The 57,036-nt window shown below is 61.6% G+C and carries 51 protein-coding genes, 3 tRNA genes and 3 rRNA genes (2 of these 57 running past the window's edge); 29 read left to right on the top strand and 28 right to left on the bottom strand.

Annotation, left to right across the window (positions count from 1 at the left end):
* From trbE to D1223_RS19330, 9 genes are all read left to right on the top strand, one after another.
* A protein-coding gene (gene trbE, locus D1223_RS16495) for a conjugal transfer protein TrbE (RefSeq protein WP_084393369.1) crosses the window boundary here: on the top strand, positions 1-691 show its final stretch. It extends 1,748 nt beyond the left edge of the window; 691 of the gene's 2,439 nt are visible here — the last part of the coding sequence; its start codon lies off the left edge, out of view; its stop codon occupies positions 689-691.
* Between the two features lie 10 nt (positions 692-701).
* Positions 702-1,403: a P-type conjugative transfer protein TrbJ gene (gene trbJ, locus D1223_RS16500; RefSeq protein ID WP_084393368.1), complete on the top strand. Its 702-nt coding sequence runs from the start codon at positions 702-704 to the stop codon at positions 1,401-1,403.
* Positions 1,404-1,409: 6 nt separating this feature from the next.
* The gene (trbL, locus tag D1223_RS16505; protein WP_084393367.1) at positions 1,410-2,729 is read left to right on the top strand and encodes a P-type conjugative transfer protein TrbL; all 1,320 of its coding nucleotides are present in this window, start codon (positions 1,410-1,412) and stop codon (positions 2,727-2,729) included.
* A gap of 4 nt (positions 2,730-2,733) precedes the next feature.
* Positions 2,734-3,429: a conjugal transfer protein TrbF gene (trbF, locus tag D1223_RS16510; protein WP_035552024.1), complete on the top strand. Its 696-nt coding sequence runs from the start codon at positions 2,734-2,736 to the stop codon at positions 3,427-3,429.
* Entirely contained in the window at positions 3,426-4,433 is a 1,008-nt protein-coding gene (gene trbG / locus D1223_RS16515) for a P-type conjugative transfer protein TrbG (RefSeq protein ID WP_084393366.1), read from the top strand. Before trbF ends, trbG begins: the two co-directional genes overlap by 4 nt.
* The gene (locus D1223_RS16520) at positions 4,430-5,686 is read left to right on the top strand and encodes a TrbI/VirB10 family protein (protein WP_084393365.1); all 1,257 of its coding nucleotides are present in this window, start codon (positions 4,430-4,432) and stop codon (positions 5,684-5,686) included. The genes trbG and D1223_RS16520 overlap by 4 nt, the downstream gene beginning before the upstream one ends.
* Positions 5,686-5,922: a DUF2274 domain-containing protein gene (locus tag D1223_RS16525; protein ID WP_084393364.1), complete on the top strand. Its 237-nt coding sequence runs from the start codon at positions 5,686-5,688 to the stop codon at positions 5,920-5,922. The genes D1223_RS16520 and D1223_RS16525 overlap by 1 nt, the downstream gene beginning before the upstream one ends.
* A 2-nt stretch (positions 5,923-5,924) precedes the next feature.
* Entirely contained in the window at positions 5,925-6,236 is a 312-nt protein-coding gene (locus tag D1223_RS16530) for a DUF736 domain-containing protein (RefSeq protein ID WP_013301538.1), read from the top strand.
* Positions 6,237-6,431: 195 nt separating this feature from the next.
* Positions 6,432-8,018, top strand: a complete 1,587-nt coding sequence (locus tag D1223_RS19330) for a recombinase family protein (RefSeq protein ID WP_370371246.1) — start codon at positions 6,432-6,434, stop codon at positions 8,016-8,018.
* On the opposite strand, the gene D1223_RS16545 is transcribed toward D1223_RS19330, so the two are convergent.
* From D1223_RS16545 to D1223_RS16575, 7 genes are all read right to left on the bottom strand, one after another.
* Positions 7,975-8,051, bottom strand: a tRNA-Met gene (locus D1223_RS16545). The genes D1223_RS19330 and D1223_RS16545 overlap by 44 nt on opposite strands.
* Positions 8,052-8,233: 182 nt before the next feature.
* Positions 8,234-8,348 (bottom strand): 5S ribosomal RNA (gene rrf / locus D1223_RS16550).
* Between the two features lie 123 nt (positions 8,349-8,471).
* A 23S ribosomal RNA gene (locus D1223_RS16555) occupies positions 8,472-11,246 on the bottom strand.
* Between the two features lie 284 nt (positions 11,247-11,530).
* Positions 11,531-11,606, bottom strand: a tRNA-Ala gene (locus D1223_RS16560).
* A gap of 55 nt (positions 11,607-11,661) precedes the next feature.
* Positions 11,662-11,738: transfer RNA gene (locus tag D1223_RS16565), tRNA-Ile, on the bottom strand.
* Positions 11,739-11,922: 184 nt separating this feature from the next.
* Positions 11,923-13,376 (bottom strand): 16S ribosomal RNA (locus D1223_RS16570).
* The 16S, 23S and 5S rRNA genes sit together here with 3 tRNA genes alongside, the layout of an rRNA operon.
* An 827-nt stretch (positions 13,377-14,203) precedes the next feature.
* Positions 14,204-14,632: a CBS domain-containing protein gene (locus tag D1223_RS16575; RefSeq protein WP_119377470.1), complete on the bottom strand. Its 429-nt coding sequence runs from the start codon at positions 14,630-14,632 to the stop codon at positions 14,204-14,206.
* A gap of 246 nt (positions 14,633-14,878) precedes the next feature.
* Between D1223_RS16575 and hfaA the strand changes: the two genes are divergently transcribed.
* The 4 genes from hfaA to D1223_RS16595 all read left to right on the top strand — a co-directional run bounded on the left by hfaA (position 14,879) and on the right by D1223_RS16595 (position 18,075).
* Complete coding sequence (hfaA, locus tag D1223_RS16580) at positions 14,879-15,295, top strand: holdfast anchoring protein HfaA (RefSeq protein WP_119377471.1); 417 nt, start codon at positions 14,879-14,881, stop codon at positions 15,293-15,295.
* The gene (gene hfaB, locus D1223_RS16585) at positions 15,292-16,290 is read left to right on the top strand and encodes a holdfast anchoring protein HfaB (RefSeq protein ID WP_119377472.1); all 999 of its coding nucleotides are present in this window, start codon (positions 15,292-15,294) and stop codon (positions 16,288-16,290) included. Before hfaA ends, hfaB begins: the two co-directional genes overlap by 4 nt.
* A 39-nt stretch (positions 16,291-16,329) precedes the next feature.
* Positions 16,330-17,571, top strand: coding sequence for a holdfast anchor protein HfaD (hfaD, locus tag D1223_RS16590; protein WP_119377473.1), 1,242 nt, complete (start codon positions 16,330-16,332; stop codon positions 17,569-17,571).
* 114 nt (positions 17,572-17,685) lie between these two features.
* Positions 17,686-18,075, top strand: a complete 390-nt coding sequence (locus D1223_RS16595; RefSeq protein WP_119377474.1) for a DUF4345 family protein — start codon at positions 17,686-17,688, stop codon at positions 18,073-18,075.
* A gap of 51 nt (positions 18,076-18,126) precedes the next feature.
* On the opposite strand, the gene D1223_RS16600 is transcribed toward D1223_RS16595, so the two are convergent.
* Both D1223_RS16600 and D1223_RS16605 read right to left on the bottom strand, forming a co-directional pair.
* Positions 18,127-20,691 carry a TonB-dependent receptor gene (locus D1223_RS16600; protein ID WP_119377475.1) on the bottom strand — a complete coding sequence of 855 codons (2,565 nt, stop codon included), beginning with the start codon at positions 20,689-20,691 and terminating at the stop codon, positions 18,127-18,129.
* A gap of 205 nt (positions 20,692-20,896) precedes the next feature.
* A complete protein-coding gene (locus D1223_RS16605) occupies positions 20,897-21,853 on the bottom strand; it encodes a hypothetical protein (RefSeq protein WP_119377476.1) in 957 nt (318 codons plus the stop codon).
* Positions 21,854-22,057: 204 nt separating this feature from the next.
* Here D1223_RS16605 and D1223_RS16610 point away from each other — a divergent pair, with 204 nt between their 5' ends.
* Positions 22,058-22,606 (top strand): PAS domain-containing protein, encoded by a 549-nt coding sequence (locus D1223_RS16610; RefSeq protein WP_119377477.1) that lies wholly within the window; start codon positions 22,058-22,060, stop codon positions 22,604-22,606.
* Positions 22,607-22,609: 3 nt separating this feature from the next.
* On the opposite strand, the gene D1223_RS16615 is transcribed toward D1223_RS16610, so the two are convergent.
* Positions 22,610-23,137 (bottom strand): gamma carbonic anhydrase family protein, encoded by a 528-nt coding sequence (locus D1223_RS16615; protein ID WP_119377478.1) that lies wholly within the window; start codon positions 23,135-23,137, stop codon positions 22,610-22,612.
* A 246-nt stretch (positions 23,138-23,383) separates the two neighbouring features.
* Here D1223_RS16615 and D1223_RS16620 point away from each other — a divergent pair, with 246 nt between their 5' ends.
* Positions 23,384-24,184, top strand: coding sequence for a PhoH family protein (locus D1223_RS16620; RefSeq protein ID WP_119377479.1), 801 nt, complete (start codon positions 23,384-23,386; stop codon positions 24,182-24,184).
* A gap of 57 nt (positions 24,185-24,241) precedes the next feature.
* Here the strand turns inward: D1223_RS16620 and D1223_RS16625 are convergent, their stop codons facing one another.
* The 6 genes from D1223_RS16625 to D1223_RS16650 form a co-directional block, all read right to left on the bottom strand.
* A complete protein-coding gene (locus D1223_RS16625; RefSeq protein WP_119377480.1) occupies positions 24,242-25,801 on the bottom strand; it encodes an ABC transporter permease/substrate-binding protein in 1,560 nt (519 codons plus the stop codon).
* The gene (locus tag D1223_RS16630) at positions 25,798-26,568 is read right to left on the bottom strand and encodes an ATP-binding cassette domain-containing protein (RefSeq protein WP_233350062.1); all 771 of its coding nucleotides are present in this window, start codon (positions 26,566-26,568) and stop codon (positions 25,798-25,800) included. The genes D1223_RS16625 and D1223_RS16630 overlap by 4 nt, the downstream gene beginning before the upstream one ends.
* Positions 26,569-26,587: 19 nt before the next feature.
* Positions 26,588-26,797, bottom strand: a complete 210-nt coding sequence (locus D1223_RS16635; RefSeq protein WP_119377481.1) for a DUF3126 family protein — start codon at positions 26,795-26,797, stop codon at positions 26,588-26,590.
* A 75-nt stretch (positions 26,798-26,872) separates the two neighbouring features.
* A complete protein-coding gene (locus D1223_RS16640) occupies positions 26,873-27,250 on the bottom strand; it encodes a hypothetical protein (protein WP_119377482.1) in 378 nt (125 codons plus the stop codon).
* 64 nt (positions 27,251-27,314) lie between these two features.
* Positions 27,315-28,118, bottom strand: coding sequence for a serine O-acetyltransferase (cysE, locus tag D1223_RS16645; protein WP_119377483.1), 804 nt, complete (start codon positions 28,116-28,118; stop codon positions 27,315-27,317).
* 62 nt (positions 28,119-28,180) lie between these two features.
* Positions 28,181-28,765 carry a PilZ domain-containing protein gene (locus D1223_RS16650; RefSeq protein ID WP_233350061.1) on the bottom strand — a complete coding sequence of 195 codons (585 nt, stop codon included), beginning with the start codon at positions 28,763-28,765 and terminating at the stop codon, positions 28,181-28,183.
* A gap of 192 nt (positions 28,766-28,957) precedes the next feature.
* On the opposite strand from D1223_RS16650, the gene D1223_RS16655 reads away from it, so the two are divergent.
* Positions 28,958-30,601, top strand: coding sequence for a choline dehydrogenase (locus tag D1223_RS16655; RefSeq protein ID WP_119377484.1), 1,644 nt, complete (start codon positions 28,958-28,960; stop codon positions 30,599-30,601).
* Here D1223_RS16655 and D1223_RS16660 read toward each other — a convergent pair.
* On the bottom strand, positions 30,598-31,134 hold the full coding sequence (locus D1223_RS16660; protein WP_119377485.1) for a GYF domain-containing protein: 537 nt from the start codon (positions 31,132-31,134) through the stop codon (positions 30,598-30,600). The genes D1223_RS16655 and D1223_RS16660 overlap by 4 nt on opposite strands.
* Before the next feature lie 192 nt (positions 31,135-31,326).
* Here D1223_RS16660 and D1223_RS16665 point away from each other — a divergent pair, with 192 nt between their 5' ends.
* Positions 31,327-32,580, top strand: coding sequence for a TadE/TadG family type IV pilus assembly protein (locus D1223_RS16665; RefSeq protein ID WP_119377486.1), 1,254 nt, complete (start codon positions 31,327-31,329; stop codon positions 32,578-32,580).
* Positions 32,581-32,600: 20 nt separating this feature from the next.
* On the opposite strand, the gene D1223_RS16670 is transcribed toward D1223_RS16665, so the two are convergent.
* The 3 genes from D1223_RS16670 to D1223_RS16680 are packed head-to-tail and all read right to left on the bottom strand — an operon-like array spanning position 32,601 to position 37,603.
* Positions 32,601-35,735: an efflux RND transporter permease subunit gene (locus D1223_RS16670; RefSeq protein ID WP_119377487.1), complete on the bottom strand. Its 3,135-nt coding sequence runs from the start codon at positions 35,733-35,735 to the stop codon at positions 32,601-32,603.
* A gap of 6 nt (positions 35,736-35,741) precedes the next feature.
* On the bottom strand, positions 35,742-36,917 hold the full coding sequence (locus D1223_RS16675) for an efflux RND transporter periplasmic adaptor subunit (protein WP_119377488.1): 1,176 nt from the start codon (positions 36,915-36,917) through the stop codon (positions 35,742-35,744).
* A 23-nt stretch (positions 36,918-36,940) separates the two neighbouring features.
* The gene (locus D1223_RS16680; RefSeq protein WP_119377489.1) at positions 36,941-37,603 is read right to left on the bottom strand and encodes a TetR/AcrR family transcriptional regulator; all 663 of its coding nucleotides are present in this window, start codon (positions 37,601-37,603) and stop codon (positions 36,941-36,943) included.
* Between the two features lie 167 nt (positions 37,604-37,770).
* Between D1223_RS16680 and D1223_RS16685 the strand changes: the two genes are divergently transcribed.
* From D1223_RS16685 to D1223_RS16695, 3 genes are all read left to right on the top strand, one after another.
* Positions 37,771-38,400, top strand: a complete 630-nt coding sequence (locus D1223_RS16685; protein WP_119377490.1) for a nitroreductase family protein — start codon at positions 37,771-37,773, stop codon at positions 38,398-38,400.
* Between the two features lie 90 nt (positions 38,401-38,490).
* Positions 38,491-40,503 (top strand): hypothetical protein, encoded by a 2,013-nt coding sequence (locus D1223_RS16690; protein ID WP_119377491.1) that lies wholly within the window; start codon positions 38,491-38,493, stop codon positions 40,501-40,503.
* 55 nt (positions 40,504-40,558) lie between these two features.
* Positions 40,559-41,779: an MFS transporter gene (locus D1223_RS16695; protein WP_119377492.1), complete on the top strand. Its 1,221-nt coding sequence runs from the start codon at positions 40,559-40,561 to the stop codon at positions 41,777-41,779.
* Here the strand turns inward: D1223_RS16695 and D1223_RS16700 are convergent, their stop codons facing one another.
* Positions 41,780-42,262, bottom strand: a complete 483-nt coding sequence (locus D1223_RS16700) for a hypothetical protein (RefSeq protein ID WP_119377493.1) — start codon at positions 42,260-42,262, stop codon at positions 41,780-41,782.
* A 20-nt stretch (positions 42,263-42,282) separates the two neighbouring features.
* Positions 42,283-44,046 (bottom strand): acyl-CoA dehydrogenase, encoded by a 1,764-nt coding sequence (locus D1223_RS16705; RefSeq protein WP_119377494.1) that lies wholly within the window; start codon positions 44,044-44,046, stop codon positions 42,283-42,285.
* A 119-nt stretch (positions 44,047-44,165) separates the two neighbouring features.
* Between D1223_RS16705 and D1223_RS16710 the strand changes: the two genes are divergently transcribed.
* The 6 genes from D1223_RS16710 to D1223_RS16735 are packed head-to-tail and all read left to right on the top strand — an operon-like array spanning position 44,166 to position 49,759.
* The gene (locus D1223_RS16710; protein ID WP_119377495.1) at positions 44,166-44,804 is read left to right on the top strand and encodes a YceI family protein; all 639 of its coding nucleotides are present in this window, start codon (positions 44,166-44,168) and stop codon (positions 44,802-44,804) included.
* Positions 44,805-44,837: 33 nt separating this feature from the next.
* Positions 44,838-45,566 (top strand): YceI family protein, encoded by a 729-nt coding sequence (locus D1223_RS16715; RefSeq protein WP_119377496.1) that lies wholly within the window; start codon positions 44,838-44,840, stop codon positions 45,564-45,566.
* 18 nt (positions 45,567-45,584) lie between these two features.
* Positions 45,585-46,781 (top strand): cytochrome b/b6 domain-containing protein, encoded by a 1,197-nt coding sequence (locus D1223_RS16720; protein ID WP_119377497.1) that lies wholly within the window; start codon positions 45,585-45,587, stop codon positions 46,779-46,781.
* Positions 46,782-47,738: an L-threonylcarbamoyladenylate synthase gene (locus tag D1223_RS16725; RefSeq protein ID WP_407646995.1), complete on the top strand. Its 957-nt coding sequence runs from the start codon at positions 46,782-46,784 to the stop codon at positions 47,736-47,738. It begins immediately after the preceding gene.
* 9 nt (positions 47,739-47,747) lie between these two features.
* On the top strand, positions 47,748-48,353 hold the full coding sequence (locus D1223_RS16730) for an FMN-binding negative transcriptional regulator (protein ID WP_119377498.1): 606 nt from the start codon (positions 47,748-47,750) through the stop codon (positions 48,351-48,353).
* Complete coding sequence (locus D1223_RS16735; RefSeq protein WP_119377499.1) at positions 48,350-49,759, top strand: FAD-binding oxidoreductase; 1,410 nt, start codon at positions 48,350-48,352, stop codon at positions 49,757-49,759. Before D1223_RS16730 ends, D1223_RS16735 begins: the two co-directional genes overlap by 4 nt.
* Positions 49,760-49,768: 9 nt before the next feature.
* On the opposite strand, the gene D1223_RS16740 is transcribed toward D1223_RS16735, so the two are convergent.
* Together D1223_RS16740 and D1223_RS16745 are read right to left on the bottom strand one after the other, a co-directional pair.
* On the bottom strand, positions 49,769-50,998 hold the full coding sequence (locus D1223_RS16740) for a hypothetical protein (RefSeq protein WP_119377500.1): 1,230 nt from the start codon (positions 50,996-50,998) through the stop codon (positions 49,769-49,771).
* Between the two features lie 70 nt (positions 50,999-51,068).
* Positions 51,069-51,620, bottom strand: coding sequence for a cupin domain-containing protein (locus D1223_RS16745; RefSeq protein ID WP_233350060.1), 552 nt, complete (start codon positions 51,618-51,620; stop codon positions 51,069-51,071).
* 293 nt (positions 51,621-51,913) lie between these two features.
* Between D1223_RS16745 and D1223_RS16750 the strand changes: the two genes are divergently transcribed.
* Genes D1223_RS16750 through D1223_RS16760 form a run of 3 tightly spaced genes read left to right on the top strand, consistent with a single transcriptional unit; the run spans position 51,914 to position 54,628 of the window.
* Positions 51,914-52,810, top strand: coding sequence for an acyl-CoA desaturase (locus D1223_RS16750; protein WP_119377501.1), 897 nt, complete (start codon positions 51,914-51,916; stop codon positions 52,808-52,810).
* Entirely contained in the window at positions 52,807-53,394 is a 588-nt protein-coding gene (locus D1223_RS16755; protein ID WP_119377502.1) for an NUDIX domain-containing protein, read from the top strand. The genes D1223_RS16750 and D1223_RS16755 overlap by 4 nt, the downstream gene beginning before the upstream one ends.
* Before the next feature lie 58 nt (positions 53,395-53,452).
* A complete protein-coding gene (locus tag D1223_RS16760) occupies positions 53,453-54,628 on the top strand; it encodes a hypothetical protein (RefSeq protein WP_119377503.1) in 1,176 nt (391 codons plus the stop codon).
* Between the two features lie 81 nt (positions 54,629-54,709).
* Here the strand turns inward: D1223_RS16760 and D1223_RS16765 are convergent, their stop codons facing one another.
* The 4 genes from D1223_RS16765 to D1223_RS16775 form a co-directional block, all read right to left on the bottom strand.
* On the bottom strand, positions 54,710-55,039 hold the full coding sequence (locus D1223_RS16765) for a YegP family protein (RefSeq protein WP_119377504.1): 330 nt from the start codon (positions 55,037-55,039) through the stop codon (positions 54,710-54,712).
* Between the two features lie 94 nt (positions 55,040-55,133).
* Positions 55,134-55,292 carry a hypothetical protein gene (locus D1223_RS18960; RefSeq protein WP_199288226.1) on the bottom strand — a complete coding sequence of 53 codons (159 nt, stop codon included), beginning with the start codon at positions 55,290-55,292 and terminating at the stop codon, positions 55,134-55,136.
* Positions 55,285-56,319: a cytochrome d ubiquinol oxidase subunit II gene (gene cydB / locus D1223_RS16770; protein ID WP_233350059.1), complete on the bottom strand. Its 1,035-nt coding sequence runs from the start codon at positions 56,317-56,319 to the stop codon at positions 55,285-55,287. Before cydB ends, D1223_RS18960 begins: the two co-directional genes overlap by 8 nt.
* An 11-nt stretch (positions 56,320-56,330) precedes the next feature.
* Positions 56,331-57,036, bottom strand: the 3' portion of a protein-coding gene (locus tag D1223_RS16775) for a cytochrome ubiquinol oxidase subunit I (protein ID WP_119377506.1). The gene runs 710 nt beyond the window's last position; only the last 706 of its 1,416 coding nucleotides appear in the window; the start codon falls outside the window, past its right edge; the stop codon is at positions 56,331-56,333.

Consider the following 57,036-nt stretch of genomic DNA (forward strand, 5'->3'; position numbering starts at 1 on the left):
CGCATACGGGAATCTGCTCGACAGCGACAGCGAGGCCCTCGACCTGTCATCGGTCGCCTGCTTCGAGATGGACGAACTGATGCAGACCCCGTCTGCGGTCGCGCCGGTGATCACCTATCTCTTCCATCGTCTGGAAGACAGGTTTGATGGCAAGCCCACCCTGCTCATTCTTGATGAGGCCTGGCTGTTTCTCGATCATCCGGTATTTGCCGCTCGCCTGCGCGACTGGTTGAAAACGCTGCGCAAGAAGAATGTTGCGGTCATGTTTGCGACCCAGTCGCTTGCTGACATTGAAGGGGCATCCATTGCGCCCGCCCTGATCGAGTCCTGCCCGACGCGGATATTCCTGCCGAATGAGCGAGCACTCGAACCGACTGCCCAGGCGATCTATCGCCGCTTCGGGCTGAACGACCGCCAGATCGACATTCTCGCCAAGGCCATCCCGAAGCGGGACTATTACTATACCTCGCCGCTTGGCTGCCGGCTATTCGAGCTGGGCCTCGGCGAAGTCGCGCTTGCCTTCTGCGGCGCCGCCTCCCCTGCCGACCAGAAGCTCATGGATCAGTGTCTTGAGGCCGACGCGGAAGCGGGCTTCGCCCGGAGCTGGCTGGAGCTGAAACAGCTTGGCTGGGCCGCCGACCTGCTGGCCGAGCAGCCGAGCGCACCCCTCCCACAAATCGCCGCTGAATAGGAGCCCCCAAATGAAAGCCCTTCTGTCTTCCGTCGCGCTTGTTGCCATTCCGCTGTCTGGCCTGATGGCCCCGCCCGCCTCGGCGCAGCTTGCTGTCTACGACCCGGCCAACCACGCCCAGAACATCCTGCAGGCCGTGCGAGCGCTTCAGGAAATCGATAACCAGGTTCGCCAGCTCACCCATGAGATCGACATGATCGAGAAAATGGCGCGGGATTTGGAAACCCTGCCTGTCGAAGTTGCCCGCGCCATCATTGCCGACCGCATCCGCCGCATCGGAGAACTCATGCGCGACGCCGAAGGGATTGGCTACGGCGTCGAGGAGGTCGAGGAGGAGTATGAGAACCTCTATCCTGAAACCTATGGCGACACACCGCCTCAGTCCGATGTACTTGTAGAGGATGCGCGCGCCCGCTGGCGCCAGTCGCGCAATGCCCACAAGCACACGCTCCTCATGGTCGCTGAGACCGTGCGCAACAATGCCGAGGATTCCGAGGCACTGACCGGCTTGGTGGATGAGAGCCAGACAGCCATCGGCAATCTCCAGGCCCTGCAGGCCGGCAACCAGATCGGTGCACTCTCGGCCGAACAGCTGATCCAGATGGAAGCGCTGATGGCCGCCCATTACCGGGCCATAGCCTTCGACCGGGCACGTGAGCTTGAAGAGGCCGAACGCGGCCGGGCCCGTCTTAAATCCTTCCTCGGAGACTGACCCGTCATGGAAGAGATGGGCGTCATCGACCGGTTCCTCGAAACCTTCATTGCCTATATCGATTCAGGCTTCGGCCTGCTTGCCGGCGATGTCGCTTACCTGACAACCACACTGATAGTCATAGACATCACGCTCGCCGGTCTCTTCTGGGCGCTGTCGCAGAATGCCGACGTCATGTCGGGCCTCCTCAAGAAGGTGCTCTATGTCGGCTTCTTCGCCTTCATCATCGGCAACTTCACCCTGCTCGCCAACATCGTGTTCGAGAGCTTCGCGAGCCTCGGTGTGAAGGCGGGCTCCAGCACGCTGACGGCAGGCGACCTTATGCGACCGGGCTATATTGCCGGGGTTGGGTTCGAGGCGGCAGAACCCTTGCTGGCCGAAATCGGCGACATGCTCGGCCCGATCAGCTTCTTTCACAATTTCATCCTGATTGCCGTAATGTTTCTTGCCTGGACGATCATCCTCGTCGCCTTCTTCGTACTCGCGGTGCAGCTTTTCGTGGCGATCCTGGAGTTCAAGCTAACGACGCTGGCTGGGTTCGTGCTGATCCCGTTCGCGCTCTGGAACAGGACCAGCTTTCTCGCCGAACGCGTCCTCGGCAATGTCGTCACATCCGGTATCAAGCTCATGGTCCTCGCTGTCGTCATTGGCATCGGCTCGACCCTCTTTACCTCCATCACCGATGCTTTCACCGGCCCGGGCGACGTCACCCTTGCGCAAGTCATGGGGACCGTTCTGGCCGCCATCGTCTTTCTCTGGATGGGCGTGTTCGCACCGGGCATTGCGTCAGGCCTTGTCACCGGGGCACCGCAGCTTGGCGCCGGTTCGGTCGTCGGCACAACAGCCGCTGTGGGTGCGGGCGCGATCCTCGCAGGCACAGGCACAATCGCTGCTGGACGCGCCGCAATTGGCGGGGCGTCGGCAGCGGTCAAGGCCGGGGCCTCAATGTCGGGCGCGGCTCGCACCTCGTATGACCTTGGACGGCTTGGTTCCGGCGCCACCGGCTGGCGCGGGCATCTCGCTGGAGCCACAGGTATGGCGCAGGCTGGCTCGGACGCCATGCGGCGCATGGCCGGACGGCCCTTGCAAGGCGCCCGAAATGCTTACAGGCGCGGCAGTGAAGCCGCCTTTGCGGCAACCGGCGGGAGCACAGCATCTACGGGCGTCAGCGATGCCGGAACCAGCGGTTCAAGCCCGGCCTGGGCCCGGCGCCTGCGCACAGAACAACGCCTGCAGCATGCCGGCGCGATCACTGTGCACGCTCTAAAAGATGGCGACCGCGGCATGGCTGGTGAGAACCCGAAACTTCAAAGAGACGAGGACTGATCCCATGTTCAGGCGAACTTCCACCCATTACGGGCAAAGCCCGCATCCCGAAACGCCTTACCAGAAAGCCGGCCAGATCTGGGATGACCGGATCGGATCTGCCCGCGTACAGGCCAGGAACTGGCGGCTGATGGCACTCGGGTTGCTGGTCCTTCTGACGGCCTCTTCAGCCGCCCTTGTTTGGCGCAGCCTGCAATCCACAGTGACGCCATATGTGGTCGAAGTGGACGACACAGGCTCTGTGAAAGCCGTCGGCCCTGCCCTCGCCAATTACGACCCGACCGATGCGCAAGTCGCCCATCACCTCGCCAACTTCATCTCCGATGTCCGCAGTCTTTCCATCGATCCGGTCATTGTCCGGCAGAACTGGTTGGCGGCCTATGACTATGTGACCGACAAGGCCGCCATCACGCTCAGCGATTATGCCCGCGACAATGACCCCTTCGCCGAGATCGGACGTCGCTCGCGCAGTGTCGATGTCGTAAGTGTCGTCCGCGTCTCGGACGAGTCCTTCCAGGCGCGCTGGCTTGAGAAGACCTACGAGAATGGCGCGCTGACCGGCGTCAAACGGTTCACCGGCCTCTTCACCCTGATCCACTCCCCGCCGCGCGATGCGCCGACGCTCCGCGCCAACCCGCTCGGCCTCTACATCCACAGCCTCAATTGGGGCGAAGACCTTGTCACAGGAGACAACCCATGATCCGCACTCTCACACTGGTATCCACACTTGCCCTTGCCACCGCCTGCGCCAGCGTTCCGGAGGCCGCGCCGATCGAGCCGGAACTGTTTGTCGCCGCCGCGCAGGTCGAGGACGCAGAGCCCCGTCCTGTCGAGATCGTCGAAACACCAACACCTTTGCCGCTTCCCGGCCAGATGAAACCGGTCGACGGGGTCAAGCGCACGGTAACCCGTGTCTATACCTCGCCCTCCGAGACGATCCGCAAGGGCACATCAGAAGCCCGGATCGAACCGTCCGTGGACGGCTATGTAAATGCCATTCAGGTCTATCCCTATACAGAAGGGGCGCTGTACAGATTGTATGCCGCGCCGGGACAGGTCTCCGACATTGCGCTGCAGCCCGGCGAGACGCTGGTCTCTGTCTCGGCTGGCGATACGGTGCGCTGGATTGTGGGAGATACATCCTCCGGTTCAGGCGGAACAGCACGCGCACATGTTCTGGTCAAACCGATCGGCGCCGGCCTCTCGACCAATCTCATGATTGCGACAGACCGGCGGACCTATCATCTGGAACTGGAGAGCGGTGACGGCACCTATATGGCGGCGTTGTCTTGGCGCTATCCGGCCGACGAGCTCTCGCAACTCATCTCTCGCAACAGCGTAGCGCTCGCACGGGAAGAGACATCAATCATGCCGGGTGTTGCACTCGACCGGCTGGACTTTGATTACCTGATCGATGGTGACCGTCCAGACTGGCGACCCGTCCGCGTGTTCGATGATGGGCGGCAGGTTTTCATCCAGATGCCGGAAGGGTTGTCGACCATGGAGGCCCCGCCCCTCTTTGTCCTTGGCGTTTCTGGCGAGGCCGAACTCGTCAATTATCGCCTCAAGGGCAATTACTACATTGTCGATCATCTCTTCCGGGCCGCTGAGCTTCGCCTTGGTGAGAAATCCCAGACCGTGGTGCGGATCCGCAAACGCGAACCGAGGTCTGGTCTCGCGAGCCTGTTCGGGAGCAAGGGATGAGCGAGCCAGCCCCTTTCCCGCAGCAGGCCGATGCCCTGAAACTGCGCGCGCGGCCGCGACCCGTCACACGGATCAACCGGAAAGTCCTGATGGTCGGCGCCGGGCTCGGTGTGCTGGGGCTTTTTGCTGCCGCCTCCATTGCGCTCGATCCGCCCAAGGCCGCCGATCCCGCGGATCGCCAGGAACTTTACAACACGGCCACGAAGCGCGCGCCGGATGGACTGGCAGAACTTCCCTCGTCGTATGCGACCTGGACGCCGTCGCCCGGAACGCCAAAGCTTGGCGCACCCATGGCCGGCGACCTCGGCGGGACAGTGGTTTCGGAGGAACGCGAATGGGGGCTCGATCCGGAGTGGGATGTCGCAGCCTCGGATGATTTCAGGCCCTCGCCTGAAGATGAAGCCCTTCGGGCCGAACGTCTTGTCGCGGCTAAGCTTGCCGACGCAGCGGGCAAATCCTCCGTATTCTTTGACATTGGCGCTGGGCCGAGCATCGGGCCGGCATCCCTGCCGTCTGCCGGAGTTCCGGCCTCGTTCGGCTCTGAGCTGCTGGCGCTCGCTAGCCAAAGCGCCGGTGCCTTGCCGACAGGTCCAGGTAAGGATGACAACTTGCAAGCCCGCAAGATCGCCTTCGCGGACGAGGCACGCGATGGGGCGATTTACAACCCGCATGATCTCGAGACACCGGTCTCGCCCTACCAGGTCATGGCGGGCACGCTTATCCCGGCTTCGCTTGTGACAGGCCTCAACTCGGATCTGCCAGGTTCGGTCATCGGGCAGGTCACCCAGCCGGTCTATGACACCGTCACCGGAGCTTATCTTCTCATTCCGCAGGGTACCCGGCTGATCGGGCGCTACCAGTCCGAAATCTCATTCGGCCAGCAGCGCGCACTATTGATCTGGGACCGAATGATCTTCCCGGATGGCAGTTCTGTGCAGATATCTGAACCTGCCGCAGACAAGCGGGGTTTTGCGGGCCTTTCTGACCGCACAGACCATCACTGGGACCGGGTATTTGTCGCCGCTGGTCTTGCGACCGTTCTCGGCATCGGCGCGGAACTAGGATCAGACGAGGATGATATCGAACGTGCCATACGGCGCGGGTTCGGCGACAGCGTGTCTGAGGCCGGGGAGCGCGTCGTTGATCGCAACCTCGGCATCCAGCCGACCCTTCGTATCCGGCCCGGCTGGCCGGTGCGGGTCATCGTGACGCGTGATCTCGTGCTGCGGCCTTATTCTCAGGGAGGCCGCTGATGAGCCTTCGCATTGCCCAACTGCCGGATCGCACGCCGGTCAAACTGACCCTCTCTGTTGAACCCGATCTCGCGTCCGCGCTTGCCGACTATGCGGCGATCTATGCCGAGACCTATGGCGCCGAAGAGAAACCCGAAACCCTGGTTCCTGTCATGCTGGAAACCTTCCTCGCATCGGATGCCGGGTTCAAGCGGGCCCGCAAGGCCCTTCATGCCAGAGCCAGCAAAGGAGAATAGCAATGGCGACAATTGGCACCTTCAGCCAGAAGGATGGCAAATGGACCGGGACGATCCGGACCATGACAATCAATGTGAAAGCCCAGATGGTCCCGGTGACCGAGAAAGCCGAAGGCGGCCCGGACTATCGGATCTTCGCCGGAGGCGCAGAACTCGGCGCCGCCTGGCGCGAGGAAAGCAAGGATGGCGAAACTCCATACCTGGCCGTCAAGCTGGATGATCCGGGGTTCGAGAAGCCACTGAGAGCTGCCTTTTTCGAGAAGGAAGAAGATGGCAGCGGCGTGCTGGTCTGGAACCGTCAGAAGCTGAACTAGATCAGCTTCTGCCTATCGGACCGTGAACCGCAAATACCCCAAACTCGTGTCTCGCGGTCGCCTTCCAAAGGCGATCGCGAAGCCAACTGAACCTCCCGAGGACGAATTTTCTGGGGAAATAGCCCCATCTTGGGCGATTGATCTCGCCGAAGCGCTTGCGCGATATCATGCGAGGTTGGCATATCGGAAAGGGTCATGACCCTAAAAGCCGCCATCTACGCCCGCTACTCGTCGGACCTTCAGTCTATTCGTTCAATCGAAGACCAGATTGCTCTTTGCCGACAACACCTAGAACAGAAATCCTGGACCGAAACCGTCGTCTATTCAGACCGCGCGATCTCGGGCGGCGCAATGGTTACGCGCCCCGGTATACAGGAACTGATTAGGGGCGCCGCGAACGGTCACTTCAATGTCGTTGTATCAGAGGCGCTCGACCGCATTTCCCGCGACCAAGCCGACACAGCCACAATCTACAAGATCCTCGCCTTTCACGGCGTGTCGATCGTCACGCTTTCCGAAGGAGAAGTCGACTCGATGCATGTCGGCTTCAAGGGCGTGATGAATGAGATGTTCCTGCGCGATCTGGCGAAGAAGACGCGCCGCGGTCAGACTGGTGTTGTGAATTCAGGTAGATCGGCCGGAGGACATTGCTACGGTTACGACATCCTACCGGGTGAACAGAATGGCATCCTGACCATCAACGACGAAGAAGCTGAGACCATCAGACGGATCATGCGTCTGTTCGTTGAAGGAAAATCTCCGCGAAGCATCGCGGCCATGTTGAATCAGGAAGGTGTCGCAGCACCGCGCGGTTCAGATTGGCGCGCCTCAACGATCAATGGACAGGTGCATGCCGGCAACGGCATCCTGAACAACGAACTCTATATCGGTCGCCGCATCTGGAACCGCAGGCATAAGGTCACGGATCCCTTCTCCGGCAAGAAGCGTATGCGGGCAAACCCCGAAAGCGAATGGGTCATCAATGAGGTGCCGGACCTTCGGATTGTTGATAATGAACTCTGGCAGGCTGTGAAGCTTCGCCAACAAAGGCACTCCCGCAAACGTGGTGGAGCGAAGCGGCCAACACGGCTCCTGTCGGGGCTTCTGGAATGTACTGTGTGCGGCGGTCCAATGTCGATTGTCTCTCAGAACAGGTACGGTTGCTCGACAAGGCGCGAGAAGGGTACCTGCTCGAACAATCGAACCATTGCGGCCAAAGAACTGGAAGAACGCGTCCTTGCAGGACTGAACAACGCTCTGCTTCATCCGGACGCGCAGAAGGCGGCCGCACGCGAGTTTCACGCAGAACTCGTTCGTCAACAAAAGGCGACTGGGAGCGAGCGGTTTCAGCTTGAGAAGGCTATCGCTGAAGCCGGCAGGCGTATCGACCGGATTGTCGATGCGATTGCTGAAGGAGTCGCGACCACTGCCCTCAAGCAAAAGCTGGTCGCCCTGGAAGCAGAAAAAGTCGAAAACGAGGGCAAACTTGCGGCAATGGGCAGCGAGCCCGTTGTGAGCGTTCATCCGAACGCGGGCGAGCTCTATGCCGAGCTTATCGGCTCACTTGTGGAAGTGGTTTCGGACCCGTCTCCGGATGCTGACGAGGTCCGATCCGTCTTGAGGAAGACCATCCAACGGATTTGCCTTGAGCCGCGCAAAAATGAGAGCGGCTATAACCTTGTTATAAAAGGCGATTTGGCCGCCCTGATTTCTCAGGACGGCCAAACTACTCTTATGATGGGTGCGGGAGCAGGATTTGAACCTGCGACCTTCAGGTTATGAGCCTGACGAGCTACCGGACTGCTCCATCCCGCGTCAGCTTTTGCCGGAACAACACATAGATGCGCGGCCCCGAAAACACAAATCCGGCCACGAGGGGCCGGACAAATCGCGAACCGGCATTGACGGCCGGCCACGTCCCGCCCGGAGGCGGAAATTGTGAAGGAAAGACTTGTCTGCAAGGATTAGTGTGTTCGCTTCACCGCCCGTTTCAGCAGACCCGGCAGCGACTTACTCTCCCACATCTAAAGATGCAGTACCATCAGCGCGAGGGGACTTAACGACCGAGTTCGGAATGGGATCGGGTGGGGAACCCCTGCCATAACCACCGGGTCGGCGGAAACGGGCAATGGAGCGAAAGAACCAACATGTTCACTTGTTACCACTTGGTAGGTCGGTGTTTTCGATCTGAAAGCAAGTGTGCTGGTACGTTCACCACCACACACGAAGCTTCGCAAGATCAAGCCTATCGAGCAATTAGTACTGGTTAGCTCCACGCGTCGCCGCGCTTCCACACCCAGCCTATCGACGTCCTAGTCTAGAACGGCTCTCAAGGGAAACCTGGTTTTGAGGTGGGTTTCCCGCTTAGATGCATTCAGCGGTTATCCCGTCCATACATAGCTACCCTGCTGCGCGGCTGGCGCCACGACAGGTCCACCAGAGGTATGTCCATCCCGGTCCTCTCGTACTAAGGACAGATCCTCTCAAGTTTCCAACACCCACGGCAGATAGGGACCAAACTGTCTCACGACGTTCTGAACCCAGCTCACGTACCACTTTAATCGGCGAACAGCCGAACCCTTGGGACCTGCTCCAGCCCCAGGATGTGATGAGCCGACATCGAGGTGCCAAACGATGCCGTCGATATGGACTCTTGGGCATCATCAGCCTGTTATCCCCGGAGTACCTTTTATTCGTTGAGCGATGGCCCTTCCACTCGGGACCACCGGATCACTATGACCGACTTTCGTCTCTGCTCGAGTTGTCACTCTCGCAGTCAGGCAAGCTTATGCCATTGCACTCAACAGACGATGTCCGACCGTCTTGAGCTTACCATCGCGCGCCTCCGTTACTCTTTAGGAGGCGACCGCCCCAGTCAAACTGCCCACCATGCTGGGTCCCGGCCCCATCCAGGGGCGCGGTTAGACATCACAAAGAATAAGGGTGGTATTTCAAGGACGGCTCCACTCAGACTGGCGCCCAAGCTTCAAAGCCTCCCACCTATCCTACACATACACTTTATGATGCCACAGCAAAGCTGCAGTAAAGGTTCACAGGGTCTTTCCGTCTGACCGCGGGTACCCCGCATCTTCACGGGGAATTCAATTTCGCTGAGTCGATGCTGGAGACAGTGGGGAAGTCGTTACGCCATTCGTGCAGGTCGGAACTTACCCGACAAGGAATTTCGCTACCTTAGGACCGTTATAGTTACGGCCGCCGTTCACCGGGGCTTCAATTCGGAGCTTGCACTCCTCCTTTTAACCTTCCGGCACCGGGCAGGCGTCAGACCCTATACGTCGTCTCGCGACTTCGCAGAGCCCTGTGTTTTTGATAAACAGTCGCAACCCCCTGGTCTGTGCCCCTCATAGCTGGTTGCCCAGTATGAGGCCTCCTTCTCCCGAAGTTACGGAGGTAATTTGCCGAGTTCCTTCAGCATCGTTCTCTCAAGCGCCTTGGCATGCTCTGCCAGTCCACCTGTGTCGGTTTAGGGTACGGTCTTGCGGGAGGGCTATTTCCAGGAACTTCCAGGCTGCACCCCCAATCCAATAAGGGGATACAACTTTCGAAATTCGTCACACACTCCCAGGCCACAGAATATTAACTGTGTTCCCATCGACTACGCCTTTCGGCCTCGCCTTAGGGGCCGGCTAACCCTGCGCAGATTAGCTTTACGCAGGAACCCTTGGACTTTCGGCGAGAGGGTCTCTCACCCTCTTTATCGCTACTCATGTCAGCATTCTCACTTCTGATACCTCCAGCATCCCTCACAGGACACCTTCACAGGCTTACAGAACGCTCCGCTACCGCTCCAATGGAGCCCACGATTTCGGTATATAGCTTTAGCCCCGTTACATTTTCGGCGCAGGGTCGCTTGATGAGTGAGCTGTTACGCTTTCTTTAAAGGATGGCTGCTTCTAAGCCAACCTCCTCATTGTCAAAGCAACCCCACATCCTTTCACACTTAGCTATAATTTGGGGACCTTAATCGGTGGTCAGGGTTGTTTCCCTCTTCACGACGGACGTTAGCACCCGCCGTGTGTCTGCCAGATAGTACTTCCAGGTATTCGGAGTTTGGTAAGGTTTGGTAAGACGGTGAGTCCCCCTAGCCCATCCAGTGCTCTACCCCCTGGAGTATTCATCTGACGCTCTACCTAAATAGATTTCGCGGAGAACCAGCTATCAGCAAGTTTGATTGGCCTTTCACCCCTAGGCACAGGTCATCCGAGTACTTTTCAACGTACAACGGTTCGGCCCTCCAGTGGGTGTTACCCCACCTTCAGCCTGCCCATGCATAGATCACTTGCCTTCGGGTCTAATGCTACGTACTCGGTCGCCCTATTCAGACTCGCTTTCGCTACGCCTACACCTAACGGCTTAAGCTTGCACGCAACACTAAGTCGCTGACCCATTATACAAAAGGTACGGTGTCACCCCGAAGGGCTCCACCTGCTTGTAGGCATCCGGTTTCAGGTACTGTTTCACTCCCCTCGTCGGGGTGCTTTTCATCTTTCCCTCACGGTACTGGTTCACTATCGGTCGGTAAGGAGTACTTAGGCTTGGAGGGTGGTCCCCCCATGTTCAGACAGGATTTCACGTGTCCCGCCCTACTCTAAAAGGTCTTCATTTTACGGATACGGGACTATCACCCACTTTGGTTGAGCTTCCCAGCTCATTCTCCTTGTTTCAGACCAGGCCTGGTCCGCGTTCGCTCGCCACTACTAACGGAGTCTCAATTGATGTCCTTTCCTCCGGGTACTTAGATGTTTCAATTCCCCGGGTTTGCTTTTCAACACCTATGTATTCAGTGTGAAATATCTCACTAGTGAAATGAAAGACAACGGGCCCGCCTAAGCGAGCCAATAGTCCTTCATCTCGGAGATGGGTTTCCCCATTCGGAAATCTGCGGATCAAAGATTGCTCTCATCTCCCCGCAGCTTATCGCAGAGTGCCACGTCCTTCATCGCCTCTTACCGCCAAGACATCCCCCGGATGCCCTTTTGACGCTTGATCTCATTCGAAACTCGTGTGCGGAGGTGAACGCACTAGGCGCTCGCATCCGCTACACATATTTCAGATCAGACATGTTGGTTTCTTGCAGACTGACCCTTTGGCGCGGGCTGTTATGTCATACTCCTATGACACCCACGTTGTTCGGCTGAAGCTGGCATCACCAGACCCGAATAAATTCGAGCCGAGCGGCGATACGAGCCGGATCAGTCTTTCCCTCACGATTTACAAACATCCCGGATACGAGATCCGGAAACTCTTGAACTTCTTTCATTCGCCACAAGACCTGGTGGAGCCTAGCGGGATCGAACCGCTGACCTCCTGAATGCAAATCAGGCGCTCTCCCAGCTGAGCTAAGGCCCCTAACACCAGAACTGTTCGGCTATGGCATAGGGCCCGGCGCACTCCCTCTGGGTCGTGGTGGGCCGAGATGGAGTTGAACCATCGACCTCACGCTTATCAGGCGTGCGCTCTAACCACCTGAGCTACCGGCCCTTAACCAGGACCCGGGGGCTCGCTGAACTATGCCGCCCAGCTGGCCGGTACGGCGAATGAAGGAAGAGAAACGAAGACGGCACGAACTACCGCATATGTTTTGCTGTCAGAGCAAGCTCTGCAGCTATGTCTATAAGAGCTTTCGAAGCCTAGCCGAAGCCGGACTGTCAGAAAGCATCCTTAGAAAGGAGGTGATCCAGCCGCAGGTTCCCCTACGGCTACCTTGTTACGACTTCATCCCAGTCGCTGATCCTACCGTGGCCTGCTGCCTCCGAAGTTAGCGCACAGTCTTCGGGTAGAACCAACTCCCATGATGTGACGGGCGGTGTGTACAAGGCCCGGGAACGTATTCACCGTGGCATGCTGATCCACGATTACTAGCGATTCCAACTTCATGCCCTCGAGTTGCAGAGGACAATCTGAACTGAGACAGCTTTTGGGGATTATCCCATTGTCACTGCCATTGTAGCACGTGTGTAGCCCCGCGTGTAAGGGCCATGAGGACTTGACGTCATCCCCGCCTTCCTCCGGCTTAGCACCGGCAGTTTCCTTAGAGTGCCCACCCAGACGTGCTGGCAACTAAGGATAAGGGTTGCGCTCGTTGCGGGACTTAACCCAACATCTCACGACACGAGCTGACGACAGCCATGCAGCACCTGTGCACCTGCCAACTAAATGAAGGAAACCATCTCTGGTAACCAAACAGGGCATGTCAAACGCGGGTAAGGTTCTGCGCGTTGCTTCGAATTAAACCACATGCTCCACCGCTTGTGCGGGCCCCCGTCAATTTCTTTGAGTTTTAACCTTGCGGCCGTACTCCCCAGGCGGAATGCTTAATGCGTTAGCTGCGTCACCTGCACGCATGCGCGCAGACAACTAGCATTCATCGTTTACGGTGTGGACTACCAGGGTATCTAATCCTGTTTGCTCCCCACACTTTCGCGCCTCAGCGTCAGTACCAGTCCAGTTAGCCGCCTTCGCCACTGGTGTTCCACCGAATATCTACGAATTTCACCTCTACACTCGGTATTCCGCTAACCTCTCCTGGTCTCTAGGCTGCTAGTTTCAAATGCAGTTCCGGGGTTGAGCCCCGGGCTTTCACATCTGACTTAACAGCCCGCCTACGCGCGCTTTACGCCCAGTAATTCCGAACAACGCTAGCCCCCTTCGTATTACCGCGGCTGCTGGCACGAAGTTAGCCGGGGCTTCTTTACCAGGTACTGTCATTATCATCCCTGGCGAAAGAATTTTACAACCCTAAGGCCTTCATCATTCACGCGGCATGGCTGCATCAGGCTTTCGCCCATTGTGCAAGATTCCCCACTGCTGCCTCCCGTAGGAGTCTGGGCCGTGTCTCAGTCCCAGTGTGGCTGATCATCCTCTCAGACCAGCTATAGATCGTAGACTTGGTAGGCCATTACCCCACCAACTATCTAATCTAACGCGGGCCGATCCTTCACCGATAAATCTTTCCCCCGAAGGGCGTATACGGTATTACCTTCCGTTTCCAGAAGCTATTCCGTAGTAAAGGGCACGTTCCCACGCGTTACTCACCCGTCTGCCACTATGTCGTTCGACTTGCATGTGTTAAGCCTGCCGCCAGCGTTCGTTCTGAGCCAGAATCAAACTCTCAGGTTGAGTGTCCGATCTCTGACGAAATCCATCCGGGGAAAACCGGACGGAGAATTGCTGATTGCAATTTTGCGTTTTGACGAGAAACCCTCATCACAAACTAACCGGCCGAAACCGGTCATATTATGAAAAGGTATTTCACTTGAAACGCATTCGTCATGATCGTCGTGGAGCCTGAGGCTCCGCAAGCAATTCATGCCGCCTGCGTTTCTCTTCCTAATCCCTGCGATGTCAAACAGCTGGGCGCTTGGCCCGGCCCGGTCTGGAGCAGTCTGCCCCGCGCCGGAAGTGGCGGCTTATATGGGCCACCCTTTCCCCCGTCAACACCCTTTTTTGCGCTTTCTGCAGAAGATCGCAGCGAACCGCGAAACCTGCAATTTTCAGCGCAGAACCGGCTCATTCGATAGTGCCCTTGGGCACCGTCTCGACCGGTGAGCGTCTCAGGAGAGTGGCGGCATATATGAGCCAGCCAGAACTCCGTCAACACCCTGTTCTGCACCCTCTGCAGTTGGTGGTGCATGAGCACCCGAACCGCAGAATTTAAAGCACAAACCGGAAGGCCAAGGCTGCAAGCAACCCCGTGTTTCCGGCGGGTCCTTTCAGAAGGAGAGCGGCTTCTATTCGCCACCCCATCTTCCGTCAACAACCCTTCTGCACTTCTCTGCAGGATAATGGCAGCAAAGCCGTTTCCCGCAATTTTAGCGCAAAACGCTGCCTCACCGAGCCGATATCAACCGGCCCCGCAAAGACAGAGGCGTTTCTGATGGAACCGGCCATATACAATCTGTTCGTGCCGTTTGGCAAGCAGAAATATCGCCTGACGGGGGATTTCTTCAGCCCCCCTTGATGTACTCGGCCATGGCGTCGGCCTCAGCCTTGTGCTCCTCGATCTTCCACTTCACCAGATCGCCAATGGAAATGATGCCGGCAAGCCTGCCATCCCGGAGAACTGGCAAGTGACGGATGCGCCGGTCAGTCATCCGGCCGAGGCATTGATCGATCGTCTCCTGGGGCGTTGCGGTGATCACGCCGCGGGTCATCGAGTTCTCGACCGTCATCTGAAGCGCATATGCGCCGTGCCGGGCAACCTGACGCAGGATATCACGCTCCGACAGGACGCCGGCCAGCTGATCGCCATTCATCGCAACCACGGCTCCGATTCGAGCCTCGTCCAGAATCCTCGCCGCCTCAGCGAGTGTGTGATCGGCCTTGATGATTGTGACGTCACCGCCCTTGGTCTTCAGAATCTGCTCTATCAGCATGGACATCCTCCCGGTTTTTTATCGTTGCGTCATCCTATCACACGTGGGCGCACGCGCGAAGAAGCATCGCGAATCGGCCCGGCGCGTGCCGGTTTGGGACAGGACTCGCCTGCAAGGCGTATCATCAGGCCTCAAATTCCCTGCTGCCTTGTTCCCCACAGGCGCGAAAATGGGACGAACCACTCCCCTGAACTGGCACACCCATTGCAACCATCTTCCGCAAACAGCCCCAAAAGGGATCGGCAGATGAAATTCAATACTGACTCCATTACAGGACTTCTCGGCCTGGCGGCCCTGACGGCTATCGCCGTCGTTCCGCAAGCCGAAGCCCAGGCCGCTTCGACGGTTTCCGAATTCGAGCGTCCTTACGGTTTCGGCTTCGGCCAGGAATCGCAGCCTTTTTCTGCGGCCGGTCGTGACGCCAGTGGCAACCGCGTCATCGTCAACGGCCTTCTCGAGGGCGGCACCGGTCTCGGCTCGGGTCTCTACACCGGCTGGGGCCAGACTGAAGGTGCCGCCGGCATGATCGGCACAGGGACCGCTGTCGGCAACCAGCTCAATGTGATCACCACCGGCAACTACAATACGGTGATCATCGATTCGACACAGATCAATAATGGCGACCAGACCGTGGTCCTGAACGGGGAGCTCGACCTCCAATGAATGTCCTGACCGGAGAAAAGAAATCGGCCCGCAAGAGCATCTTCGGCGCGGTCATTTCGGCAGCCTTCCTGGCTGCAGGCTGCGTGTCACCCGTCGCCGGACCGAGCGGGCAGTACGCCAAGCCGATCGGCAATGCACCCGTGACCGCCAATCCGACGCCTTACTCTGATGGGCTGGTCTGCATGGGCCACTATGCCCGCCAGTCCGGCTACCGCGCCCCGCGCATCGCCGTTGGCCGCATTCTCGACTATACAGGCAAGGCTGACCTCGAAGGCGGCCGCCGCGTTACGCAGGGCGCGTCCCTGATGGCGATTTCCGCTTTCGCCAAATCCGGCGCACGCCTGGTTGAGCGATTCGATACTTCGGTTTCCGAGCTCGAACTGAAATACGCAAACAACAAGCTGATCGGTGACGAACAGCCGGACAATTTCCGCAAGATCACGGCCGGCTCCATTCCTGGCTCCGACTTCTATCTCGTCGGCGGCATCACCGAGCTGAACTACAATATTCGTTCAGTTGGCGCCGAAGCCTTCGTCGGCGACACCGATGCGATGGACCCGAAAGGCTCCTTCGGCGGCAAGCTCTACGTCATCAATGTCGGCCTCGATCTTCGCCTCGTTGATACCGAAACGCTCGAAGTCGTCGATGTGATCTCCTACCAGAAGCAGATCATCGGCCGCGAGGTTTCGCTCGGCATCTTCGATTTCGCCAATGGCAACGTGTTCGACGTCGGCGTCGGCGGCCGCGCCCAGGAGCCGATCCAGCTGGCCGTGCGCTCGGTCATCGAACGCGCCGTCCTGGAAATGATGGCCAATCTCTATGCCGTCCCATCCAGCCAGATCTGCGATGCAACCGTCGGCGCGATCTCCACGAATGGCACAACGGGCGACTTCGAACCCTTTGGCGGCTCGCTCGAGGACTATAACGGCCCGTCACGCGAACAGGTCGCCGCCTGGCACGACAAGCGCGATCCGAACCTGCGCGGCCGCAACTAGGACAAGAGCAGCTCCGGCTGACACTTCAAGGAGACCGGCATGATCAGGTCCACCAACAGACTTACACTGGCCGCGGCCCTCGCTCTCGCCCTCGGCGCGGGCTCAGCAAGCGCCCAGGACAGCGATCCGGAGGCAGGCGCGATCAATCAGCTCCAGCTGAATGATGTCTGGGCCGACATGGATGTGTATGTCCCCGAAAGCACAGGTGCAGCCGTCTCGACCGCGACGTCGCTCGGCAACACTGCCGCGGCGTTGCGGATTTCCGGGGATGTCTCCAGCGAGATCACACAGACTTTCGATGCCCGGTCGACAGCGACCAATCGCCTGCGCGGCTATTCCGCCGGCACGGCTGTCGCGACGACCACATCCTATGGCAACGCCTCCCAGGGCGGGACAGATTACGGATCGAACGCATACTACGCTGACCAGACCGCGTCCGGCCTGGTCGAAGCCTACACCGATATCGAATTGCTCGGCGCAAGCGAGCTGGCTTCGGCGACGACAGCCATCGCCAACGTGTCCAGCACTGACAACAATTATGGGGAAAGCGACGCCAGCCAGGTCCAGCAAAGCTCGGCCGATGTGATCGCTGAAACCGACGCGGACATGTGCTGCGACGGCTATTATGCCAGCTTCGCCACGTCCGCCGGCGCCAATGCGACGTCTTCGACCGGCTACACCAGTACGAACATCAACCGGGTCCAGCAGGAAACCGCCGCTGGCTCGTCCGTGCAGGCCGCGACCGACGTCTATATGAATGACGGCAACAATGTCAGCGCGGTGACGAATGCGTTCGGCAACTCAGCCACTGTCTACAATGAATGGGGCTATGCATCGCTTGGACAGGAAGGCGAACCGGTCGAGCAGCGCAATGGCGCCGACATCGACGCCCAGACCTATGTCACCCTCGACCATTGGTCCGGCTATGCGACCGCATCGTCCTATGGCGTCGGCAATTCGGCCCTGATTTCCAATGTCGGCTCCGACACGGCGATCTATGCCAACCAGACCAATGACGGCACCGTCGGCAGCCAGGCCAGCTTCTCCGGGCAGTCCTGGGTGGGCGGCACGGGCATGGTCTCGGCGACCTCCATCGGCAATGCCGCGACCGCAACGGTCTGCAACTATTGCAGCGATGCCGCCGTCGGCGGCCGCATCAACCAGACGAATAGTGGCCAGGTTTACGCCTACGGCCAGGCGACTAGCGTCTATGGCAACGGCATCTACGGATCGGCCACCGCCATCGGCAACTCGGCCACATTGCAATCAGCCGGAGAGTAGTCAGCTCTTCCGGTTGTGGATCTGCCGATCCCGGAGAAACCCCTGCCCCCCTCGCACCCGGCAGGGGTTTTTCTGTATCTGGCCAGCGTGCGCGAGCGATCTAGATTGGCATTCATGCTTATACGTCTCTTCCTGGCCTTCATGGCCCTCATGTTTCTCGCCTTCGGCGCCTGGTCGCTCGCAGATCCGCTTGGCATGACCAGCCAATTGGACGTGACGGTCAGCGGTCCGAACGCGGCCTTCGAGATGCGCGGCATCTTTGGCGGCGTCAGCCTCGGCATGGCCGCCATGACGGCCGCCGGTGCCCTGCGCCCAGCCGCATTCCAGCGCCCGGCCCTGTTTGTCCTGCTGGTCTATATGGGCGGATACACGCTGGCGCGGATGACCTCCCTGATCATTGGCGACAGCCCGACCTTCAGCGGCTGGTTCTTTGCTGGTTTTGAAGTGCTGAGCTTTATCGTGACGATCTTCGCCCTGCGCGCCAGCGAGCGCCGGACGCCATAAAAAAAGCCCCGCCGGTTTGGCGGGGCTTTCTGAATGTCTTTGGGTGTCGCCCTAGAAGTTCACCTTGAACTCCGCGCCGTACATCGCCGGCAGGCCCGGATAGACGGCAACCGTGCCGGTCTGCTCAGGCACGTTGAACGAAGCGAGGTTGTAGTACTCGTCGGTGATGTTCTCACCAAATACCGAGAACTCCCAGCCGCCGTCTGCCGCCTGGATGCCGACACGCGCGCCGAACAGCGCATAGGCATCATTGTCAGCGATCCCGCGCGTGGAATCGGACGTCGCCGTTTCCGAATTGTAGCGGGCGTTGAGGTGGAACAGACCGCGCAGGTCAGGCGAGATATCGTAAAGATAGGTTCCTGATGCCGTCAGCACATGTTCCGGCGTGTTGGAAAGCTGGACCCCCGACTCCGCAAGGATGTCGAACGTGCCGTCGCCACGCGGGGTGCGAAGCTGCGTCTTACGTTCGGCCTTTGTGTAGGCATAGCCGGCCTGCAGCGTCAGCCCGTCAACCGGCTGGATCGAACCGTCCAGTTCGAGGCCGTAGCTTTCGACGTCCGAATTCAGGACGCGGAAATTCGTGCCCGTGAAGACGTTCTCCTGGAAGTCGGCAACCTCCTGGAAGAAGATGGCACCGTTGAGGGTCGCTGCGATCTGGTCGAAGCTCGCCTTCCAGCCGAGCTCATAGCTGTCGACCGTCTCTGAATCGAATTGCAGGTCGGATGGCTGGGCGCCATCGCCACCAAACAGCACGCTGTCAAAGCCCGAACGGTCGAGGTTGTAGCCGCCGGCCTTGAAGCCGCGCGAATAGGACACGTACGACATGAAATCCGGCGTGAAGGCATAGGCCAGCTTGGCTGTGCCGGTGACCGTTGTTTCATCGAAACTGTCGCTGTCGGTGCCGTTGTACTCGGTATTCACAGCCGGGTTACACGACAGCAGGACGAGGCTGCCTGCCCCGCTGGCGATAAGGTTCTGGACAACCGCCCCGCCTGCCGGGTTGTTGAGGAAGAAATCACACGAGGGAACAGTCGAGTTGAGGTCGTACTCGATATCCTTTTCCTCGTAATTGACGCGCGCACCGATCGTCGCGGTCAGCTTGTCCGTCAGCGCGATTTCATTGTGCGTGAAGAGCGCAGCAGCATTCGTCTTCACCTCGAAATCGTCATTGTTCTGGCCTGCACCGTCAAAGAATTGCGGCAGGAAGAACGGCACGGCGCCCGGCGCCGTCGGGAGTGTCGGCGCGCCGGTCGCCGGGTTCACGTAACCAAGCAGCGGCGGAACGCCCGGCAGAGAACCGAACAGCTGCCCACCGGTTGCGCCGGCCGAAATGAAGTCCGTGTACAGATTGGCCTGGGTGCCGACTCGGATCGTGTCGCTATAGCCAAGCTCCTCATTCATGTAGAACGCACCGACGAGCCAGTCGAGCGGGCCATAGGTATCCTGCAGGCGGAACTCCTGCGTGAACACCTTGTCGGTGATCTCCGTGCCATCGCGATAGGCGCGGTCGATACCCGAAAAGTCGATGTCCTGATCACGAATGGCCTGCCAGTCGCGATAGGCGGTGATCGAGGTGAAGTTCATCGTGCCGAAACGGTTGCGATACTCGGCCGATACGCCCCACTCCTCGACATCGTCAGAGATCGGACGGTTGGGCGAAAGCGCGACCTTGTAGTCGTCCGGGCTGGCGTCTGCGAAACCCTGAAGCCCGGCCAGAGCGGCAGCGCCGTTCACCGCAGCAGCCGTCGGTCCCTGGATCAGGTTCACACCGATGCAGCAGTCTTCATCGGTCTTGCCATAATCGGCGATCAGGCGAAGGCTCGCATCGTCCTGTTCGAAGAGCAGCTGGCCGCGCATCAGGAAGCGGTCGAGATTGTTGAACTCACGGTCGGAATTGACGTCATCGATATAGCCGTCGCGCACCCGGCGCTTGACATCGACACGGGCCGCCATCGTATCGGAGATCGGACCGGTCACCGAGGCTTCGGCGCTGTACATGCCGTAATTGCCGACACCTGCCGTCAGGCTTGCTTCCGGATCCCATTGCGGCTTGGCGGTATTGATCGAGACGACACCGGCAGACGTGTTGCGCCCGAACAGCGTGCCTTGCGGCCCGCGCAGGACTTCGATGCCGGCCAGTTCAGGCAGCTCCGAAAGCGCAATACCCGTGCGCGTGCGGTAAACGCCGTCAATCACGACACCAACGGCCGGCTCGAAGCCCGGATTGTTCGCACCGGTACCGATACCGCGGATGGAGATACTCGTCCCGGATGCCGCCGACTCGGTCTGCGACACCTGGATGGACGGCGCGATCTGCTCAAGATCGTTGAGCCGGGCAACGCCGGTATCGTCCAGCAAGGCAGCGTCAAATGCGGTGACCGATACCGGCACGTCCTGGACGGTCACCCCTTCGCGGCGCGTTGCCTCGACAACCACAGCGTTCAGCCGGCGCTGGGCGTCCTGGCCTTGCTCTTCCTGCGCCGAGGCCTCGGCAGCATCGGCCGTCTGGGCGGCAGCGACAGGCGCGGCGGCCATCACAACCCCAAGCCCGACACCGAGGCAAAGTGCGGTCTTGAAAGAATATGTCGAATTCGAAGTTCTGGGAGCCAACTTCATCTCACGTCTCCTGATCTGTTTGTTTTATTATGGTTTGAGCCTGGGACAGGCTCTATCAAAGTTGTCACGAAGCCATGCATGGTTGCAAGGTACCAAGGCTGCGACACAGCGAATCAGCTGTACCTCGCTCCGGAACAGGACCAAAAAAAAGCCCCGCTAGAAAGCGGGGCATTGCAGTTTCACGTGATGTTGAAGTGTTCTTCGATCAGTAAACGCCCTGGCCAACGCCGCCGTCGAAGACCATCGGCTTGGGCGCCGACTCGCGGACCCGCTCAACTTCGCGTGAAACCGTCTTCATGACGGTGCGCTGCTGCGGAACACACTGTTTCTCGGCGCGGCGGGTCTGCACGACCTTGATGCCGGGACCATAGCGGCGCAGCAGCGATCGTTCATTACAGTTGCGTTGCGGGATCTGCGGCTTGCAGGCCAGTTCGCCGCCCGCCGTCTGGACAAGCGCCTCGCCTTTTGCGCAGGCCATGGTCTGTCCGTGGTCGAAATTGGCCTCGCCATTCTCGACAGACCCAAGCGTGACCTGCATGCGCGTGCCGGCCATGCAGCGATAGATCTCGCCGCGATAATCACCGGGTACAGACTGGCCGGATTCGACCTGGGAAGCCGGATGGGGCGCGCCCGTATCGTCCAGGCAGACCGCCTGAACGGCCATGCGCACTTCGCGATAGCTGATCTCGTCGACGCAGTATTCCTCAAGCGTCGGCACCTGCTCGGTCACGGTTTCGGTGTAGGTCTCGCCGCTACCGACGACGTTCAGCCCATCGATCGCGGACGTCGCAACCGGCGCCGGCCCGGAGAAGCCACCACCGCCGCCAGCATAGGCATAGACCTCGCTGGAGGCGGATGCGCCTGCATTAACATTCAGATAGGTCTCGCCGGAGATGTGCAGGCGTCCACCACCCACATTCACATTCGACCCTGTGATCGAGATATTCGGCCCGCCAATGTTCACGCCTGGCACATGCACACCGTGCTGGCGGCCCGCCGTGCAGCATGGCGCGTTGTCCCGGGGTGTGTAACTCGGCGGTGGCGGCGGCGCTGCACAGGTGTTGCAGCCGCTTCCACCACCGGCGAATGCAGCGCTTCCAAGCGCAATGACCGTTGTCAGGCCTGCAGCAGCCGCAAGAATGTTCCGAGTTGAGACGCGCATACCAGATCTCCGTGGCAATTCCCCTGACAGGATGCATCTTCCGTGCCGTTTCTCCCCCGAGCCGGGAAAAATGAAACAGCCGCGCGACACGCCATCGCCTGCAAAGGGAATGCAGCTGGCCCGGGTATTGCGACGTGGGGATCGCTGCGGCTGGGAGGCCGTGCCAACCAACGTGATGAATATAAAGAGCAAGAGCACCGCTAAATGCTGGACACGACCCTTCATCCCAACAGCCTGACTCTCCTGTCAGCCTGGCAGCGCATGCATACAGATTCCACCGATGGCATCGACGGGCCGCAAACCCGCGACCATCCCGATCTCATTTCCCGCCTGTTCGTTATCCAGGACGCAGGCGAAAGTGACTGGGCATTCCGTACCGCCGGCGCGCAGATCGAAACTTCGCTCGGCCGTCAGCTGGCCGACTATAATTTCCTGGGATTCTGGACCGGCCCCGACCGGGACATGCTGGGCCTCGTGCTGAAGTCCGCCGTGCTGGAACGTCAGCCGGCCATCGTCCGCGCCTGCGCCGAGAACCTCACCGGTGAGCGGATCGACGTCGAACTGATCCTCGCCCCGCTTGCCCAGCCTGCCCAAATGGATGGCGGCCCGCGCGTGCTTGGACTCTATCAGACCCTTGGCGGCGACCATCGGCTGAAAGGCCGGCCCGTCTGGCGCCACCGCGTGACCGCGATCTTCCCGCCGGATGTCCGTGAACCCGAACCGCGCGTGAAACTCGTCGCCAGCAACGACTGAACGCTAGAGCGGCTTCAGCCCCGCTTTGAACCGTTTCCAGTTGGCGACATAGCCCTGCGCAGAGGCCTTGATCAGCGCGACCTGTTCGGGCGTCAGCTGCTTCACGACCTTGCCCGGCGCGCCCATGACCAGGGAATTGTCCGGTATCTCCTTGCCTTCGGGGATCAGGGAATGTGCCCCGATGATGCAGTTGCGGCCAATCCTGGCCCCGTTGAGGATGGTCGAGCCGATCCCGATCAGCGTTTCGTCCGCGATCGTGCAGCCATGCAGCATGACCATGTGGCCGACCGTGACATCCTTGCCGATCGTCAGCGGGACGCCGTGGTCGGTGTGCAGCACGCAGCTGTCCTGAATGTTGGAATTCTCGCCAATCTCGATAGGGTCATTGTCCCCGCGCAGGACGCAATTGAACCAGACGCTCGCATTTTCCTTGAGAATCACCCGGCCGAGGACGGTCGCATTGTCGGCCACCCAGAAGTTGCCGCTTTCGGGCGTGACCGGTTTTACGCCATCGAGCTCGAAAAGTGCCATGTTTGAAATCCTTTCCCTGTCATAGAAATTTCGCAAGCGGAATGGTCTGGTTAAGGCTCGCTTAATACTGGTAACCTCTAATGGTTGAGAGATTCGGGAGGCAAGTGCCGATGGTCCCCAGACCGTCTCTGCCAGACACACCACCCGGCCCGTCCCGCGGGCCCGATGCCTCCTCTTCCCGTTTTCCCGCCACCGCCGCGCGCTTTCGCCCGGCGGTTTTTTTGTACCCAAAAAGGAGATCCTCACATGGGTAAAAGAGCCTCTGCCAAGCGTCAGAAAGCCAATGCCGAACTGGAAGCGATGGGCTTCTTCGAGGAAATGGGAGGAAAATCGCGCAGCGAGGCACGGCTGTACGCCATTCAGGGCGGGTGGCATCCAGACGATGCCGAGAAGGTGAGGAACCCGAACACGCCGCGCGACCAGCGCTACCAGAAGAACATCAAGCCGCGCTCGGAGAACCAGGCACGCCTCATGACGGCTCTCGAGACCAAGTCGCTGGTCTGCGCCCTCGGGCCGGCGGGTACGGGCAAGACCTATCTCGCCATCTGCAAGGCCGTCGAGGCGCTCCAGAAGGGCAAGGTCGCCCGGATCATCCTGTCGCGGCCAGCCGTTGAAGCCGGCGAGCAGATCGGCTTTCTTCCCGGCGCGATGGAAGACAAGCTCGCGCCATACCTTCGCCCCCTGTACGATGCGCTCGCAGACCGGCTCTCGCCGCAGCAGCTCAAGCACATGATGGCCGAGGGCCTGATCGAGATCGCGCCGATCGGCTTCATGCGCGGGCGGACGCTCAACAATGCCTTCGTGGTCATCGATGAGGCGCAGAACTGCACCTATACACAGCTGAAGATGCTGCTGACCCGGCTTGGCTGGCACTCCACAATGGCCGTTACCGGCGACCCGGCCCAGTCGGACCTGCTGCCGTCCCTGTCCGGCCTCGCCCAAGCGGCGGAAAAGCTCCAGGGCCTTTCCGACGCCGAAGTGATCTATCTCGAAGGCAAGGACATAGTCCGCCACCCGCTCGTCGCGGAAATGCTCGACGTTCTTTAGGTCCAATCAGCAAGGAAAGGCCAGAAACAGGCGGGCGGCTTTCGGGCCGCCCGTTTTCTATTCGACCGGTTGAAACACCCGCCCATGTAGCCATGCGCCAGCCTCGCTCACGCTCTGGCGCTCCATGTCGACTTTCCCATTCGCCCGGCGCATCAAACCGGTATCGATTGCGCCCTGAAGCGGCTCCAGCGCGTTCAGCAACGCTTCGTTCTCGCCGGCCCGCGGTGAGAGTAGCAGGAAGGCGTCATAAGGCGGCAGGATCGCACGCGTGTCCTCCAGCAGGACGAGATCGAACGCATCGATCCGCGCGTCGGTCGTATAGGCGGTGATCAGCCCCACCTCGCCGCCCTTCACCGCATCATACATAAAGGCCGAATCCATGCTGCGGGTCTGAAGCGACTGCAGGCCGTATGCGTAACGTGTGCGCGTCCATTCCGAGCGTCCGAAGAATTCAGGATCACTGGCAATGGAGATGTCGAGGCCCGACAGGTCGGCGATTGTCTCAAGATCATGCTCGGCCGCCGTCTCCCGGCTGGTCGCAAGCGCGTAAGCATTCTCGAACCCGAGCTTACCCGCCGCCATCACGCCACGCTCATTCAGCAGCCAGGCCGTGACGCGCGCATACATGGCCGAGCGCTGGACCGGCTCGTCGCGCTTCATCAGCGCCGCCCAGATCGTACCGGTATAGTCGACATAGACATCGATGGAATTGTTGGCGAGCGCATCGAAGGCGACCGTCGTCCCCAGCCCATCGCGGATCTCAACGCGTGCGCCATCGGCCTCGAGGGTCCGCTTCAAAAGGTCAGCCAGAATGTACTGTTCGGTAAAGCCCTTGGCGCCGATGACGATTGTCTGGCCTTTCAGCGTGCTGGCGGCCGCAACCTCGCCCGGCGCCGCCGCGCTGCGTTGCCCGCCCTGCCCCGACGCGAAGACGGAGAGCGCCGGCGCGACTATAAGCATCAGGCCCGCCACACCTGCCAGCGCATGCACGCGAGAGCGTTTCTGCGCGGACTTTTCGAACTGCCCAATGACCTGGTCCAGGGCGAGGGCCAGCGCCGCCGAGACAAGGCAGCCGAACAGCACCATGGCCCAGTTCCGCGTCTGCAGGCCCTGGAAGATATAATTGCCGAGGCTGCGTGCCCCGACGGGCGTGGACAGCGTCGCTGTGCCGACCACCCAGGCCGACGCCGTGCGCAGACCGGCAACGATCACAGGTGCCGCCAGGGGCAGGTCGACCTGCTTCAGCCGCTGCCTCGCCGTCATGCCGACCGCCAGCGCTGCCTCGCGAATATCGGCGTCGACGCCCTGCAACCCGACAATCGTGTTTCGCAACATTGGCAGGATGGAATAGAGCGACAGTGCCGCGAAGGCCGGCCAGAAGCCGATCATGCCGCCCATCAGCGGCACCATCAGCGCCAGCAGGGCAAGGCCTGGAATGGTCTGTACGACACTCGCCGTCGCCAGCGCCGGACCGGCCAGTGCCTCACGCCGTGCCGAGAGAATGCCAAGCGGCACCGAGACAAGCAGCCCCGCCAGCAGCGCGCCCATCGCCAGCCGCAGATGCCCGGCATAGTGACCGGGAAAGACCGCCCACTCCTCTGCGAACAGCCCGCTCATGTCTGCCCGCTTTCAAAGGCCCGACCGACCCGTTCGGCCATCAGGCGCGGGGCTTTCAGGAGATCCGACACCACCGGGCTGGCCGGAGCGCTGATCAACTCCTCCGGCGTGCCGACCTGCACGATACGGCCGTCGCTCATCACAGCGATACGATCGGCCAGACGCAGCGCTTCGGCAAAATCGTGGGTCACCAGAACCGTAGCGAAGCCAAGCTCGCGCTTCAGCCCTCCGATATCCTCGATCAGCCCGTCCTTTGTCAGCGGGTCGAGGGCGGCAAACGGCTCGTCCATCAGGATGATGTCGGGCTCACCTGCCAATGCCCGCGCCAGGCCTATGCGCTGGCGTTGCCCGCCGGACAGTTCGGCCGGATAGCGACCCGCATATTCTGCCGCCGGCAAGCCGACCATATCGAGCAAGGTGTTGAGCTTGGACTGCTGGCGCTCATCGTCCCAACCCAGAAGGGCCGGCGTCACGAGAACATTCTCCGCCACCGTCATATGCGGGAACAGGCCGGCATGCTGCATCACGAAACCGATCCGGCGGCGCCACGCATGCCCCGGCATGCCGAACGCATCGACCCCGCCCAGCGTGACCGCCCCTTCATCAGGTTCGATCAGCCGGTTGAGCATTTTCAGCGTGGTTGTCTTGCCGCAGCCGGAATGGCCGATCAGGGCCAGCGTCTCGCCGGCATCCAGCGCAAAACTCACCCGGTCAACGGCCCGCGTATCGCCAAATGACTTTGTGAGATTGTCGGCCCGCAGCAGCATGCCTGCGATGGTAGCGTTCCTAGCCCCGAATGTCTTCGGAAAGAACCGTCATCTGGAACTGGTAGGCCACTTCGCCCTCGTCGACGTCCTTGTAGACGACGGCGATGAACTCGGCGCCGAGATAGACTTCGACGGAATCGTCTGTCTGGCTGCGCGACACAAGCCGGATTCCGGGATTGAGCTTTTCCTTGAGATAGGCCTCAAGGCGCAGCGTTTCTTCTTTTTCCATGAATCTCTCCTGTCGGTTCCGGACCGGCCTTACGGCAAAACGCTGATGGCTTAAATGCCGGGACCGCAAAAATCCTCAGTTGCCGTAATAGGTCGGCGGTGCATCGCCAACAGGCTTGGGCGCAGGAGCCTCATCCTTCTCTTCCGGCGGATTCACCAGCCGCCACAGCACGCCGCTGATCCAGAAGATGAATTCCACGACGGCCCGCGCAATCAGCGTCATGATGATGCCGAAGATCGTGTTTTCATTGACCAGCGTGCGGAACAGGAACTTGCCGCGCTCATCCATGTCAGGGTCACGGATGTTGCCTTCGATCCAGTTCGTGAAATCGGACAGCCGGTTAAGAAGGTCGGGGAAGAAGGCGAAGCCGAGCAGCATCATGAAGATGACCATGAAGAAGGTCGCCACGATCTTCGATGAAACGAGCGAGAATCCGCGAAGCAGCTTCCACATGGCAATCTCCCTTCCAGCACCCGGAAGAGACGTTAAACAAACCAGCCGGTTCCGCCAAGGCGGACTATTTCGACTCCGGTATGGTCTGATCCATATTGCGCGCTGGCTGTGCACCTTCGCCGCCAACGACGCGTGCCGGTACGCCAGCCACGGTCGTGCGCGCCGGCACATCCTTCAGCACCACGCTGCCGGCGGCGATCTTGACCTCGTCGCCAATGGTGATGTTGCCGAGCACCTTCGCGCCAACGGAAACAAGCACGCCCTTGCCGATCTTCGGATGGCGGTCGCCGACTTCCTTGCCTGTCCCGCCCAGGGTCACGCCCTGCAGGATCGAACAGCCATCGCCGACCACCGCCGTTTCACCGATGGTAATTCCTGAAGCATGGTCCAGCATGACGCTGCTTCCCATCTTCACAGCCGGATGGATATCAACGCCGAACAGCTCACTCGCGCGGGACTGAAAGTGGAAGGCCAGCGTTTCGCGGCCCTCGCGCCAGAGGCGGTTGGCGACGCGGTGTGTCTGTAGCGCAAGGAAGCCCTTGAAGAAGAGGAAGGGCTGCAGCATGCCCCGGCAGGCCGGGTCGCGTTCCAGGACGGCCTGCATGTCGGCCTCTGCGGCATCGACCAGCGCGTGCTCGTGGTCATAGACCGTCGCGATGATATGGCGAATCTGCTGCGCGCCCATTTCCGGGCCGGCAAGCTTTTCAGCAAGATGGAAGGCCAGCGCCTGGCAGATCGTATCGTGCGAGAGGATGGCGGCGTCGATGTAACTCGCAAGCGCCTGTTCGTCGGATGCCGCGGCCTTCGCTTCGAAACGCAGTCTTTTCCATGGCGGCGGCGGCGCACCGATATCGGGGTTCTCGACCATGGCTAGCGGCCTCCGTGCCGAACTCACAACGGGGGCTGAAATGGCGTATCGCAGGCAGGCGTTCAAGCCCTGGCGGGAGATTCGCTCTTTTCATTGCGATGGATGTAACGGATCGCAAAGCCATTGCGCAGCGTGCGGACCACCTCACCGCGCAGGTTGCCGATGGTGACAATCTCACCGACGGAGGGGGCTGGTCCATCCGCCTCGAAGGCTGCGCCCGACAGCGAGATGTCGATCGTGCGGCACTGTATGACACGGCCATCCTGGCGCGTGACCAGCGCCGGGCCACCCCCGGCATAGCGTGGCGCTTCGCGTTCGTCGGTCAGGCCAAGCTGCTTGTAGTTCACCAGCCAGGTCAGGCGGTCGGCAATCTTGTCCCGCTTGCGGGGCGTGATGTTGAACTTGACCGCAAAGCCCTGCGCCGTCTGGCGCACGACTTCGGCTTCAAGCCGGCCAAGATCGTCGAGATAACAAATGAGTGAGGATTCAACGTCCGGGCGGACATTGGCGATGATTTCCGCGCCACCGCAGGAAATGTTCCGCGTCAGCAAGCCGTGATCTTCAGAGCCGTCGCCAAGGAAGCGGCCGTTCAGCGCCAGATCAACCCTGACATTTGCCCGCCGATCCTTGCGCAGATCGGCTCGCATGAGCGGTTGGACTTTAGGCTTGATGCTGCTTTGCAAGATGCCACTCCATCGTCCACGTTGAGGACCCGTCCCGGACGCGACCGGAAGTGGAAGACTATGCATCGCCCGTTCATAAATGGTTGAAGGTTTATGCGAAACTGACACTATCGTCATTTATCGCCCGTCAACTATCTGGGCCGGAGGAGACGCTCAATGAACCAGCACGAAAGCTTCGATTACATTATTGTCGGTGCGGGCAGCGCGGGATGCGTTCTCGCAAACCGGCTCTCGGCTGACCCGTCTGTGTCAGTCTGCCTGATCGAGGCCGGCGGCAAGGATAACAGCCTCATGGTCCGCATGCCGGCCGGGGTGGGCAATCTGATCAAGGAAGAAAACCCGCACAATTGGGGCTTCTACACCACGCCTCAGGCTCACATGAATGGCCGCAAGCTGTGGTGGCCGCGCGGCAAGGGCTGGGGCGGATCCTCTTCGATCAATGGCATGATCTATATCCGCGGCCATGCGCGCGACTATGACCAGTGGCGCCAGTCGGGTCTCAGCGGCTGGGGCTATGCCGACGTCCTGCCCTACTTCCAGCGCTCCGAAGGCTACCAGAATGGCGCCAATGCGTATCATGGCGGCGACGGTCCGCTCGTCGTGGAGGAAAGCCCGCTCGACGCTGAGCCCTATCAGGCTTTCATCAAGGCCGGCGAACAGGCCGGCCATGCCGTCACGAAGGACTTCAACGGTGCCCAGCAGGAAGGGATGGGCGCTTATCAGCGCACGATCAATGACGGCGCCCGCTGGAGCACCTCCTACGCCTTCCTTCGTCCGATCCTCGACGAGCGGAAAAATTTGACCGTGAAATCCACCGCGCTCGTCAGCAAGGTCGTGTTTCGCGGCGGCCACGCGCATGGCGTCGAACTGGTCGCCAGGAGAGGGGCAGAACCTGAACGGGTCGAAGCGGCGAAGGAAGTCATCATCTGCGCCGGCGCCGTCCAGTCGCCCCAGCTGCTGATGCTGTCCGGTGTCGGGCCGGCCGACCATCTGCGCCAGCACGGCATCACGGTCATCGCTGACCGGCCAGAGATTGGCCGCAACCTGCAGGACCACCTGGACGTGACCGTCATCCACAAGATGACGAAGAAACTGTCCGCCTATTCCAAACAGGCCGGCCTGAAGAAGATCGCCGTCGGGCTGAATTATCTGCTGCGCAAGCAGGGGCCGGGCCGCGACAACTTCCTGCAGGCCGGAGCCTTTCTGAAGTCCCGCGAGGGCCTCGACCGGCCTGACCTGCAGCTGCACTATGTGAATGCCATCATGATGGAGCATGGACGCCAGCAGATGAACATGGACGGGTTCACCATCCATGCCTGCCAGCTGCGCCCGGAAAGCCGGGGCACGATCACACTGAACAGTGCCGATCCATTCGATCATCCGGCAATCGATCCCAACTACCTGGCGACCGAGGAAGACCGCCGCGCCATTCGCGAAGGCGTGAAGATCTGCCGGGACATCGCACGCCAGGAGGCCTTTTCCGGCTTTCGCGGTGACGAGATCCTGCCCGGTCCGGGCGTCCAGTCAGATGCCGACATCGACGCCTTTGTCCGCGAGACCGGCGAAACGATCTACCACCCTGTCGGCACCGTCCGCATGGGGATCGATGACGCCGCCCCTGTCGATGGCGATCTGAGAGTTCGCGGCGTGACGGGCCTTCGGGTGGTCGACGCTTCGGTGATGCCGACGCTCATCGGCGGAAATACCAATGCACCGACCATCATGGTTGCGGAGAAGGCGGCAGACCTGATCCTCGGGAAGCCGGCGCCAACCCCGGCCGAGATCGCCGAGCCGGCCTAGGCCGTCTCTTCGAGCGGCGCATCCCAGACCCGGCGGATATGGACATCCGACTCCGGGCCGAGATTGAGCCAGGCCAGCCGGCCCGTCGTCGCATTCGAGATCATGACCTGGTCGCCCGGGCCGATCGTGGCCTGCAGGCGTTCGCGCACGCGGGCCTGGCGGGCGCGCGAGCGGAGCGTCCAGACCCCGGGCATCACCTCGGCGAACTTGCCCAGCCGATTGAGCGCCCCAATGATCTGCATCTTGCCGGTCCCGTTGAGCCGCGTGACGATGAGATAATTGGCGGGTTCGTTGTCGGCGTCATCGCCATGGCGCCCGCCGCTCTCGAACAGGCTTCGCAAGGCATCATGCTCATGAGCGGCGAGGAATTCGTCGGTTGCCGCGCCCGAAACCCGGCTTTCAGGGCCGATCCGCCGCTCCCGGACAAAGGACTGCATCTGGCCGAGCGTATAGGGACCATAAGTCGTGCCGTGAACCAGCACGCGCCATTTCGGCGGATCGACCTCTCCCAGCTCAAGCGCAGTATCTGCCATTTGCGGCCTTTCCCTCATTGCCAGCGACACACCTGTTTCTTCACGTAAAAAGCTGAGCAGGGCGTTAAAACGCGTGGGCCAGCCGCAGTTGTCTTTTGAATTTTCGGTAAATTTCAGCCTTTACCTTTTCGTCCCGTTAGAACCCCGGCCCATAGCCTTGGCAGACGGTTTCAGAGTGCAAGGGGAACTGTCATGCCACGCACCCACCTGTCCAACGCTACGCTCTCCGGAAGTCTTGGCCGCGCTGCCGGGACACTTGCCCGATCAAAACAGGGCGGAACGACCATGCTGTTCGCGCTTCTCGCCATTCCAGTCATCGGCATGGTCGGCTTCTCGGTCGACATGGTCCGCAGCTCGAATGCGAAATCCGCGCTTCGTGCAGCCCTCGATGCCAGCCTGCTTTCCGCAGCGCAGGAAGGGACGTCCAGCTTCCAGACAACGGCGAACGCCTATTTCGGATCGAACGTAAACCAGCTGGCAAAGCTCGACCCCATCGCGAATTTCTCCTTCGCCGAGACCCGAAACGAGGTCGTCTACAAAGGCACGGCGACCGCCAATGTCGGGACAACCTTTGCGGCCATTCTTGGCATCAACAATATCCCGGTGACGCTCTCGGCGTCCGTCACACAGCCAAAAGACATTGCCGAGACCTGCATCTGGGTGCTCGACGAAAGCGCCAACCACGCGCTGACCTTCAACTCCGAAGCGACCGTCGTCGCGCCGGAATGCGCCATCCAGGTCAATTCGATGAACAGCGCGGCGGCCAGCTTCAGTTCGAACATCAATATCCAGTTTTCGGACATCTGCATCGCCGGCCCGGGCGTGACCAACAATTACGGGCCGATCGCTAACATGGAGACGTCCTGCGAGCCCAAGCAGGAGCCGTTCACGGCCAAGATGCCGACCGTCAATCCGGGTGACTGCGACTATTCCAGCAAGAATTTCAATGGTGGCAATGTCACCATGCATCCCGGCACCTATTGCGGGAACATCAACTTCAACAGCGAGCCTTACGTCGATTTCGCGCCTGGCCTCTACATCCTCAACGGCTCAAGCTGGAACGTGAATGGCGGCGAGTGGTATGGCGATGGCGTGACCTTCTATTTCCATGACAACAAGTCCGGCATCCAGTTCAACAGCGCTGTGAAGTCGAACCTGACGCCGCCGACCAGCGGCGACTACAAGGACATCATGTTCTTCGAACCGTCCGGCCTGCCCAAGTCGAACTTCATCTTCAACGACTCGCGCGACTTCAAGATCGAAGGCCTCGTCTACCTGCCGAGCCGCGACACGACCTACAATGCCAATTCCATCTGGCATGCCCGGAAGTTCACCTTTGTCGTGAACACGCTGAAGCTGAACCAGACCAACTGGGACCTGACGCCGGGGGTCGAGTCGCCTGCCAATGATGGCAACGATCCGGCAGACCTCAGGATTTCGAGCTAGGCGCGCGCCCCCACCTGCGCCTACTCGGCCGGCTGCGCAGCATCCCTTGGGTGCTGCCAGCCGCGTCCCGTCACTGCCCGCCAGGAACGGAGCATCGGCTTCATCGTCATGATCCGGAACACAGCTGGCGCGAAGTAGAGCGCGAGCAGCGCCGAACCGGCCACCCCGCCGGCAATGGCCGTCGCCAGGGGCAGCCAGAAGACATCTCCCGTAAGGATGATCGGCACGAATCCGCCCATTGTCGTCAGCGTCGTCGCAACAATGTGCCGTGTGGCGGCGACGACAATCTCGCGCTGCGCAATAACATCGTCTCGCCGCGCGGCCTCGCTGCCCTGTAGCAGCGACAGCACCACGATCGAGCTGTTGATCGAGATGCCAAGCAGGCCGAGCGCGCCGACAATGGCGTTGAAGCCCATAGGCAGGTTGAACATCCACACCCCGCCAAAGGCGAGGCCGACCGACATCCCGCCCGTCATCAGGATGACAAGCGCCATGCGGAAGGAGTTGAACACCAGTGCCACCGCCCCGGCCATGATCAGCACAAGGGGGACGGCCAGCGATGCGAGATTGCCCAAGGCCTCGGTGCGGGTTTCCTCTTCGCCGCCGATAATGATCTCGTAGCCAGGCGGCACGCTGAAGGCCGATGAGTCGAGTGCTGACTGGAATTTCTCCATGACGGGCGGCGGCAGCGAATAGGGTTCGGTGAAGCCGTAGATCTGGTTGACCCGCCGGCCCATATATCGGGTGATGACAGCGGTCTGCGGATCGAGCGTGATCTCACCCAGCGACGCGATGGGCGCGCCGGACCCGTCCGGGCCGTTGCCGATGGTCTTGGAGCGCAGGTCAGCCAGCTGAGAGCGGCGTTCGGGCGGCGCGATCACCCGCACCGGGACTTCCTCGATGCCCTCCAGGATGGACCCGGCTGGCACCCCTTCGAGCTCGGCGCGCAAGTCATTGGCAAGATCGACCAGCCGGTCTCCTGACATCGCGGTGGCCGCTTCGTCGGCGCGGATGGTCACGACGGGCGCCCCGAGCTGCAGGCTCGCCTGGGTATAGGTAATGCCCGGGACGCCCGAGAGAATGCGGCGTGTCTCGTTGCCGAGGGCGTTCAGCGTCTCGAGATTGTTGCCCTGGATGAAGAATTCGATCGGCGCATCCACAGGCGGGCCCTGTTCGAATGGAAGCGCCAGGAACTGTGCTTCAGGAAAATCCTCGCGCAGCTTGTCCTGAATGTCGCGCACCATGATGCGCGTGGACATCGCATCCTTGAGCTGCACCCATCCGGCTGCGAAGCCCGGCACGCCCTGCGTATTGTTGAAAGCGTTGTAGTAGACACGCGGCGCGGCTTCGCCGAGTGTGAAGTTCACCATCTCGACATTGCGATAGGTGTAAAGCAGGTCCGTCGCCCGCTCAGCCGCACGGCGCGCTTCATGGATGGTCGCCGTCGGCGGCAGCGTGATCTGGACCTGGAACTGGTCACGTTCAGTCTGCGGGAAGAATTGCAACGGCAGGGTGGAGCCAAGCATGAAACCGGTCACGGTCGGGACAATCCCGATCAGCAGGCCGAGGACCGGGAAGCGCAGGACAGCACCAATCGTCCAGCGATAGCCATCGGTCACGGCGTCGATGGAGATACCGTCCCGAAACCAGTTCTTGCGCTCGCCGGGCTTGCGCTTGCGGTCCAGGTGACCGGCAAGGAAGGGTGTGATCGTCATGGCGAGCAGGAAAGACGTCGCAACCGAGAAGATCACCGAAACGCCGATCATGCCGATGAATTCGCCTGCGCCGCCCGGCATCATGGCAATGGGGGCAAAGGCGAGGGCGGTTGTCAGTGTCGAGGCGAATAGCGGCCCGAACAGCTTCCGGATGGCGATGTCGATCGCATCGATGATCGAATGGCCGCGCGCGCGTTCCTGGTCGTACTCATCGAAAACGACGATGGCATTGTCGATCAGCAAGCCGAGCGAGATGACCAGGCCCGTCACCGACATCTGGTGCAGGTTGTAACCGAACAGGTTGAACAGGAGCAGTACCAGCGCCACGGTCAGCGGCAGCGCTGCACCGACGACAATGGCCGCCCGCCAGCCCATGACAAGGAACAGGACGAGGAAGACGATCAGGGCCGAAAAGGCGAGGTTCTGCGCCAGGCCATTCAGGCGCGTCTCGGTGTAGACGCTCTGGTCGAACAGGATCCGGACATCAATTTCGTCAGGCGACTCCGCTTCGAATTCGGCCACCAGGTCGCGGGCTGTCTCTGCCCATTTGTCGACGCGTTGATGCGGCTGAATGAACGCGCCAACAACAATTGAGCGTTTGTTGTCGGTAAAGTTCGCAACCGTGGCCGGATCTTCTATGCCCTTGTGGACGTCGGCAATGTCGCCGACGCGCAGGGCGGTCCCGTCCGCACGCTGCTGGAGCGGAACGGCCCGTATCCGGGCGATGCCGTCAAACGCGCCACCGATTTCAAGGCCGACATTGGAGGTTTCCCCGCGCACTTGTCCGGCCGGCGTCTTGGCATCCGCAGCAGCAATGAGCTGGGCCGCCTGCGGCATGGACAGACCGGCTGCGGCGAGCGCCTGCGGGTCTATGATGACCCGGACCTCCTCTATGGGGAGTCCGTAGATCTCGGTTTCTTCCGTCCCGGCGAGCGTCTGGAAGCGATCCGACAGGGCGCGCGCAAACCGCGCCATGACAGCGAGTTCCGGCTCTCCCTCGCCTTCCCAGACGAGACCGACAAGGATGGTGCTGGCACCGACATATTGCCGATGGACCTCGGGGATGCTGCTACCCTGCGGCAGGTTCGCCCGCGCGCCGTCAACCTTTGCCCGGATCAGCGTCCACGCATCGTCGACTTCGGCTTCCGTCAGCCCTTCGTCGATCTGCAAGCCGATTTGCGAGACATTGGCTCGCGACGTCGACTGGACCTCCTCGACCTCGGGCAATTCAAGCAGGGCCGACTCGATCGGGTCGGTGACGGTGGCTTCGATGCGTTCGGCATCGGCGCCGGGCAAGGTCGTCAGGACATAGCCATAGCGCTCGACCAGTGTCGGGTCTTCCTGGCGGCCAAGCGTCAGGATCGAACCGATCCCGCCAGCGATGACAACCATGATGAAAAGAATGCTCAGCCGCGGCAGACGATAGAACAGCGTGCGCATGGCGGCTTATCCCTCGTCAGCCGCATTGGCGGTCTGGTCGAGGCGCGGCCGAACCTCCTGGCCGGGCGTGATCCGCTGCAGGCCGTCGATGATGATGAGATCGCCGTCGGAGACCGCCCCCCGGACAAAAGCCTGGTCGCCCTCACTCTGGATGACCTCCACAAGACCGGGACGCACAGTCCACGTGTCGTCATCCTTCCTGGCGATATAGATGGACCACAGGCCGCGCTGGCCTTCAGACAGCGCCGTTACCGGCACCCATAATCCTGGTTCATTGACCTGCCGGGTCATGTTCATGCGGACCACGGCGCCGACGGAAACAGCCTCCGGATCAAGGATTTCGAAGACGCTTGCGACCGTCCGTTGACCGGCATTGATGACGCCCGTCACCGATCTCAGCTCTGCTTCGACCGGGCCCCGGTCCACGGTGAGCGTATAGGTCTCGCCCGGCTCAAGTTCGGCTGCGAGGGCCGATGGCAAGCCAATACGCGCCTCGAGGGCCCCCGTCTCGACCAGTTCAAAGACAGGCGCGCCCGGAGCGGCGATGGCGCCTTCATCGAACATGCGTTCGGTGATCACGCCCGCGAAGGGCGCTGAAATCTGCGACAGGTCAATCTGGACCCGAAGCGCTTCAGCCTGGGCCCTGGCGGCATTGATCCGTGCCTGTGCCGTCGTGGCCTGCGCAGCGGCTTCGTCGACACGCTGCTGGGAAACATGACCCTTCTCAAGGAGGGCTTGCTGGCGCTCCACCGTTGAAACGGCGAGCGAGTGCGCGGCGATTGCTTCGTCGACCTGCGCTTCGGCGGAGGCCAGCTGCGAACGCAGTGCGCGCGTGTCGAGAACCGCCAGGCTCTGTCCCTGCTCGACCCGGTCGCCGATATCGGCCCTCAGAGCGGCAATCCGTCCGCCGCTCTGGAAGCCGAGCTGGCTGGTACGCTTGGCTGACACAAGACCGCTGAACTTCTCATCGAGATCGAGCGATGCCTGCAGGCGCGCCTCGATGACATCCACACCGAGCGGGGTCGGCGCTTCATTGATGACGAGCGGTCCCTCGCTGGACCGTTGGGACAGGACAAAGGCGGCGAGGCCCGCCAGCGAAATGGCGATGACGATCAGAAAGAGAAGGCCCTTGAGGAAACTCGGCCTCGGCTCTTTCGCCACGTGTGCTGATGGCTCCTGCATGGTGCGCTCCTGCTGGGCTGGTCTCAGTCTCGTTTGGTCGGACCGGATTCCAGGCTCCGGATGATAAGGTCGGCGTGAAAGTCTATGAAGTCGTCCTGGCTCATGGCGCTGGGCATGGTCGCCATGGACGGAAAATCGTTGAAATGGGCAATCATCATCGCAAGGCCGTGCATCGACGCCCAGATCGACTTGGCGGCTGTATCGCGCACCAGCTCTGGCCGGAAACAGCCATTGTCCAGCCCCTCGCCCACCATTTCGGTCAGGATGGCGAAGGCCTGGGCGCGATTGGAATCGCTGAACTCGCAGCCCTCCGGCACGGTCGGCGCCGGTGGCGCCACACCTGAAAAGGCCGCCACATAATGATGCGGCTTCTCGAGCGCCTTGCGTACATAGGTCGACACGCACCGGCGCGCCCGCGTCGGGAACGGCTCGGCCCGGTCGGCAATCAGGTTGACGCTCTCGAGGATGCGGCCGAAGAAAGCCTCCTTAAGCTCGTCGATCAGCTCGTCCTTGGACCCGAAATACTTGTAGATGGCGGCCGGGGAATAGTCGATTTCGTCCGCGATCCGGCGGATCGAAAGCCCGGCTTCCCCTTCAACCGCGAAGACCCGTTCGGCGGCTTCAAGAATAGCCCCGCGAACACGGATGCGCCGGCGCTCTGCAGGAGTGTGAAGCTCGTCTTCCATGGGAACTCAGCGTAAACCGACCAGACTTCTCACATAGCGCAGGAGTGCGAAAAAGAAAAGGGTGTTCATTTTGTGAACGCTGTTCACTCAGCACCAGCCGCTGATGGTCTGCGCATAGGCCGGACTTGTGTCTATGAATTCAGCGCCGTCCAGATTATCTAGCGCGCATGACCGAGATGTTTCCTCCCGCCCCGCCCGTCGGCGAGCCGATGCTCGCCACACGCCCGTCCAGCGATGTCCGCAAATTCCTGTCGCTTCGCCGTTCGGCCAACAAGGTCGCGATCGGCAATCCCGGGCCCGACCGTGAGCAGCTTGACGACATCCTGGCAGCGGCCACCCGCGTGCCCGACCACCGGCGGCTCTCCCCATGGCGCTTCATCGTCTTCGAAGGCGATGCGCGCGCTGCGTTCGGGGAGGCCGCGGCCAAGGTTCACCTGGAAGAGGCCCCGATGGCGGGTGACAAGGAAGTTGAGACAACACGCGGCCTGTTCATGCGGGCCCCCGTCGTGGTGGCGGTGATCTCCAGCCCGAAGGACGATAATCGTACCCCTGTGTGGGAGCAGGAACTCTCTGCCGGTGCGCTCGCCTACAACCTCCTCCTGACGGCGAATGCCGCTGGTTGGGCCGGCTGCTGGCTGACCGAATGGATCAGCTTCTCCAGCGGCATCAACAAGCTGCTCGGGCTTGAGCACAGTGAACGCGTGGCCGGCTTCATCTATCTCGGCACCGCGACCATGGATCCGCAGGAACGCGCCCGGCCGGACGCTTCATCGCTCATCCAGCGCTGGACTCCCTGACGTTTCCAACCCCCTCGCCTTGCGAGAAATATTGCAAAGTCATGTGAGCTCGTGAATTGTCGATCCTGTTGATTCGGGGACGCAAGACGCATGATCAGACGACTCGCCGCCATTGTCGCAATGGCCGCCATCTCCCTGCCGGCCCATGCCTGGAAGAACTACAGCTCCACTGACAAGTTCGACACCGAATGCCGCCAGCCCAACAAGGGCGTTGGCTGCATCATCGAGGCCGAACAGGTCTATGTTCGCCCCTCAACAGAGGGCGCCGCTCCCAAGAAGCTGTCCCTGGTGAAGCATTTCATACCCGACGAGGAAACACTCATCCCTATCCTCGAACGCCAGGGCACAACCGGGCCGGCTTACGAGAAGTTCGCCCAGGACAACCTCGGCTTCGGCAAGAATAATTATCTCTACTACATCGCCAGGCAGACCGTTCTGACCGGCATTGCGGACGACCAGGGAAACATCCTGCTGCCGGCTGAATACAGGTGGGCTTATCCCGTATCCGACAAGCTCGCCTATGTGCAACGGGTCGATCTACAGTATGGGTACGTCACGCTGGACGGCACAGCATCGTTTACGCCGACCTCATTCTACTGGTCGCATATCAATCAACACTACGGGAAGAAGCCAGACCAGCCCGCCGTTGTCCGGTTTGAAGGCCCGACAAATTCAGACGGTCTGAAATCCTACTTCTTTCCAGGCCCGACGGGCGAGTTCGACCTGACCCTCGACCGCGTCGTGGAACGGCGCGAGCCGGACAAGGGCAACGACTATTACGTCTTCAACAACAATCTCTATGCCTTCCCCGTGCGCGCCGAAGATGGCAGCGAATTCTCTGTTTATGTCGACCCGTTCAAGCTGGAGATCGACCATCTCGGTCCGCAGCTCACCATCATGGCGATTGGTCACTCGCTCGATAACAAGCCCCCCAATCAATGGACCCGGTTGAGCCCCAAAAGCTATGAAGAACTCGATCGTCTCGCCAGGAGTTCCGGCACCGACTTTGTAAATATGCCGCTGGAAAAGCGGGGGACGCTCGCCTCCGGCCACGGCGTCTTTAACGGCGACATCTATGTGCCGCTGAGCCTGGAGGATGGTACGCCGGTCGAACTGAAGGACGGCGCCGTGGGCATGGTGCCTCTCTATGTGAACGACCACATGGACATTTCGGTTTCAGGCGTACGCGGTTGGCTCGTTGTCTACGGCGAAGGGCCGGATCGCTATTACCGCTTCATTACCCATGTCGTTGGCGGGCCGGAGTTCAAGGAGCCACTAGCCGGTAACGTGAACGAGCTGGCACCGATCAATGTCAATCTGTATGCGGTCAACGCCCTGAAACTGGCAGACGTTTGGGTCGGGTCAATGGATGAGGGGCTGTACCGCGACATGTTCAGGGGTCAGAACCCCGACGACATTCCATCCATGCCGCTTCACGCCGCCGTGCGCTTCTTTGAAGACCCGGACCTTGGCGCGGCAGGCGGTATTTCTGACTGGTACACGCTCGGAGCTTCCGGGGAAGATGCTTACGTCCGCCAGACGGCGGAGCATCGTAATCCTCAATTCTACAAATCATCTCCCGATGATCCGCAAACCCTCGTCACCGAAGAGATCATCAAGCAGGCACGGGCCCTGTTCGAGGAAAAATACGACTCCCGCATGGGGCGCGAATACCCCGAGCAATGGGCGGCGGTCCGCGCCGAGCGCCTCGCCAAAAGCCAGCGCGAAAAGGCCGATGAGATTCTCGCCAATGGCTACGAAATCCAGTTCAACGACGTCTTCTACACCGTTGCACGGACGCAAGGCGGCAAATACCTGCAGGCTTACTGGAACAGGTACAAGCAGTTGCCAAATGAGGCCGATGCGAGCGACATCTGCAGCCGGTTCGGCTATAACAGCCGCGAGTGCGGGACTGTCTGGCGCTGGGCTCAGGCCATGTATGAGGGCCGCGCCCAGGCTGAGCGCGTTGCCGCCGAAGAGTATGCCCGCAAGGCCTACCGCCACCCGATCTTCGACTGGAAGCCAGATTACCGCCCACCGCCAAACTATCAGGGCCGCTGCTACATTCTGGGCGATGGCACGGAGAAGTGCTTCTACGACTAGCGGCCTTGCATGATCGCAGGTTCCCACAGCCGCGCATTCGCGCCAGAAAGGCGTCATGTTTTCATTCCTGAAGACCAATGCGCGATGGATCGCGGGCGGCTTCCTGCTCACCTTCTTTTCGTCTTTCGGCCAGACTTTCTTCATCGGCCTGTCGGGTGAAGAGTTGCGGGCGAAATTCTCGCTGAGCGATGGCGAGTTTGGCCTGACCTACATGGTCGCCACCCTGGCCAGCGCGCTGACCCTGCCCTTCATCGGCCGCATCCTCGACCGGATGCCGGGCCGCAATGTCGCCTGGTTCGTCATCCCCTGCCTGTCTGCAGCCTGCCTGCTCATCGCCTTTGCGCCAAGCATCGCGGTGATGGTTCTCGCGCTCTACCTGCTGCGCCTCTTCGGCCAGGGCATGATGACCCATATCGCCCTGACCGAGACCGGGCGCTGGTTTGCCGCCAATCGCGGCCGCGCAACCTCGCTCGTCGTCCCCGGCCATCAGGCAGGTGAGGCGTTGCTGCCAATCTCCTTCGCGCTGATTGCCTCGGCGGCGGGCTGGCAGGCGGCCTGGATCGTCGCCATTGCCGCGCTGATGATGCTGGCGCTTCCGCTGATCCATGTCCTGTGGCGGGTGGAGCGCGTCCCCGGCGAGACTGCCGACAAGGGCCCTGCACACCATACCGCCCGCGACTGGACGCGCAGTGAGGTGCTCCGCGACCCCTATTTCTATGCCTTGTTGTCCTGCGTGCTGGCGCCGCCCTTTATCGGCACGACCATCTTCTTCCATCAGGATTACCTGGTTGAGCTACGCGGCTACTCCCCGCTCGCCTTTGCTGCCGCCTTTCCGCTGAAAGCCGTGACAACGGTGCTGTTCGCCCTTGTCTGTGGCCAGCTCGTCGACCGGTTCGGGGCGCCCCGCCTGCTGCCGCTCTTCCTGCTACCGCTCGCGGTTGCCAGCGCGGCGGCCGCCTATCTCTCATCGGCCTGGGGTGTCTATGTCTTCATGATCCTGATCGGCGTCAGCTATGGCTTCACCTCGACCCTGCTCGGCGCGCTCTGGCCGGAGGTCTATGGGGTGAAACATCTTGGCGCGATCCGCGCGGTGATCGTCGCGGCCATGGTCTTTTCGACCGCCCTCGGCCCGGGCCTGACAGGCGCGCTCATCGATGCGGGCATCGACCTTCCCACACAGCTTGTCTGGATGAGCGTCTGGTGTCTTGGCGCCTGCATCCTGATGGCGGTCGTCTCGCCACGGCTGGTCGCCCGGGCGGCCGCGAGCCATCGCTAGCTAGCGCAACTGGTCTTCGGGGACGCGCTGCAGGTCGATGGCAAGCTCCTGGAGCCAGCGGTTTTCCCGGCCGGCAAAGTGGTCCCGCAATCGCTCTTCCACCGCCGCAGCCGACCAGACAGTTGCCCGCTCCAGACCGATACACTCTTTTAAAGTCGCGGCCTTTTCGCCGCCCGGCAGGCCCGGATGCGCAATGCTTAGCCGGCCGGTCGAGGCGTCCTGGCGAAACATCAGGGGATGGCCCTTCAGATCGCCCGGCACATCCATATGGCCAATGACGGGCCAGCGCTCCCGGTGCAGGTCGTCATCGCGCACATGCACGGCAAAAACGACGTCCAGGTCCTTCAGCACCTCTGGCGCCAGATCGGCAGGCGTCATGACATCGAAGGCAATCAGCAAGCCGGCTTCCGACACCTGCACGTAGCCCTTTTGTCCGTCACCGAGGTCGAGCTGCAGGATATCGCCGGCTTTCGGTCTGCTCATGTCGTCTCCCTGCACGTGTGTCAGGCCAGCCCGAACAGGGCCTCGCTCTCGCTCAAGAAGCTGTCGCCGCCGCGCGTGATGCCGGAGACGCGGCCGGGCGCTTCCGCCAGCGCCGTTTCGGCGAAGAAGCCTGCAAGCGCCGTCATCCGGCCCCGCATCGTCCCGCCCTCGGTGCGGGCAGCGACCGCGCCGCGCGTCAGGAAATGACCGCCGATCACGTCGCCGGCAAGTTTCAGATAGGCCGTCGCGCTGGCGAGCCCCTTGTCACGGTCGGCCTTCATCGTCTCGACCATCCAGCCAGTGGCTTCTTCCAGCGCATCGGCAGCGGCCACCAGCCGGTCGGCAATCTGGACAAGCTGGGGATCATTCGTCTCGCGCGCAGCCTGTGCCGTGGCGCGGACATCGCCCAGCATGTCAGCCATGGCCTTGCCGTTCGCCATGCCGAGCTTGCGGCCAACAAGATCGATCGCCTGGATGCCGTTCGTGCCTTCATAGATCGGCGCAATCCGCGCATCGCGATAGAGCTGCGCGGCCAGCGTCTCGTTCATGAACCCCATGCCGCCATGGATCTGGACGCCCATGCTCGCGACCTCGACGCCCATATCGGTCGACCAGGCCTTGGCGATCGGGGTGAGAAGGTCCTCGCGCAGTTTTGCAGCCTCGCCGGCATCGCCGTCTGACGTCTTCGCGATATCCGCCGCCACGCCGCAGGCATAGCAGATCGCCCGCGCCGCCATGACATTGGCGCGCATCGTGGTCAGGGTGCGGCGGACATCAGCATGGTGGAGGATCGGTGCCGGCCCATCGACGCCCTTTACCTGGCCCTGCTTGCGTTCCTGCGCATAGGCATAGGCCGCCTGGTAAGCCGCTTCGCCCACGCCGACACCTTCCTGCCCGACATTGAGCCGGGCGGAGTTCATCATGGTGAACATGCAGGCCAGGCCGCGGTTTTCCTCACCGACCAGCCAGCCTGTGGCACCGTCATACTCCATCACGCAGGTCGGCGAGGCATGAATGCCGATCTTCTTTTCCAGCCCGATACACTGGACATTGTTGCGTTCGCCCAGCGAGCCGTCCTCATTGACCAGGACTTTCGGCACGACGAACAGCGAGATGCCCTTCGATCCGGCCGGCGCATCCGGCAGGCGGGCGAGGACAAGGTGGATGATATTCTCCGCCATGTCGTGATCGCCCCAGGTGATATAGATTTTCTGTCCGCTGATGGCGTACGACCCGTCGCCGTTCGGCACGGCCTTGGTCTTCAGCGCCCCGACATCGGAGCCGGCCTGCGGCTCTGTCAGGTTCATCGTGCCCGTCCACTCGCCGGAGACGAGCTTGGGCAGATACTTCTCCTGCTCTGCCGGGTGGCCATGCTCGACCAGCGCCTCGATGGCCCCGAGGCTGAGCAGCGGACAAAGGCCGAAACTCATATTGGCGCCGTGTATGATCTCGAGCACGGCATTGGCCAGCGTCTTCGGCAGGCCCTGGCCGCCCCATTTTTCCGGTGCTGCCAGGCCCATCCAGCCGCCTTCGGCAAAGACTTTGTAGGCATCAGCAAAGCCAACCGGCGCGATAACCCCGTTCCCGGTCAGCTGTGCGCCCTGTTCGTCGCCCGGCTGGTTCAGCGGCGCCAGAACATCAGCAGCGAACTTGCCGGCTTCCTCAAGAATCGGCTGAACCAGGTCCATGTCGAAAGCGGGAAATCCCTCGCCCAGCACCCGCTCGAGGCTTGCCAGCTCGCGAAGGGCGAAGTCCATGTCCTCAACCGGCGCTCTATAAGTCATCTCATGCGTCTCCCGGATAACTACTATGTCCCATCATCCTTTTGACAGGGCTGGAACGATTGCGGTTACCGTCTACTTAGTCGTACAACCAATACCAACACCACAAGGAGTTCCCGTCCATGCGTCGTTATATAGCGCCCCTCGCCGCTCTCGCCTTCGTTTCTGCACCTGCCTTCGCGCAGTCGCTCGACGATGTCGCCGCGGGCACCTACCAGCTCGACAGAAACCACGCCTTCCTGACATGGACAGTGCAGCATAATGGGCTCTCGGATTATTCGGTGAACTTTACCGATTTCGACGCGACGCTGGACTTCAACCCCGAAGCGCCGGCCACCTCTTCGATCGAAGTCACGATCGATCCGCTGGGCGTTGAGTCTAACTACACAGGCGACTACAAGGGCACCCACCCTGACAGCGAATTCGACAGCTGGAACGAAGCCCTCTCGAAGGATGCACGCTTCCTGAACGCTGGCTCATTCGGCGAGATCAAGTTTGTCTCTTCCAGTGCCGAAGTCACCGGCGAAAACACCGGCACGGTCACGGGCAACCTGACCTTTCTCGGCGTGACGCGCCCGGTGACGATGGATGTCACCTATAACGGCGTGACCAACTACCCCTGGAACAACGGCCGCGACACGATCGGTTTCACCGCATCGACGACGCTGAGCCGGTCTGCCTTTGGTCAGGAGTCGCTGGAAGGCTTTATTTCCGATGAGGTTGTCGTGGAATTCTCCGGTGAATTCCTGCAGGCTGAATAAGCTGACAAATTATAGCCAAGAGGGCTGATAGACATGAAACTGACCCCGATTTTCCTTGCCGGTGCCAGCGCGCTACTGATCGCTGCCTGCAATCCAGCCGAAACGCCAGCAGAACCCGGCACGTCCACGCCGGACGCAGAAACCGAAACCTCAGCCGCCGAGCCGGCCGAGGCTGAACCGGCTGGCCCGCTGGCCGACGTCGCCGACGCGACCTACGCACTCGACAAGAACCATGCGTTCCTGAGCTTCACCGTCATTCATGGCGGCGTCTCGGAATACACCGTCGACTTCACCGATTTCGATGCGACGCTGGACTTCAATCCGGATCAGCCGGAAAGCTCGACCATCCGCGTCACGATCGACCCGATGGGCCTGAATGTGAACTATCCGTCCGATTTCAGCGCCTATCACCCTGACAGCCCCTATACGAGCTGGCCGGAAGCCCTGTCGAAGGATGCGCGTTTCCTGCAGGCCGGAACCTTCCCGGAAATCACTTTCGTTTCGACGAATGTCGAGCGCACGGGCGAGACGACGGGCACGGTGACCGGTGACCTGACCTTCCTGGGCGTGACCCGGCCGGTCACCCTCGACGTGACCTTCAATGGTGTGGGCAACACGCCATGGACTGGCGAGCGCGACATTCTTGGCTTCAATGCCTCGACCACGATCACCCGGTCCGAATACGGCCAGGAGTCCCTGCAGGGCGTCATCTCCGACGAGGTGGAGATCGAGTTTTCGGGGGAGTTCCTCCAGGAGGAATAAAGCCGGGAGCGCCCAGACATGCCCTATTCCGCACGCTATAGCGCCGTGGCGATTGCCCTTCACTGGGTGATCGCCGCCGGCATCATCTTCATGATCGGTCTTGGCTGGAACATGGAGGGCAGCGAAAGCCTCTACCAGCTTCACAAGTCGATAGGCATCACGATCCTTCTCCTGACCGTGGCGCGGATCGTGTGGCGTTTGCTGAACCGGCCACCGGCCCTGCCCGGCGACATGAAGCCGTGGGAGAAGACGCTCAGCCACGGCGTGCATGTCGCTTTCTATGCCTTGATGTTTCTGATGCCGCTGACGGGCTGGCTTCTGGTCTCGACATCCTACGATTTCGACGTTCCGACCGTGCTCTATGGCCTCGTCAGCTGGCCGGACATTCCCGGTGTCGGCTTCCTGTCGAATGAGACCGGCCATGCTGTGGTGGAGTTCGTGCACTCCAAGCTGGCCTGGGTCGCGATCATACTGCTCGGCCTGCATGTCGCCGGCGCCGTCAAACATGAAATCTCCGCCGAGGAAGGCGTTCTCAAGCGGATGATCCCGGGCCTGTTCGGCAAGACGAGCCAGCCGAGTGCGCCGCCGCGCGCTTTCTTTGCGGCCTTTGGCGCCGCGCTTGGCGTGTTCATTCTCATCGCCGGCGTGCCGGCCCTTTTCGGCGGTGGATCGGGCAGTGCATCGCCTGCCGCCGAGGCGCCCGCAGGCGCTGCGATAGAGGCGAACTGGACGGTCGATCCGGCTGCTTCATCCATCGAATTCTCCGGCACCCACGAAGGCAGCATCTATCGCGGAGCGTTCAATGACTGGTCAGCCGAGATCCAGTTCGATCCGGACGACCTCGACGCCGCCCGGGCCCGCGTCACGGTGCGCACCGGCTCGGCCGAGGTGAACCGCAAACTCTACACTGACAGCCTGAAGTCGGCTGAATGGTTCAACGTCTCGCAACACCCGCAAGCGACGGTCGAGCTCGGCAATTTCCGGCAGACGGATGACGGCTATGTCGCCGATGCGACGCTGGCCCTGAAGGACAGCTCCGTCACCGTGCCTTTCGCGTTCACGCTCGATATCGATAGCGACACAGCAACCATGCAGGGCTCCACCAGTGTCGAGCGGACCCCGCTCAATCTCGGCCAGCAGTCCGATCCGGGTGCAGACTGGGTCGGCGAGACGGTCAACATCACGGTGGAGGTTCGGGCCTCGCGCGCAGGCTGAATGGGTGCTAACGGGCAGCTGATGCCTGCGCCTGTTCTCACTCCTTCGTCCGACGTGATCGCGAAAGCGGTCGCGATCCTGCGTTCCGGCGGGCTCGTCGCCATGCCGACCGAGACGGTGTACGGCCTCGCCGCCGACGCCGCCAATCCTGAAGCGGTCGCCGCCATTTACAGGGTAAAGGAACGACCCGTTTTCAATCCGCTGATCGCTCACCTCGCCTTTCCGGAGGCGGCGTTCGAACAGGGCCACTTCTCACCCGCCGCGAAAGCGCTCGCGAACGCGTTCTGGCCTGGACCGCTGACCCTGGTTGTCAATGCCGTGCCCGCCACGACGGTCTGCGACCTGGCGCGGGCCGGCCTCGACACGCTGGCGCTGCGCGTCCCCGCACACCCCGTCGCCCGTGACCTGCTCGGCGCGTTTGGCGGGCCGCTGGTTGCCCCGTCCGCCAACCCGTCCGGCCGCATCAGCCCGACCCGGGCGGAGCATGTCGCGACCGATATGGGCGAGCTTGTCGATCTCATTCTCGATGGCGGCCCTTGCCAGGAAGGCCTGGAATCCACCGTGGTCGACGCGCGCGGCGACGCACCCGTCCTGCTAAGGCAGGGCACGATCACGCCCGGCAGGATCGCGTCCGTCTGGCCCGGCCTGACCGAAGGTGGACAGGACGGCCGGCCGGTCTCCCCCGGCCAGCTGCTTCGACATTACGCCCCGGACGCCACGCTGCGCCTGAACGCCGACAAGGCCGCGCCGAACGAAGCCCTTCTCGGCTTTGGTGCGGTGGACGCCACCCTCAACCTCTCCCCCTCCGGAGACCTTGCCGAAGCGGCGGCAAACCTCTTTGCCATGCTGCGAGACCTCGACCGCAGCTACGACCGCATCGCGGTGTCGCCCATTCCACCAGAAGGCCTGGGCGCGGCGATCAATGACCGTCTGGCGCGCGCTGCCAATCGAAGTTAGACAAGCAGTATGCACCCGGCACCGGCCTTTCTGGACACTGATCGCGACCGGCTCCTGAGGCGGATCGAGGCCTGGCCGTTCGCCCTTGTTGTCGGCGTGACGGAGGGGCGCGCCCGTGTCGCCCACACGCCAGTCATCCGAAACAACGGAGAAACCCTTCGCTTTCACCTGGCGCGGACGAATCCTGCCTGTCAGGCCATCATCGAGGCGCGCCGGGCTTTGGTCGTCTTCACCGGGCCGAACGATTATATCTCGCCGGACTGGTATGGCATGGAAGACCAGGTGCCGACCTGGAATTACCTGTCCGTGGAGGCTGAAGGGGCTGTCCGTCCGCTGGACGATGACGGCGCCGCTGTTGTTCTCGACACCCTGTCTGCACGTTTCGAGGAAGACCTCTACCCGAAGCCGGAATGGACCCGGGCGAAGATGAGCGCCGGCCGGTTCGAGGCGATGCTGAAAGGGATCACGGCCTTTGAAATGGCGCCCGAGAGGCTGGAAGGGATTACCAAGATCGGCCAGAACAAGCCCGATGAGGCGCGCCAGCGCGCGGGCGCGGCCTTGAAAGCGGCGGGCGGTGACCCAACCCTTTCCACAATGATGGAGCGCAAGTCATGAGCCAGCTGCCCACTGAATTCCTCAACGAGGCCAAAACCCTGCTCGGCGACAAGGGCTGGAGCGAGGATGCCGACCGGCTGAAGGATGCCGCAACGCCGTGGCGCGGCAACTGGCCGGGCGAGACGCCTTTCCTTGCGATGCCGGGATCGACCGAACAGGCCGCTCAGCTGGTCAGGCTCTGCGCGAAGCACAAGGTCGCGCTGGTGCCACAAGGCGGCAATACCGGCCTTGTCGATGGCGGCACGCCGCATGGCGAAATCACCGTCTCGATGCGCCGGATGAAGGCCATTCGCGCGGTCGACACGAAGAACAACTCGCTGACCATTGAGGCCGGTGCGCCCCTGGTCGACGCTCAGGAAGCGGCCGATGAGGCGAACCGGCTGTTCCCGCTCTCGCTCGGCTCCGAAGGCCAGGCGACGATTGGCGGGCTGATCTCGACCAATGCCGGCGGGGTCGCCGTGCTGCGCTATGGCATGATGCGTGACCTGATCCTCGGCCTCGAAGTCGTCCTGCCCTCTGGCGAGGTGTGGGACGGGCTGTCGGGCCTTCGGAAGAATAATACGGGCTATGACCTCAAACACCTGTTCGCCGGCGCGGAAGGCACGCTTGGCCTGATCACGGCGGCGACTCTCAAACTCTTCCCGAAAGTGGCCAAGGCAACTGGCTGGGTAATCTGCAAGTCGGCCAGCGATGTCGTCGACCTGCTTACCCTGGTGCGCGATCATGCCGGCGATACGGTGACCAGTTTCGAAATCATTCCAGCCCGGGCCATTTCCATGGTGCAGGCCGACGCGCCGGATACGCGAGACCCGGCCCCGTCCGAACTGCCCTGGCGGGTGCTGGTCGAAGTGTCGATGGCGCGCGAAGAGCTGGCGCGCGACACGCTTATGGAAGCGCTCGGCGACGGCATCGAAAAGGGCCTCGCCGACAATGTCATCATTGCCGAGAACAAGGCGCAGGCCGACAGCTTCTGGCACATCCGCGAAACCATCCCTCTGTCGAAGCGCGCCTTCGGGACAGCCATCAATCACGATATCTCCGTGCCGGTTTCGGCGATTCCGGCGTTCCTCGACGTCACCGAAGCAGAGATCCACAAGGTGGCCGCGGAGGCAGAGATCGTCGCCTTCGGCCATGTCGGTGACGGCAATTTGCACTACTCGGCCTGCGAGCCGAAACACGCGACAAGCCCCATCCTGTCAAACCATGCCGGCGAGATCACGCGCATCGTCCACGAGCAGACCATGCGCCATGGCGGCTCGATCAGTGCCGAGCACGGGGTCGGCCGGCTGAAGCGCGACGAGCTGGCCGGGATCCGCCCGCAGGTCGCCACCGACACGATGCGGGCGATCAAGACAGCGCTCGACCCGCTCGGCATCATGAATCCGGGCCGCGTCGTCAGCGTCTAGCGCCCTGGCCTAGGCCGCCACCGGCTCAGCCTGCGACGGGACGCGGCCCCGCCCGCGCCCGGCGGCAAGCACGAGCAGGGCCACGAGGGCGATACTGGTTGCCTGGGAGGAAAAGACTTCCAGCATCACCGCAAAGAACCAGGCGGGCAGCCCGCGGGCCGGCGCCTTCGCATTGAGGATCTCCGGCCCGCCCTCGCCAAGCAGGCTCATCCGGGCTGCCTCGATCTTTGCTTCCAGCTCCGCGCGCCGTTTGGCGAGGCCGAGCTCATTCTGCGCGTCGCGATAGGGTTTCTGATGTGTGCGGCCCACAGCCTCGACCCCGCGCAGATAGGCCTCCAGCCCTTCGACCGACCGCGTATCGGCGGGAATACCGTCAAGCTGGCGTTGATAGCCGGCGATCTGCGCCTCGACCACTTCTCGCGCCGACGCTGCCGCTGCCGCAGACTGGCTGCGGACATCCCTGTTGGTCTCCATGAACATGGCCGTGCCGAGCACGCTCGTCGCAGCGCCGGCCAGCGCGAAGGCAAGCGCGCGAAGGCCCTCCTTCCGTCGCCCGCCCGAAACGTGCCACCAGAAGAAAGTGAAGCCGCCAAAGGAGCAGACCGAGGCGATCACCCCGGCCCAACCCCAGATCCGGCCCTGCACGTCATCGGCGACGCTCGCGCTGAAAGCCTGGTAGTTCGCAAAGGCCGACAGCCCTGCTGCCGCCAGGCCTGCGCCGAGGAAGACCAGCGACAGAAGGATGATGATCAGGGCCTCGAACACGCCCCGGCGGCGCGGGCGCACCTCGGCGCCTGACGCGCCTGCGGCAGCCGTCCCGGCTTCAGCACCGGGCAAGGCCTCCCGCATTTCCTGCGCGCCGCCAAAGCCCTGCGGCTCGTCGAGAAGCTCGGCCCGCCAGGTTTCCACCTCCTCGTCGCTCGCCACCGTTTCCGGCTCCCGGCGGACGGCCGGCAGCCGATCCGGCCGAAGCGGAATGATCTCCGCCTCGGTGAACACTTCAGGTTCCTGGACGATCTCAGCGTCCTCGAGCTGGCTCAGATAGGTCCGGATCGGGGCGGACACGCCACAGCTGGCGCAACGCGCCTGGCCTGTGGCGAGGCTGAGCTTCAGCGCGCGCGGCGCATGACAGGCCGGGCATTCCACCCGCGCCGTATCGCTCTCGCCAAAGGCGTCCTCAAAGCCGTGCGCGACCAGAAGCGACCAGAGTTCACCCCTGCGTTGGTGACTAGCTTCCATGAAATTGTGCCCTGCTCGTTGAATTCCGCGATCACCAGCGGAACACTAACAGAACAAACAGGGAATAAAGTCAAGACCTGTCGACGAGCACCGCCACGAAAAGCGCCGGTTGGTTACCTTCAACCACCCAGGCATGATTGGTTGCGCGCTGAACGACGACGTCGCCCGGCTCGATGACGGTCTCATCATCGTCCAGCAGCAGCCGGACACGGCCCTTCACCAGGATGATAGCGTCCAGCGTATCGGTCTTGTGCATGGCCGGATGGCGTGACGTATCCGGCTGGTGGTCGCCCGCACCCATGTCGATGAAGGCCTTGCGGGTAACTTCGCGCAAGGTCTCCGGCGGCACACCTTCCGGGGTCGGGCCGATGGCAAACCAGCGGATCTTCACCGCGCCCTTGGGCGGAGACAGGTTCGGCTTGCCAAGCCCCCTGTCGGTATCGTCCTGCGTGTCGATTTCGCCCGACGTCGCGTCGGTCCATATCTCGAACAGGCCGCCAAGCTCTCCAGTGCGGAACTCAGCCGCCTGCGGCCCGTCGATCAGGATGCGTGAGCGGCCCGTTTCGGATTCCCCCGTCACCACCCGCCGCAGCGCGAAGCCGCTTTCCGATTGCTCTGACATTGATTCCTCCCATTCCTGTTTTGCCTTTCCATACTCTCCGGGCAGCAGGGCGTCCAATGCGATCAGAATGGCCGATAGCACGCCCACCAGACGAAGACGCGAACACGGGATACGCGCGTTCTGAGCCGGCCACACGCGGGCCGTGTAGAACAACCGGGTCAAAGCCTCACCATTGCGTCAGAAAGCAGCGGTACAAACACATCGCCCCTTCCCGAAGTTGACAATCGTTCTTAAGATTCTGCTAGTGGGCATCGGTCATCTTATGACTGTGCCTCAAGGCTCCGGAGGAATACATGCCAAGAATACCGCGATCGCTCGCTATCCCGAAAACGTGGAAGACATTCAACTTCCCCAGTTTCTTTGCGGCGATCCTATACCCCCTCCTGGGGCTCGCCCTTCTGATCACCATGGTCGCACTCGGCTTCGCCATTGCGCATATCGAGCTGAAACTCTGGTACCTGCCGCTGTCGCTCGGCGTGATCGCGCTGACCATCTTCGTCTGCAATGCCGGCATCGGCCCGCTGCACCGGATCATGCAACACCGCGCAGGCGAGATGCGCTGGCCGGCGCAGGTGCTGACCATGCTCAACCTGATGATCGCCATGCAGGGCAATGTGAAGGACTGGGTGAACTACCACTCCCAGCACCACCGATTCTCCGACAAGCCCGGCGATCCGCACAATCCGTTTGAATCCAAGCGCTGGGCCTGGGTCGGCTGGATCCTGTTCCGCGACAAGAAGGACCTTAGGCGTCCGATGCCGATGTGGCTGAAGACCCACCCCGTCATCGTCTGGATGGACGGTTTCTACAATTCGCTTTCACTGGTCATCCACCTCGTCATCCCGGCCGCGATCTACCTCATCGTCTGGGCCGCAGGCGGCTCGCTCGTCCTGACGGCGATCATCCATGCCAGCGTCGTGATCGGCCGTGCGATCCAATTCCATGCGACGAATTACGGGATCAACGTCCTCGGCCACCTGAAGACGCCGAAATGGGTTGACCATGCCATCGCCCTGCTGACGGGCGGCGAGGCCTTCCATGATCACCACCACGAGCAGCCGGTCTCGGCCCTTCACCGCCCTCGCAAGGGCCTCTGGAACCGGATCGTCGACTATAACGGCACGATGCTGCTCCTCTACGAAAAGCTCGGCTGGGTGCGGAACCTGAAGATCGCGCCGCAATTCGCTTGAGCAAGGCCGGTCCCGGCAGCCGGGTGAAGATCATCGGACAGACCATCCTGTCCGATGACTGGGCCACCCTGACCAAATACGCCTTCGACTATCAGCGCCGCGACGGCCAGTGGGAGCGCCAGGACCGGGAAGTGTACCACCGCGGCGACTCTGTCGCTGTCCTGCCCTTTGATCCCAACCGCAACACCGTGCTGTTGCTGCGCCAGTTCCGGCTGGCCGCCGCGCTCAATGAGGATGGCGGTGCCATGATCGAAGCCTGCGCCGGGGCGGTCGAAGATGAAAGCTTGGACGTCACGGTACACCGCGAGGCGCTCGAGGAACTCGGATACCGCCTCAACAAGGTCACGCGAGCCTTCATGGCCTACTCCACACCCGGGAGCATGACCGAGCGGATCTACTGCTACACGGCCCATTATACGCCAACCGACAAGGTCGAGAATGGCGGCGGCAGAGCCGATGAAGGCGAGGATATCGAGGTGCTGGAAATGCCGCTCGACGAGGCATACGCCATGGTCGCCAGCGGCACGATCATGGATGCAAAGACCATCCTGCTCCTGCAGCATCTCAAACTCTCGCTCGGCTAAACTTGCCAAACCATGCCGCGCCCCGCCATTATCGCCGCAAGCGAGGTGAGGGACGCGAATGAAACTTGGAGTGACAATCGGGCTGGCCGCGCTGGCACTGGGCGAGCTGGCAGCCCAACCGGCAAGCGCGCAGGACAGCTTCACATGCAACATGAATGCGGAAGACGCCGCTAACGGCCTTCGCCGGGCCGTGGCCGCTTCACCGAAATCAGCGACGGCCGAACTGGCCCAGCTCGATCAGATGGTCGAAACCTGTCCCACGGACCGCGGCGTGATCGCCTATGCCGCCGAATCCTGGCTTCGCCATGCCTATGCCGGCATACCCGACGAGGACGCCTTCAGCGCCGTGTCGCATGTCTGGGACATGCTCTATCAGGCCGATGCCATCGCCCGCGATCCTGAGGCCGGCGGGCCAAGCCGCGACTATGGCAAGATTTTCTACGAATTGCGCAAGCCGGCCGCCCAGGGGCTGATCAAGTTTCACGACGTTCGCGGGCTGAAACACCCGCTGTTCGAGTCTGATGAACCCTTCGATCGTTGCCTGGTCTGGAGCGGGAACCTCGGACAGACGCTGCTCTACGATTTCGATGACACGTGGCAGGGGCGCGGAACCGTCCTGATGCTGCGCAGGCTGGCGAGGGCCTGCCCCACGGACAAGCAGAACCAGGCCTATCCGTGGTGGCTCAAGGCGGCATCAAGCGTTGCCGGGCATACCGAGGACGCGGCCTTCGCACTTGAGCTGCTTGAGGAAGCCCGTCTCGACGGCAAGGCTTATCTCAATGGGAAGGACGCCGCTTATCAGTGGACCAGCGAAGACCAGGCGAGACTGGAAAGCCAGTATGACATGTTTCGCCTCGCCGGCATGACGGAGGCTGACCTTATCCCCGTGGCCGCGCTGTTCACACCCGAACACCTGGGTACCGAAGAGGCGGCCCGTTCGATCGGCTGGCGGCTCGACCAGGCCTGGGGGGCTTTGGACACGTCCGCCGACGGCGCGGCGGCATCTGACGAAAACCTCGCCCGGATGAAAGCGTACACGCTGGCCCTGACCCCGATGTACCATGCCGCGAAAGCCGCAGGCCCCGAGGCGCGCAAATTTCTCTTCGAAATCGCGGAGGCGCATGCGGCCGGGCAGAAATGGCGCCGCGCGGAAACGCAAGGCATACCAGGTCCCAAGGACTATATGTATATCTGGGTAGACCCGGATTACGCGCCGGGCGGTTCAGACAATTGAGACAACGCCCCGGATGAAAAAGACCGCCCGTCTGGTAAAACGAGCGGTCCTTGATTGTTTGGGCGGGCCTGCCCGTGGGCGCTAGACTTCAGCGACCGGTGCGGCCGGTGCGTTCTTCTTCACCGACTCCACGCCATTGTCGCGGCCGGATTCGCTCTTGTAGCTCTGCGAGGTGCCGATCACCTGGCCGTTGGCGGCTTTCAGGTTGAAGCTGAACTTGCCGCTGGAACCTTCCTTATTCTCATAACGCGCATCGTTCGCCGCGTTCTTCTTGACGGATTCAATACCGTTCATGGCGCTGGCGCGTTTTTTGTAGCCCTCGCTGCTCAGGATGATTTCGCCGTTTCCAGCCTTGAGGCGAAACCGAAATTCGCCAGCCTTGTCGCTGTAGAGCTCAAACTTTCCAGCCATGTTCTGTTCCTTTTGCTACAGGTCTAGAAGATCCACCTGCCCTTTTGGTTGCCCTGCCGCCCGGAAAAGTCAAGCAAAGTGCCGGGCGGGCCGTTCAACCCATGAGGAGAAAGCCCCGCAGGGCATAGGCAACAGCGGCCACGGCGGTCAGGCTGGCGATGGCCAGCCCGGCAAACCAGAGAAGCTGGCGCGACAGCGGCTTGCTGCTTTCGCCTGATTCGTCGGGGCCCTGCGGCTCGAACAGCCTAGTCATGATAGCCGTCTCCCGGTTGGACCTTTCCCCAGAACAGCGAATAGACATAGCCGGTGTAGATCAGGATGACCGGCAGCATGATCCCGGCGCCGACCAGCATCAGGCCGAGCGCATTGTCCCGCGCCGCCGCCTGCCAGATATCGACCTCGAACGGGACGATGGTCGGGAACAGGCTGACCGCCAGCCCGAGATAACCTGTCAGGAAGATACCGGCGGAATAGACATAGGGCCGCCAGTCAGGCGCGTTTACGTCCCAGAGAAGGTCGCGCGCGGCAAGAATGACGAGCGCCATGCCGGCCAGCGGAATGGGCGCCAGCGGCAGCAGCTTGGCCGGGTTGATATGGTCCATCGAGAAGCCCCAGCGCTCGGTCACACGCGGGTCGATCGACAGGGTCGCGAGGCTCACCGCCGCAAAGCAGAGCGCCACACCGGCCAGGGCATAGAGCGCGAACCGCCGCGCACGCTTCTGCTCCTCGCCCTGCGTCTTCAGCACCAGCCAGCAGGCGCCGAGCAGGCTGTAGCCGATCGCCACGGAGATCGCGACCAGGATGGTGAAAGGCGACAGCCAGTCGAACGCACCGCCTGCAAAGCTGCGGCCTTCGACCTCAACGCCCTGGATGAAGCCGCCGAGGATCAACCCCTGTGCCAGCGCGGCCGCGAGCGAGCCGCCAAAGAACGCGCCGTTCCAGAACAGCCGTGTCGGCTTGCGCACCGCCTTGTGGCGGAATTCAAAAGCCACGCCCCGGAAGATCAGCGCGGCGAGCATCAGGAGAACCGGCAGGTAGAAGGCCGGCATCAGGATCGCATAGGCCAGCGGAAAAGCGGCAAACAGACCGCCGCCGCCAAGGATCAGCCAGGTCTCGTTGCCATCCCAGACCGGCTCGATGGAGGCGGTCATGAGATTTCGTTCTTCATCGCTGCGGGCAAGGCCGGTGAGGATGCCGACGCCAAGGTCCATGCCGTCGAGCAGGACATATAGCATGACGGCCGTGGCGATCAGGACAGACCAGATAAGCGGTAGATCCATTTCCATCTCTCCTATTCAGCCGGCTTGGTATCATAGGGCAGTTCGGCAGGCTCCGACACGGAGCCGAGCGGAGAGCCCGGTGCCCGGTGTTCGCGTTTTGGCGGCCCGGTCTCATCGTCATCGAAGCCGCGTGTTGCGATGCGCGCCATGTAGACGGTACCGGCGGTAAAGACGATGGCGTAGACGACCATGAAGATCAGCAGCGATGTCGCGACCTGACCGGCGCTGACCGGCGCGACGCTGTCCTCGGTGCGCAGGAAGCCGTAGACGGTATAGGGCTGGCGGCCGACCTCTGCCACGATCCACCCGGTCACGACCGAGATGAAGCCAAGCGATCCGGCTGGCACGGCCAGCATGTGGAACAGCCCCGGCTTGTCGATACGCCCGCGCCACCAGAGCACACAGCCCCACAGGCCGAGGGCCAGCATGACAAGGCCCGCGCCGACCATGATCCGGAAACTCCAGAAGACCGGCAGGACCGGCGGGCGGTCTGCTTCCGGGAAAGCCTTCAGCCCTTCCAGCTGCCCCTCGGCTTTCGGGAACAGGATGGGGCTCGTATTCGGAATGGCGATTTCGCCATGGTTCTTTTCTGCCGCCTCGTCGGGCCAGCCGAACAGGACAGTCGGCTGTACGTCGCGCGTCTCCCACCAGCCTTCCATGGCGGCGATCTTCGCGGGCTGGTGCTCATGCGCGACTTCGCCGGACCAGTGGCCGGCC

Origin of the sequence: Henriciella mobilis (genome assembly GCF_003576285.1) — a bacterium.
GTDB classification, from domain to species: domain Bacteria; phylum Pseudomonadota; class Alphaproteobacteria; order Caulobacterales; family Hyphomonadaceae; genus Henriciella; species Henriciella mobilis.

Bases quoted from the DNA above. Each gene is read 5' to 3' on its own strand.
- D1223_RS16525 (WP_084393364.1), top strand. From the start codon at position 5,686: ATGAGCCTTCGCATTGCCCAACTGCCGGATCGCACGCCGGTCAAACTG.
- D1223_RS16740 (WP_119377500.1), bottom strand. From the start codon at position 50,998: ATGGAAGCTAGTCACCAACGCAGGGGTGAACTCTGGTCGCTTCTGGTC.
- D1223_RS16635 (WP_119377481.1), bottom strand. From the start codon at position 26,797: ATGGAAAAAGAAGAAACGCTGCGCCTTGAGGCCTATCTCAAGGAAAAG.
- cysE (WP_119377483.1), bottom strand. From the start codon at position 28,118: ATGGTCGAGAACCCCGATATCGGTGCGCCGCCGCCGCCATGGAAAAGA.
- D1223_RS18960 (WP_199288226.1), bottom strand. From the start codon at position 55,292: ATGACTAGGCTGTTCGAGCCGCAGGGCCCCGACGAATCAGGCGAAAGC.
- D1223_RS16720 (WP_119377497.1), top strand. From the start codon at position 45,585: ATGCCCTATTCCGCACGCTATAGCGCCGTGGCGATTGCCCTTCACTGG.
- D1223_RS16710 (WP_119377495.1), top strand. From the start codon at position 44,166: ATGCGTCGTTATATAGCGCCCCTCGCCGCTCTCGCCTTCGTTTCTGCA.
- D1223_RS16660 (WP_119377485.1), bottom strand. From the start codon at position 31,134: ATGGCAGATACTGCGCTTGAGCTGGGAGAGGTCGATCCGCCGAAATGG.
- D1223_RS16610 (WP_119377477.1), top strand. From the start codon at position 22,058: ATGCTGGACACGACCCTTCATCCCAACAGCCTGACTCTCCTGTCAGCC.
- D1223_RS16760 (WP_119377503.1), top strand. From the start codon at position 53,453: ATGAAACTTGGAGTGACAATCGGGCTGGCCGCGCTGGCACTGGGCGAG.
- trbJ (WP_084393368.1), top strand. From the start codon at position 702: ATGAAAGCCCTTCTGTCTTCCGTCGCGCTTGTTGCCATTCCGCTGTCT.
- D1223_RS16680 (WP_119377489.1), bottom strand. From the start codon at position 37,603: ATGGAAGACGAGCTTCACACTCCTGCAGAGCGCCGGCGCATCCGTGTT.
- D1223_RS16615 (WP_119377478.1), bottom strand. From the start codon at position 23,137: ATGGCACTTTTCGAGCTCGATGGCGTAAAACCGGTCACGCCCGAAAGC.
- hfaB (WP_119377472.1), top strand. From the start codon at position 15,292: ATGAATGTCCTGACCGGAGAAAAGAAATCGGCCCGCAAGAGCATCTTC.
- D1223_RS16705 (WP_119377494.1), bottom strand. From the start codon at position 44,046: ATGACTTATAGAGCGCCGGTTGAGGACATGGACTTCGCCCTTCGCGAG.
- D1223_RS16730 (WP_119377498.1), top strand. From the start codon at position 47,748: ATGCACCCGGCACCGGCCTTTCTGGACACTGATCGCGACCGGCTCCTG.
- D1223_RS16575 (WP_119377470.1), bottom strand. From the start codon at position 14,632: ATGCTGATAGAGCAGATTCTGAAGACCAAGGGCGGTGACGTCACAATC.
- D1223_RS16600 (WP_119377475.1), bottom strand. From the start codon at position 20,691: ATGAAGTTGGCTCCCAGAACTTCGAATTCGACATATTCTTTCAAGACC.
- D1223_RS16520 (WP_084393365.1), top strand. From the start codon at position 4,430: ATGAGCGAGCCAGCCCCTTTCCCGCAGCAGGCCGATGCCCTGAAACTG.
- D1223_RS16625 (WP_119377480.1), bottom strand. From the start codon at position 25,801: ATGAGCGGGCTGTTCGCAGAGGAGTGGGCGGTCTTTCCCGGTCACTAT.
- D1223_RS16650 (WP_233350061.1), bottom strand. From the start codon at position 28,765: ATGCGAGCCGATCTGCGCAAGGATCGGCGGGCAAATGTCAGGGTTGAT.
- D1223_RS19330 (WP_370371246.1), top strand. From the start codon at position 6,432: ATGACCCTAAAAGCCGCCATCTACGCCCGCTACTCGTCGGACCTTCAG.
- trbF (WP_035552024.1), top strand. From the start codon at position 2,734: ATGTTCAGGCGAACTTCCACCCATTACGGGCAAAGCCCGCATCCCGAA.
- D1223_RS16630 (WP_233350062.1), bottom strand. From the start codon at position 26,568: ATGCTGCTGCGGGCCGACAATCTCACAAAGTCATTTGGCGATACGCGG.
- D1223_RS16605 (WP_119377476.1), bottom strand. From the start codon at position 21,853: ATGCGCGTCTCAACTCGGAACATTCTTGCGGCTGCTGCAGGCCTGACA.
- D1223_RS16765 (WP_119377504.1), bottom strand. From the start codon at position 55,039: ATGGCTGGAAAGTTTGAGCTCTACAGCGACAAGGCTGGCGAATTTCGG.
- D1223_RS16735 (WP_119377499.1), top strand. From the start codon at position 48,350: ATGAGCCAGCTGCCCACTGAATTCCTCAACGAGGCCAAAACCCTGCTC.
- D1223_RS16715 (WP_119377496.1), top strand. From the start codon at position 44,838: ATGAAACTGACCCCGATTTTCCTTGCCGGTGCCAGCGCGCTACTGATC.
- D1223_RS16700 (WP_119377493.1), bottom strand. From the start codon at position 42,262: ATGAGCAGACCGAAAGCCGGCGATATCCTGCAGCTCGACCTCGGTGAC.
- hfaD (WP_119377473.1), top strand. From the start codon at position 16,330: ATGATCAGGTCCACCAACAGACTTACACTGGCCGCGGCCCTCGCTCTC.
- D1223_RS16640 (WP_119377482.1), bottom strand. From the start codon at position 27,250: ATGTGGAAGCTGCTTCGCGGATTCTCGCTCGTTTCATCGAAGATCGTG.
- trbL (WP_084393367.1), top strand. From the start codon at position 1,410: ATGGAAGAGATGGGCGTCATCGACCGGTTCCTCGAAACCTTCATTGCC.
- cydB (WP_233350059.1), bottom strand. From the start codon at position 56,319: ATGGATCTACCGCTTATCTGGTCTGTCCTGATCGCCACGGCCGTCATG.
- D1223_RS16750 (WP_119377501.1), top strand. From the start codon at position 51,914: ATGCCAAGAATACCGCGATCGCTCGCTATCCCGAAAACGTGGAAGACA.
- D1223_RS16675 (WP_119377488.1), bottom strand. From the start codon at position 36,917: ATGCAGGAGCCATCAGCACACGTGGCGAAAGAGCCGAGGCCGAGTTTC.
- D1223_RS16620 (WP_119377479.1), top strand. From the start codon at position 23,384: ATGGGTAAAAGAGCCTCTGCCAAGCGTCAGAAAGCCAATGCCGAACTG.
- hfaA (WP_119377471.1), top strand. From the start codon at position 14,879: ATGAAATTCAATACTGACTCCATTACAGGACTTCTCGGCCTGGCGGCC.
- D1223_RS16670 (WP_119377487.1), bottom strand. From the start codon at position 35,735: ATGCGCACGCTGTTCTATCGTCTGCCGCGGCTGAGCATTCTTTTCATC.
- D1223_RS16530 (WP_013301538.1), top strand. From the start codon at position 5,925: ATGGCGACAATTGGCACCTTCAGCCAGAAGGATGGCAAATGGACCGGG.
- D1223_RS16685 (WP_119377490.1), top strand. From the start codon at position 37,771: ATGACCGAGATGTTTCCTCCCGCCCCGCCCGTCGGCGAGCCGATGCTC.
- trbG (WP_084393366.1), top strand. From the start codon at position 3,426: ATGATCCGCACTCTCACACTGGTATCCACACTTGCCCTTGCCACCGCC.
- D1223_RS16595 (WP_119377474.1), top strand. From the start codon at position 17,686: ATGCTTATACGTCTCTTCCTGGCCTTCATGGCCCTCATGTTTCTCGCC.
- D1223_RS16695 (WP_119377492.1), top strand. From the start codon at position 40,559: ATGTTTTCATTCCTGAAGACCAATGCGCGATGGATCGCGGGCGGCTTC.
- D1223_RS16725 (WP_407646995.1), top strand. From the start codon at position 46,782: ATGGGTGCTAACGGGCAGCTGATGCCTGCGCCTGTTCTCACTCCTTCG.
- D1223_RS16655 (WP_119377484.1), top strand. From the start codon at position 28,958: ATGAACCAGCACGAAAGCTTCGATTACATTATTGTCGGTGCGGGCAGC.
- D1223_RS16745 (WP_233350060.1), bottom strand. From the start codon at position 51,620: ATGTCAGAGCAATCGGAAAGCGGCTTCGCGCTGCGGCGGGTGGTGACG.
- D1223_RS16665 (WP_119377486.1), top strand. From the start codon at position 31,327: ATGCCACGCACCCACCTGTCCAACGCTACGCTCTCCGGAAGTCTTGGC.
- D1223_RS16690 (WP_119377491.1), top strand. From the start codon at position 38,491: ATGATCAGACGACTCGCCGCCATTGTCGCAATGGCCGCCATCTCCCTG.